Below are 57,671 nucleotides of genomic sequence, written 5' to 3' on the forward strand. Positions count from 1 at the left end.
AATTCGCCATGACTGTACGAATGCCCATAGGAGTTTGTGCCTTAATTACTCCCTGGAATTTCCCAGTGGCAATTCCTTGCTGGAACTAGTGCTTTAGATGTTTTCACAGAATGGAAAAGTGTTTATGTTGACTTTTCTGGAAGTTTGCAAAGCGCTCAGATAGATAATCGCAGTTAATTTCGCAATAAGCGCGATTTTCAGCTGAGTAGACTATAAAAAAAGACCTAACCCCCCAGCTCCTTCCTTACTAGCGTTGGGGAGTAAGCCTCGAAGCCTCTCTTCTAAAAGAAGACAGAATCTAAATTTCGCATTGGAATGTGAAATTTGTAGTATCCCCTTGACATTATGTAGGTTTTGTACTACAAATGTAGTATAGAGATAAAAGCCTCCTCAAAAGGCAAGAACTAAAACCTCTGGTTCAATTCCCGACGGCTCCACTAGACTCTACTTCGGTTGAAGTTGTGTAGATGCTGACTCGGCAAGTCGAGTCACATCGCCTCAATCAGAGCATTGCAATTATTTAAACTTGGGTCTGTAGCTCTAACGGTAGAGTTCCCAGATGTCACTTGTGCCCTGACAGAAAAAGCTTACATACTTGCTCAAAGGTAGAGCGATCGCATTTAAAACGATAAGTGCAGGTTCAATTCCTGCGGTGTTACCACAGCTTTTTCAACTTGCACGAGGTGTGAGTGTAACTCTCACAGGGAGGGTATCGGTTCAATCCCGATCAGATCCACTAATATCAATTCGTAATTAAAATCAGAGGTGATTGCAATGGTTCATATTCGATTTGAAGGACGTTCCGTTGATGTCCCAAAAACACAATTGGGAATTGCAGCAGGCATGAATGATATGGCAGTGAAGGAGCGCGTTGCTCGGCATTTAGATGTGAATAGCGATCGCCTGTCTGTTTACGTAATTGATCGCCGTCCTGGTGGTGATTTGATCATCCGTCCTGAAGCTGTCTATGGTTAAAGTGCCTGGAAGACGGAAGTTAGGAGTTAGGAGTTAGGAGTTAGAAGTTTTGAATAAATTAGTTTCTTTGATTATCACTTTTAACTCTTCAATCGGAACTTATAGCTTAGAACTTTCAAAGCAGAGTTTAAAGCATAAGCCTTTGCTTCATTTATAACTGCATAATTTTATTCCGCACCCTAACTTGTGAAGCCTACATATAACTCCGGCAACGGAATGCAGGTACACTGCGAGAACGCTACACGAACGATTCCTGTCGCTCCCTTTGATGGGAGCGTAGCCAAATTGGTATAGGCAATTTTGAAAGTTACTTTGCTAACTTGTGCGAAATTTAAATAATTTAAATTTGATATTTTTATAACATTTACTCAATACAGAGGTGAGTTCAATGATGTTAGCTAAATTATGTTTAATAACAACTTAGTTCGATTGATTTTAAATCAACTTTGTCAAAAGTAGAGTTCTCACTTCGTGCCCTAACTAAAGAAGCTTACATACTAGCCGAATTGGAACAGGCACTTGACTGAAGCTCAAGCAATTACGGGTTCAAATCCCGTGTGTGAATCAACAGCTTTTTCGACTTGCACGAGGTGATCTTATTTCATTTCAACATGGAGGTGAGAACGATGAAAAAGATTAATTTTTTCAACTAGGGAGTAGTGTCAACGATTTCGATACTTTATCAGGACTTACGCAAAATAATGAAAAAACGAACCGCATTCGCGCAGCATCTCGTAGAGAAGGACGCATAGACACGTACTCCTACGGAGAAGCAAGCTACGCGGAGCGTCTCCAAGAGTTGTGGCTTCCCGCAGGGTAGGAATAAGAGTTTCACAGAGTTATTACGTAAGTCCTATTTACATCAAATTTATCAATTGGCAGTTGTTGCCGCGCCCCGATCGCAGAAGCTTAGATAATTTTGCACAAATTATACACAATGCTTCCACAACTTGCGCGGTAACTTTATCGCCCCGCGTGCAACATCTGCCTCCTTCAATTTTGGATTTTAAATTGCAATCCAAAATCCAAAATCTAAAATCCAAAATTGTTAAAGGAGGTTCTTATGAAAACCGCAGAACGTGACCTGCGCCTGGAAATGCTCAACAGTTTGCTCACAACTCCTCACCGCAAACTTGAGCAAGTCGCAGAAATTCATCAGTTAATTGTTGAACTCGATCCAATCTTCTATGGACATCTGGCCGTTTGGTATCAGCGTCATGGTGATATCCGCGACCACAAGGAAGTGTTTGTTGCTCACTTACTGACTAGCAATTTGACTGAACACCGAGATGCTGGATTTGTGATGCTGCAAGAGTTTCCGCCCTATCAGGTGGCTCGTGTGGTGGACTTCATGAAGCAGCAGCAGAATAAACTGCCTCGTTCCGCTCGGACTGCGGTACGGCGTTACTTGAAGACACGGGAGAGCAATCCGGCTCTGTTTGATCGTGCTGCCTTGCGAGGTCGTAAGGCAATGAAGCACTTATATGCTTCACTGCACATCAAGCCAAATGAGCGGGCAAATGCGATTCTGTTTCGCGATACTCCACCAGAGGGTTCGTTAGCAGATATGCTAAAACAGCTTGCTAAGGCAGAAAGTGCAGCAGAACAGGCACGGCTGATTGTGGAGTTCAAAATTCCATATACGATCGCAATTGGTACTATCAAGCAACTCACACCAGTTGTATTGGTGGCGTTAATCAACAGCATGACTCCTCAAGAAGCGATCAATAACCTCAAATCGCTCCAGACTAGAGGTGCAATGGATCACCCAGAAGTCAAGAAGCTGATTGATTCCAAGCTGGAAGAAGCGTCTAAGAGTACGCGTGTCTCAGCATTCAAAGCACAGATTGCCACAGACGCCGCAGATTTTGACGCAGACACGGTTACCCGATTGGAAAAAGTGACTAACGAACAGGTGAAGCGGCGTGGTGCGATCGCTCGGACAACTGCTTTATTGGTGGACAAGTCTGGTTCAATGGAAAATGCGATCGCGACGGGTTTGCAACTCGCTGCCCTCATCTCTGGTATCACTAAAGCAGAACTGTTTGTCTACGCCTTTGACACCATTCCTTACGCTGTTACGGCAAAGGGCAAGGAGTTGAGCGACTGGGAACGTGCCTTCCAGCACATCAAAGCAGGCGGTAGCACTAGCATCGGCTGTGCATTGGAAGCAATGCGGAAGAAGAAGCAGGTGGTTGACCAGATAATTCTGGTGACGGACGAGGGTGAAAATGCGGCTCCTTACTTCGGTGAAGTCTACAAGAACTACTGCCGGGAGTTGGCGATAATGCCCAATGTGGTGATTGTCCGTGTGGGTACTCATTACAACTGGGTGGAGAGTCAATTAAAGCAGCAGCAAGCACCTGTAGATACGTTCACCTTCGCGGGTGATTACTACAGCTTGCCGAACCTTGTCCCACTCCTGACGCGCCCCTCTCGTCTAGATTTGCTGATGGAGATTTTGGATATGCCGTTGCCTGTAAGAGAAGATAAACTGTGATAGGGTTTGTCGGTATCCAGTACATAAATAATACTGGATACTGGCTACAAGTGTAATAAAAATTAAATCTTAAAATTTACATATTCTTCTGACTATCATCTTTCAAGCCTATCAATCTCGGCACTTGAGAACTTAGATCTATTGGTTTAGCATCTTTTACATCCGCAAGATGAAAAACTAATTGAGCTTGTACTAGCGATCTAAATTCCTCACTTTCTATAGTATTAGCAATGGTAATTGCTTGTGCTTGCCTTTCATCTAAACGCAAGCGGTCATACAGATCTGTAGCTCTTTTTCTTGTTTCCTCAGCTTGCTTAAAAAATAATGCAGATACAACGCTAATTACAGCACCTGGAAGAGTGTTCCAAAGCTTCTTAGGGTTATCTGTATTTACTGCACTAATTCCTGCATAGATAATTAGAAAAAACCCCACAGTTGCTGCTGCTAGGCTAAAATAAAATTGAATTCCAGCTTGGGTTAAAGCTTGGGAATGGTAATTTTTAATCAAATTTTCTACTACCGATTTTATTGGCTTATTTAATTCTGGTAAGTTAATCTCGATATTTTTTAATTTTTCTCTTATTTCTGTTATTGCAGTATCACTTGAGGACTCTTCTGCAACAACTCTAATTATTGCTGCTTTTTCCCTTTCTGATTCAGCTTTAACAAGATTAGTAATCTTATTAATCGCTTCTGACGCTAATTCCTCAGAACTACTTTCAATACGCTTTACAATAACTTGAGAAATTGGCACTAATACCCCTGCCGCCAAAGCAACGATAATTGAAGCAATGATTGCTGGTGGTTTATCAGTATTTGATGATGTTTGTGAAGGTTGTGGTGTCGGTGTAGACGATGATGGCTGTGCATAAGAAGGCACAGATAGATAAACTAGACACACTAAACTAGCTGAAACAAATAAAAATTTTTTTTGTATCATAAAAAACAATGGTAAATCACTTGCAATGAGCCTTAAATAACTATAAGGCGTATGAAGTAGCAGCGGTCGCTCTACTCCAAAATCCCTCTTTTCATCTCTTCCAATTTTATGTAGTATAGTGTATTATATTAATATCCTGCGTGCCCCAACTCTTGGAGCTTACATACTAGTACGAGAGGAAAGGTAACACTGCCAAATGCAGTGGGCGTGTGTGAACGGGGAGTACGAAGAACCTGGGAGGTAGGCTTAAAAGTAGCCATCCTTGAAAGAGTGTGTAAAAGCTCACCAGCGGAGTCCCTCAAGTAACTGAGAACACGCAATGCTCCACCAACTTGCACGCAGAATTATATTAATTCGTAATTAAGAAAGTGAGATTTCATTACGGTTTTTAGGGTTACATTGGTAGCCTTATTTTTGAAAATTGGTATTAGTTATGACTAACATATTTAAGCTAATCAACCAAATTGCGATCGCAGAAGCACAGTTATCTGCTACCCAATTTCTCGCCCCCTGTGTCAAGGGTGGACGAGTTCGCACACGGGTAGCTGGGATGGTCTACACCTTCAGTCCAAAGCCTAGTAAATTTGAAGGTTGGGGCATTTTTCAGCCTGTAGATGAGAAGACAGCAACGGTTGTAGAAGAAGCAGACTTACCCCAGGTTGCGGAATACCTGCAACAGTTTCCCCAAATACGGCTGCGGTTAGCACATCCACTGCGGGGACAAACTTGGTTAGCATATCCCGTGAATGAAGTAGATATGCGTCAACGGTTAAAGGTGGTGAAGCCGATCGCAGTCCACTTAGTTACTGAAGGTATCGCCTTTGAGCAAATTATTGCCCGCTGGAATGAACAATCCTGCTGGTTTGAGGAAGTAGATCGCCGTACCGATCCGGCAATTTGTGAAACTCTGCAATCTGCTGTCAAGCAACTCACTCCTACTGAGGAATTACAGTTTAAGGGCATCACTCCAGAAATCCGCACAGTATATAAATTAGCAACTCGGCGGATTGAGGGATTTACTCAACCCGAACAGGATGAAAAGCGACTGAGAAAGGCTTTGCAAATGGGTGGCGGTAAATTAAATCAATTCCACGATCGCAGTGATTATTGGACAGTCGATTGGACAACTGCTGATGGTGTTCGCCATAGTAGTGCGATCACTAAAAGTGATTTAACTGTTGTTAGTTCTGGTATTTGCCTAAGTGGACGCGATCGCGACTTTGACTTGCAATCATTAGTGGGTGTAATAGAACAACAAGAGTAGTGAGAACAATAAGACTAATTAATTACGAATTATTATGAGTATCTTTTTTCACGAGCAGCTTTACCGCACCAATACTGTGATGGCAAAGCTTAAGGATTATCCGGTAACAATTTGTGGCGCTGGAGCATTAGGAGCTAACATTGCTGAAAACCTAGCTCGGTCTGGTTTTGATAAACTTACAGTGATTGATCGCGATCGCATTGAGGAGCGTAACCTTTCGACTCAGCCTTACTACCGTTCTGATGTTGGGGCGTTCAAGGCGAAAATATTGGCAAATAATTTATATCGAGCAATTGGTACTAAAGTTGATGCCAAAATAAAGGAGTTGACACCAGCAAATGCAACTCAATTACTCAAAGACAGCCAGCTAATTGTCGATGTCTTTGACAATAGCGTGGCACGTCAAGCAGTGAAAGATTATGCTGAACAATTAAGCATTCCTTGTCTTCATGCTGGACTATCAGCTGATTATGCAGAAGTGATTTGGAATGACGTTTATCGCGTTCCTTCCGAGGTGAATGATGATGTCTGTGATTATCCGCTGGCACGAAACCTGATAATATCAACCGTGGCTGTGGCGTGTGAAGCGATCGTCTCATTCATTGCCACAGCAGAACAGCGTAACTTCACCATCACTTTAAAGGATCTGACTATTCAATCTCTGTTTTTGTAAATTGCGTAGACGTTCTTAGCGGCTTGTCGCAGACATCGCCCATCAGAATTTACCAAATTCTCAGGGTTTAAGTAAAGAGCAACTAACAAGCGGCAAGTTTTGGGGCGAGGTGTAAATCTCCGTTACAAAACTTAATTACTCTCTTCTCTACCAGACGCTACGCGCAGCGTCTGGTAGAGAGCGTCATTACGAATTATGAATTAATTAGCTAGATAGTTGTGTATCTTATCCTTCTGTTTTCGTAAACTACCTAAAGCTTGTTGCTCTATCTGTCTTACTCGTTCTCGACTAATACCCATACGTTGACCAATCTCTGCTAAAGAAAGTTCTTTTTCATTTGTTAAACCAAAACGCAAAGTTAATATTTCTCGTTGCTGGGGAGTTAATGTTGACAATAAAATTTGAATATTTTGTTGGAGAAACTTTTGGTCAGTGTATAATTCTGGGGAGAGTCCATCATCCTCCAACACATCTTGTAATTCTGTATCTTTTTCTGAGCCAACTCGCAATTCTAGAGAGACAGGTTGACGCGCTAAGAGGAAATAATCTCGAATTTGTTTAGGATCTAAAGATAGTTCTTCGGCGATATCAACTGCGGTAGGAGTCCGACCTAGTTTTTGAGTTAATTCACGTTGAATACGCTTGATTTTGTTTAGTTTTTCTGTAATATGAATAGGCAAGCGGATAGTACGTCCTTGTTCGGCGATCGCTCGTGTAATTGCCTGACGAATCCACCAATAGCCATAAGTTGAAAACTTGTACCCTTTAGTAGGGTCAAATTTCTCAACTCCTCGCTCTAAACCTAAACTTCCTTCTTGAATTAAGTCGAGGAAATCTAGGTTATGTCTTTGATACTTCTTAGCAACAGACACCACAAGTCGCAGGTTAGCCTGAATCATTTTCTGCTTGGCTTGATATCCCTGATGTAGCTGTTGCAGCAGTGATTTTTCACCGATATTTATATTTTCAACCCACTCTTGTTGTGTCGGTTGACGTTTTAATTGAATAGCTAATTTTTCTTTTGCAGCAAGTAAAGCTATCATTTGTTGAACTTGCTTGGCGAAATTAATCTCTTGCTCATTAGTTAATAAAGGTATACGTCCAATTTCACGAAGATAAGTACGTACTGGATCAATAGTAGATAAATGTTTTTCATTTTTATTGTTTCCTTCTAGAGACTGGAAAGATAGATTATTCATAGTTATTTTAACCTTCAGAAATACTTGTTGGTTTAGAGGTAAATAAATTTTAATCACAGAAAATTAGTGTAACATTCAGAAATCAAATTATAATGAAATTATTAATTTTGGATGATTAAGTTACTGAGGTGACTTTTGACTAAAATCGGTTTTTAGCTTGATTTTAAAAGGTGAAATTCAAAGATTGGTCAAGATTTTTCTCGTTGTGATCACGGATAATTATTTCGCCAAAACTAATATGTTTTAAGTTAAGAGCTTGATGTTACAGCAGCTTGTCAAAGAAGTGAAAAGGTTATGTCTGTCCAAATTTAAGTTCGTTATGAAGCAGTAGAAATACCTCTATAAACAGCTTCTGCAATGGGTTTTGCAGCACTGGAGACAATGGGTTATGCCTTGATTACACAATTGCTTTGGCAGGGGAACCTACTTGTTTTTATATCTTAAAAGACGCGATCGCTCTTGAGTAAAGTTATGTCTTTTCTAATCCTTCTCAGATTTTGACCTTTTCCTACCAAACAAACTAGTCATACTTAATCCAGTAACTAACAATCCCAATAGTCCTAGTCCGTTCAAAATCGGGTAGATTCCCTGTAAACCAAAGATTTCACCACGATGAATCGAAAGCAGTAGACTACGCCCAACTCCAAGGTTAGCTGACCACTCACCTACCAGCGTAGCTGCAATACCAGTTAACAATGTTACAGCAAGCGGTAAAGCCAAAATAATCGCTAGAGTCCGGTGGTACTTGCGAAATGAACGCATTATCCAAAATCTCCAGTGGAAACTATAGCAGTTTGCAAGTTGATCAGGTACAGAACTATTTATCTTCAAGCCAGATAGAAAGCTTGTTCTTTTAATGTTTCCTGTCTTTTGACTGAATTCTAGATTTTAAATTTTGGATAATGGAATTCAAAGATTCAAAATTCAAAATTTGAAAAGGTCTGTCCCTTACGCGTCTTGTAATAGTTTCCCCCGAATTTAAACACGAAAACAATTCTATTATCCAAAATCTAAAATTATTTATTCAGAACAACTACCTGGAAACATGGGGTCAATCTAAAATATAAAATCGTTCGACTGACCGTAGCCGTACCACTTCTCTACGAGACGCTCCGCGAACGTGGAAGCAAGCTACGCGTAGCGTTCCGCAGGAAAGTCCAAAATCCAAAATTGTTTAACTTCTGCTGTATGTTTAGTTTTCCCTCACCCTTTAGAAACAGTGGCAATATTTGTGTCAAGTGTTTGTAACCCCTTAAGAGCTTTCGCTTTATCTTTTGCTTTCAGCGCACCCTTCACCTGGGTCGCAGTGTCTTCGATTACATTATAGGTTTTTGAAGATTTAGTTTTGACACCATCCTCAACCTTAGACCAAGAATTTTCAAACTTATTAAATTCCTGTTGAGCTTTGTCAAAATTTCCGGCTTGCACCGCAGTTTTTGTATTTGAAACTACACTGACCAAAGGAGCAAAACCTCCCTGCGTAGTACCAGGAGTTTTGGATGCTGTTGTCCCCCCAGTGGTTTGAGTGGTAGCAGGAGTCTGGGTAGTAGATTTTTGATCGCTGTTACATCCTACCAATGTCAGTAAGCCAATTGCAGTAACGGGGATGATGTAGATTAAGCGTTTCATAAAACCTCTTGAATAATCATAAATCGCCAAGTCCTGACGGTATCAGTTACTATATCAGCAAACCTGTCATCTAAAGTTGCTGGAGACGTAGGAAGATTTTATCCAGGTTTAACCTAAGTAATCAATGCAATAATCTATACTTTATCTATTTATGCGGCTGTATCAAGGCTGTTTTTGCATCTTAATTGCGGGTTTATGCCCGATCATTTTTGATGGGTAATAATGTCTAATTTGTTACTTTGTTTCTGATTAAAAAGTCTTGAATACAGTTGACAAATTCTTTTAACTCTAAAATTAAGTTAGTAGTATCTTTAAGCTCTTGATCGTAAGCCAATTGTTCTAGTTTGTCAGCTGCTAGGTACATAGCTGTGGCTCCAATATTGGCAGTAGCACCTTTAAGGTGATGAGCTTCTCGCAGAATTTGCCCAAAGTCATGAGATGCGATCGCTGCAATAATTATTTCTAAGCGGGGTTTAATATCATCAACGTATATTCGCAATAGATTTAATTCAAATTCTGTGTCATTTCCCGATATCCGATGCAAGTGTTCCCAATCAATTGCTAGGTCAGTGGAAACTGTCTGTTCATACACAACTGCCTTTTGTTGTGAGAAGATCACGCCTGTCCAATGCTCTAGAGTCGCAGCCAATTTTTCTTTAAACACTGGCTTAGTCAGATAGTCGTCCATTCCGGCATTTAGACACATTTGTTCGTCTTCTTTCATCGCATTAGCTGTCATCGCAATCACCACAGGACGACGACGCAGGGCAAAAGCGTCCTCTTGCCAACGATGAATTTCTTTTGTGGTTTCCAAACCGTCGAGAATTGGCATTTGGCAATCCATTAAAATCAAATCGTAAGGAATTTTTTCTAATAGCTGCAAAACTTCCTTTCCATTAGCAACGACATCGGCTTTGTAGCCCAAACTCTGGAGTTGCTTCAAGGCTACTTTCTGATTCACCAAATTATCTTCAGCTAGCAGAATTCTTAACTTGGATTTAGTAGAGGGGTTAGGAGAAGAGGAAGTAAGAATGCTTGAAGTTTCTGTACTCTGGATTTTTTCAGTAGCCTCTAGCCAAGAGTCTCTAACTCGTTGTTCTAATTCCGGCACAGTTTCTAAAATAGTTATGATGGTATCGCGCAGTCGTGATGGCTTAATGGGTTTAACCAAATAAGCAGCAAATCCGATTTGGAGCGCCTGCTGCACTTGATCCCGTTGATTAGTAGAGATGATCATAATCAAAGGTATCTCAGCAATTGCAGAATTGGCTTTAATTTGTTCTCCTAAAGTCATGCCATTTGTTTGGGGTATTTGCATATCAACCAAGGCGACATCATAGGATTTTCCTTGCTCACAAGCTTTCTGAATAACTTTGAGGGCCGCAGCAATACTGTCAGCTTGATCTACCTGCATTCCCCAATGAGTAGCTTGATGGTAGATAATTTTGCAATTAGTAGCATTGTTATCCACCACTAACAAGCGGCGATTGTGTAAAAGTCCGCGATCGCATTTTGGCAAAACAGGCTCAACTTGGTTGGTAAAAAGCACCTCAAACCAAAACTTAGATCCTTTCTCCATCTGACTTTCTACCCCAATCACTCCTCCCATCAAAGTCACCAGTTGTTTACAGATGGCTAATCCCAAACCGGTACCACCATACTTGCGAGTCGTAGAAGCATCCACTTGGGTAAATGGCGTAAAGAGTTTGCGTTGGTCTTCAGGGCTAATGCCAAGACCTGTATCTGTGATGGCAAAATGGATAGTGGCTGTAGTGGAGGAAAGCGAACGCAATTCGGCTTGCACTAATACTTCGCCAGCGCTAGTGAACTTGATTGCGTTACTGATTAAGTTCATGAGAATTTGCCGCAGCCTACCACTATCTCCTTTGAGGTGGCTGGGGACGTTGTGCTCAATCATGGCAGCAATTTCTAATCCCTTGTTATGAGCTGAAGGAGCCAATAATTCCACCACTTCTTCCACACAAGTGAATAGGTCAAAATCTAGAGTTTCAAGAGCCATCTCTCCAGCCTCAAGTTTGGAAAGATCCAAAATCTCGTTGATTAAACTTAAAAGGGCGTCTCCACTACTCCGAATTGTTTCAATAAAATCTTGCTGTTCTGCGTCTAAGGGAGTATCTAACACCAAACTGGTCATTCCCAATACAGCATTCATCGGAGTCCGAATTTCATGACTTATATTTGCCAAAAAGGCACTTTTAGTCTGAGAAGCTAATTCGGCTTGGCGACGGGCAATTTCAAGTTCTTGTCGCTGACGAGTTTCTGCTGCTAATAGTTGGGCTTGGGCTAAGGCAATACCTACTTGGTCGGCTATTTGCCGCAAAAGATCAGTTTCAAAGTTAGACCAGTGGCGGGAATCATCACACTGATGAACTATGAGCAAACCGCGAAGTTCTTCTTTGACAAGAATGGGCACAACCAAATTGACTTTGACCCCAAACTGTTGCATTAATTCCAGATGGCTTTGTTCGACTTTCAGCAGATCCAAATTAGCCAGCCCTAAAACGTGTCCTTGACGGTACTGCTGTAGATAGTATTGTTGTAGATATTCCGCTTGGAAGTAGGGAGGAGTGATGCTTTGCTCTTTGATTGCTGGTAAGCCAGAAACTACTGCTTCAATAACGGTGGGTGCAGACTCATCTGGCAAAAGCTGGTAGATCAAAACTCGATCAGTCTGGAGAATCTTTTGCACCTCCTTGACAGTGATTTGGAGAATTTCTTCGATTTGTAAAGACTGGCGAATCTTGAGGGTGATTTCGGTAAATAGTTGCGATCGCAAGTTTTGGCGTTGTACTTCTTCTTCAGCCTGTTTACGCTGAATAAACTGCCCCACTTGTTCGCCAATCGAATTCATCGTTTTTGCTAAATCTTGGTCAGGTGGCTGGATTTCACGGTTAAAGCAGGTAATGACACCAAGGATTTTGTGACCGCTACGGATTGGAAAACCAAAAGCTGCTTGTAATTCTACTTGAGCGTTAATTTTGAAGCGGGAGAAACTGAGTTCTTTAACAACATCAGCGATCCAAACAGGTTCAGAACTAGCCCAAACCCGACCAGGTAGTCCAATTCCTGGTGGAAACGTGGTTTGCCGATTCAGTGCTTCAAACTCTTGCACCTCAAGGGATGCTTTATGCCACATATCGAGAAAACGCAGCACATTTGCTTGCTGATCTACCATCCAAATTTCACCCAAATCCCATCCCAAACTCTCGCAGATCCCTTGCAGTATTTGGTGAGTAGCTTCGCCCGTCGTGGCGGACTCCGCTAAAACGCGGGTTGCAGCATATTGTGCAGTCAGATGCTGTTCAGATCGTTTGCGATCAGTGATGTCAATGCCAGTGCTAACAATGTGTTCCACTGATCCTTCATAGTCTTTTAAGAAGGTATTCGACCAGGAAATCAGTCGCCGACTGCCATCCTTCATTACCCAATAGTTTTCGTACTCTAGGAAGCCTCCACCAGTTAGCAATTGCTCAAAAATTGCTTTGACTGACTCCACCTCTTCAGGAATTAGGAACAAGTTCCAGAAATACCTACCCCTCACCTCATCGAAGGAGTAACCTGTTATTTGCTCACAAGCTTGATTGAAGCGAACGATTTTCCCTTGAGAGTCAAAAACTATTACTAAAGCACTGGCTGTATCAAGGACTGCTGAGATAAAGTTGCGTTCTTGATTTAAGGTTTCTTCTTTCCTTTGGCGCTCAATCACCTGACGATAGATGAAGTAGTAGACTACAGCAACAACGATAAAACTTACGCAGATGGCGATCGCAAATGTCAGAATTGTGTTGCGACTTGTGTGTTGGAGTCGTCCCCCTTCCTCGTTTTCCATCTCATTGATCACCTTGCGGCTATCATCCATGAGATTTTGTTGATTATTTCTCACTACTACTTGCAATGCCGCCTCTAATCCCTTGTTCTGGCGCAAGTCGATAGTCTTGAGTTGAGTTTTAGCCGTTATCAGAGATTCAAGCGTTGTGATCTGCTCTCGTTGGTTCGGTTGATCTGTTGCTAAACTTTTCAGTTTGGCAATTTCTTGATCGACGTTAGCAAGTGCTGTTTGATAAGGTTTGAGATAAATTTGTTTTCCAGTGAGGACATAACCATTTTGCCCAGTCTCCGCATCCTTGATCTGGGACAGTAGTTCTTCTAGACTGTTAATTTTTTTAGAAGTATTTTTTCCTATACTGCCATTATTAGTATATTCTATTGGATTTTGATCGGAAACCACACCAATCAAAACTAAAATTGCCGACGCCAAACTGAAACCTGCCACAATCCTTTTGAAAAATTGCTTGCGTACCCTCTGCGTCTGTTTGCCTTTGTTGGTCACAAGTACCAAACTTGCTAAATTTCGGCGCAATTCCAGTTGCTTAATGACTTGACGACCTAAGGTTCGTAATGCCTCTATCTGATCTGGAGTAAGTTCTCGTGGTACATAGTCAATCACGCAAAGTGTTCCTAGCGCATATCCCTCAGGATTAATCAGAGGTACACCAGCATAAAACCGAATATTTGGGTCAGAAGTGACCAGTGGGTTTGCGGCGAACCGTTCGTCATTTGTTGCATCAGGCACAATCAAAACATCAGGCTGTAGAATAGCATGGGCACAGAATGCCAAATCTCGATGTGTTTCTTGGGCATCCAAACCGACTTTTGACTTGAACCACTGACGGTTTGTATCAATTAAGCTAATTATTGCAATAGGAGTCTGACAAATATACGAGGCTAAACGGGTGACATCCTCAAAAGCGCCTTCAGATGGCGTATCGAGGATTTTATACTGCAAAAGCGTCTCGATTCTCTGTACTTCGTTATCAGGTAATGGTGCTTTCATCCTTGAGCCTTATCTACATTCTGGGGACTGGGGAAGAAGCAGAGGGGCAGAGGGGCAGGTGGTAGAGGGGCAGGGGAACCAGTGCCCAGTGCCCAATGCCCAACAACTCTTGGAGAGGCTGCGCCCTAAGCGTAGCTATGCCGCAGGCTTTACGACGCCGCTCAGTACAAGTGCCCAATGACGCCAGTTGCTTCTCCTGTCGGAGATGCTCTTGCTAGCAAGATCCCTGTAGGAGTACAACGGAGAGAACCTCCGCAACGCACTGGCTCCCCAATGCCCAGTTCAACAAACTTACTTCAATTAATGACAATAGTTTGGTTAAAAGCGTTAGGGTAATTTCACTGAGTTCGACCTTATTAAAAAATCAGTCAAATGATTAAGTCCTTGCTGTATTTTTTGTGGGCTGGTTTATTTGAAATCGGGGGCGGCTACCTAGTCTGGTTGTGGTTGCGTGAAGGTAAGCCGTTCTGGTGGGGCATATTGGGTGGAATTGCTTTAGCTTTCTATGGGGTTATTGCAACTCTCCAATCGACAAATTTTGGCAGAGTGTATGCGGCTTACGGTGGCGTGTTTATCGCAATGGCAATGCTTTGGGGTTGGAAGGTAGACGGGGTAACTCCAGACCGCTACGACCTAATAGGAGCAAGTTTCGCTTTAGTGGGTGTTTTAATTATCATGTTTGCACCCAGAACTTAATTGACACTTTCAGTGTTTTTATGGCTGATATTTGGGCAAATTCTCTGATAATTTACAATAATTATCAATTCTCACAAGGATCTTGGTTTGTAACAGTAGGTAACTAAAAATTTGGAATTTTGTAGCGGTTGAATAAAATGTTATTCTTCAAAAACAAAAAAAGATGCAATTATTGCATATGTACACGCTTATTTAAATCTTGGTAACTACAATCAGGATTATATTTTTGTTAACATTTGCAGAAAATTAAGGTTAAGTATCTTTTAAGACAAAAATGTCTAACTAAAAGTAATCAAATGTAGTGAAGTATACAAATAATTGGTGCTTAGGAAGAAAAACAAGTGTTGAAGAAAGTTGTAATGATTGGGGCTATGACCCTACTGATTTTGGGAGTACCGCTGATGGGCAATGCTTTTGCCCAAACCCCAGCTGCTGCGCCGCCTGCTGCTGATACTGGAGATACGGCATTTATGCTGATTTCAGCAGCACTCGTGCTGCTAATGACACCAGGATTAGCGTTTTTCTATGGTGGATTTGTGCGATCGCGCAATATCCTAAACACATTGATGATGAGCTTTGTGGTGATGGCGATCGTGGGAGTTACCTGGATTTTGTGGGGCTATAGTCTTGCCTTTGCGCCAGGTTTACCGTTCATCGGTGGATTGCAATGGTTGGGGTTGAATGGTGTCGGTTTAGAGATTCAAGGCTACTTGCCGCATCTGCCATACGAAGATGCGCTCAAAGCAGCAGACCCTAAATATGCTGATGTTGTCTCCTATGCCGGAACGATTCCCCACCAGGCGTTCACGATTTATCAAGCGATGTTTGCGATTATCACCCCAGCCTTAATTTCTGGGGCGATCGTTGAGCGGATGAATTTCCGCGCCTATTCGCTGTTTGTGCTGCTGTGGTCAACCTTTGTTTACGCCCCCCTGGCCCACATGGTATGGGCGAAAGGTGGATTCTTAGGTTTGGCTGGTGGATTAGGTGCCCTCGACTTTGCAGGCGGTACAGTAGTTCATATCAGTTCTGGCGTTTCTGCTCTAGTAGCAGCGATCGTCCTTGGGCCTCGGAAAACCCATCCTGATCGTCTTAGCCCTCCACACAATGTTCCTTTCATTTTGTTGGGTGCTGGCTTGCTGTGGTTTGGCTGGTTCGGTTTCAATGCTGGGAGTGCCTTATCTGCTGCTAGTGGAACTTCTGGTGATGTAGTCACAAATTTAGCAACAACAGCCTTTGTTGCTACCAATACAGCGGCGGCGGCGGCAGCTTTAATGTGGCTAATTTTGGAATCAGTTTTACGGGGGAAACCGACCGCTGTAGGAGCGGCTACAGGAGCCGTTGCTGGCTTGGTCGGCATCACTCCCGCCGCCGGATTTGTCACACCGTTATCAGCGATTTTAATTGGTTTCATCACCGCCTTTGTTTGCTTCTATGCGATCAGTTTCAAGCACAAGCTGGAAATTGACGATGCTTTAGATACCTATCCCGTGCATGGCGTTGGTGGTACAGTAGGGGCAATTTTAACGGCGATCTTTGCCACGACTCAAGTCAACGGAGGAGGTAAAGACGGAGTGCTGCGTGGTAATTTTGGTGAATTGGGAGTTGAACTAGTAGCAATTGCCATTGCCTATGTGATCGCAGGTGTTGGTACGTGGATTATTCTCAAGGTTATTGATGCTACAGTCGGGCTGCGAGTCAAAGACGAAGCTGAATTGCAAGGTTTGGATATTAACGAACACGGTGAAGAAGGTTACAACTCCGAGTTTGGCGATCGTCCCACTTAGTAAGGAGTGCTGAGTCATTCAATTTTGGATTTTGAATTTTGGATTTTGGATTGAAAGAAAAATCTAAAATCCAAAATTGGGGTAATTTGCGATCGCTAGCGTTAAAATTTGATTCTAATAATTGGTAAATTTCGCTAGTCGTGTCTACTTCAGCAAAAACCTTTCCGATCTGGGCATTTTTCTCGCTGTTAACCAACGGCATCCTCATGTTGGCGGTCATCCTGCTAATTTGGCAACAGCAGAGATTGACCGCTTTTTTTGGGGGGGTAATAACATCCCCAGAGCCAATCAACCTGAACAACTCACCCCAAGTTGTTACACCTGATTTAGGTCGCCGTCACCAACTCACTTACCAGGAGTGGGTAAACATCCTTAAGCAAGAAGCCAAGGTAGCTGCTGACCAACGGACTCCGCATTTAAGCATCCTGGCGGGAGATTCTTTGAGTCTGTGGTTTCCCCCCGATTTATTACCCGAAGGTAAAAATTGGCTCAATCAAGGAATTTCTGGCGAAACCAGCAATGGACTTTTGAAAAGATTGAAGATATTTGACCGCACCCAGCCAGAGTTAATTTTTGTGATGATTGGCATTAATGACCTAATTGGGGGGATAAGCGATGGGGTAATTTTAGATAATCAGCAGCAAATTATTAGTTACCTACGAAAGGCGCATCCCACAGCCCAAATTATTGTCCAATCGATTTTGCCACACGGGGCAGAGGAAGCAACCTGGAAAGGACGAAAGAAACTCCAGACTATTGCCAATAGTCGTATTCGCCAGTTGAATCAGCAACTGCAAAGCATTTCTACCAAAAAAGGTGTCAAATATCTCGATTTATATCCCCTGTTTACCAACAAGCAAGGTAATCTCCGCCGCGAATTTACTACTGATGGCTTACATTTAAGCCCTGAAGGCTATATAGTTTGGCGTTCTGCATTGCAGATTTATAGCGAAATCGAATTAAAACCCCAACGTTAACGTCCTTCGAGGGAAAAAGGGTAAAGCACAAAAAGAAGTAATATCTTTGAAGACAACTGTGTATAAATCGCCTCTTGGCGCGAGAAAATAAAAAATAGTGGTTTAAGTAGACAAATCTAATGGATACAAAAGCTTTTAAGCGCAGCCTGCAACATTCAGAGAATTACAATCGCAAGGGCTTTGGTCATAAAGCAGAAGTTGCCACCCAGTTGCAATCTGAGTATCAGAGTAACTTGATTCAAGAAATTCGCGATCGCAATTACACCCTACAACGAGGTGATGTGACGATCCGACTAGCACAAGCCTTTGGCTTTTGCTGGGGTGTAGAACGAGCTGTGGCCATGGCCTACGAAACCCGTCAGCACTTCCCCACAGAACACATTTGGATTACTAACGAGATTATCCACAACCCTTCTGTAAATCAACGGATGCAGGAGATGGAGGTAGAATTCATCCCCATTGAAGGAAAGAATAAAGACTTTTCTGTTGTTGGAACTGGTGATGTAGTCATATTACCTGCTTTTGGGGCTAGCGTTCAAGAAATGCAGATACTTCACGATAAAGGCTGCAAAATTGTTGATACAACTTGTCCTTGGGTATCTAAAGTTTGGAATACAGTAGAAAAACACAAAAGAGTCGATTATACTTCCATTATTCATGGTAAATATAAGCACGAAGAAACAGTCGCTACTAGTTCCTTTGCTGGCAAGTATTTAATAGTGTTAAATTTGCCAGAAGCAGAATATGTTGCTGACTATATTAGCAATGGTGGGAACCGTGAAGAATTTCTGACAAAATTTGCTAAAGCTTGTTCAGCAGGATTTGATCCCGATCAGGATTTAGAAAGAGTTGGTATTGCCAACCAAACTACGATGCTTAAAGGCGAAACTGAGCAAATTGGCAAGCTTTTTGAGCGGACTATGTTGCAAAAGTATGGCCCCACTGAGTTAAATCAGCATTTCCAAAGCTTCAATACCATCTGTGACGCCACCCAAGAACGGCAAGATGCAATGTTAGAGCTAGTAGAAGATAATTTAGATTTGATGGTAGTAATTGGTGGGTTTAATTCATCAAATACTACTCAATTACAACAAATTGCTTTTGAGCGGGGAATTCCTTCTTATCATATTGATACTGTTGAACGGATTAAATCAGGAGATTCGATAGAACATCGGCAATTAGATGGACAGTTAATAACTACAGAAAACTGGTTACCAGATGGAGAAATTGTCGTGGGAATTACTTCTGGTGCTTCTACGCCAGATAAAGTGGTAGAAGATGTAATTAAGAAAATTTTTACTGTGAAAGCAACAGCAATACTGGTTTAACAGTGGTCAGTTATTGATTTTATCTCTTGGCGAAACACTACATCAATAAAAGTTATCAGTAACTAGTGAACAATAGTTACTGATAACTGTTGACTGTTAACTATATATTAAAAATTTGTGAGAAATTCAAGAAATGGCTGTTTATGAGCAAATTGGCAAAGGCTATGATTTGACTCGTCGAGCTGACCCTGAAATTTCTGCCCAATTAGCTGTTCACCTTCAGCTAAAATCAGATTACTCATATCTAGATGTGGCGTGTGGGACTGGAAATTACACACTAGCTTTGGCAAAACATGGTGGTGTTTGGTATGGAGTAGACCAGTCAAAACAGATGATTGATACTGCTACGAATAAGAGTAATGCTGTAGCTTGGCAAGTTGCAGAATCTGAGGCGTTACCTTATGCTGATGAGACTTTCTCTGGTGTGTTATGCACATTAGCAATACATCATTTTGCTGCATTAACTCCTGCTTTTCGGGAAATTTACCGTGTCTTGGCTGCTGGTTGTTTTGTATTATTTACTGCCACGCCTGAGCAAATGAATAAATATTGGTTAGTCGAATATTTCCCAGAGGCTATATATAAATCTGCTGAACAGATGCCAAGTTTAGAAAAGGTCAAATATGCTCTCAATGAGGTAGGTTTTCAATCAATACATATCAAACCTTATTCTATTTCGGAAAACTTACAAGACCTGTTTTTATATAGTGGAAAACATCGTCCAGAAATATATTTAGACGAGAATGTGCGTTCTGGAATTTCTACCTTTGCTTTGCTAGCTTCTGCGGATGAAATCGCAGCAGGGTGTGAAAGGCTAGCAGCAGATATTAACACAGGACGCATCACAGAGATTGTCAATAAATATGAAAAAAATCAAGGAGATTACTTGTTTGTAATCGCCGATAAAGTATGAATCATGAATTAGCATGACACAGAAATGGCTTTCTATCGTCGGTATTGGAGAAGATGGATTACAGGGGTTAAGCGCGATCGCTCGTTCTCTAGTCGATCAAGCTAAAATAGTTGTGGGAGGCGATCGCCATTTAGCAATGCTCCCTACAGATGATCAACGTGAGAAACTAGTCTGGACATCCCCGATTAGCGCCTCAGTTGAGCAAATCATCCAGCGTCGGGGTGAATCAATTTGCGTACTCGCAAGCGGCGATCCGATGTGTTACGGCATTGGTGTTACCTTGATGCGGCGAATTCCCATTTCAGAAATGACGATTATTCCCGCACCTTCAGCCTTCAGCCTCGTCTGTGCCAGGGTTGGATGGTCTTTGACTGAGGTAGAAACCTTGAGTTTGAATAGTCGTCCATCCTCCCTACTCCAGTCTTACATCTATCCGGGAGCGCGGCTCTTGATTTTGAGTGAAGGGAAGGACACACCCGCCATTGTTGCCCAAATTTTGACAAATCGCGACTATGGTGGCAGCAAAATCACCGTATTGGAGCGCATGGGTGGCATTCATGAAAGAATTGTGGAAGGTACAGCTGCATCTTGGAATGAAAACGAACTTGCTGCTTTGAATGCGATCGCAGTTTATTGTATTGCTGATGTTGGGGTTGTGCCATTACCAAAGTTACCAGGACTACCAGATAACGCCTACCACCACGATGGACAGTTAACTAAGCGTGAAGTTAGGGCAATCACCTTAGCAGCTTTGGCACCCACACCGGGAGAATTGTTGTGGGATGTGGGCGCGGGTTGCGGCTCGATTTCTATTGAATGGATGCGAAGCCATGCTCGGTGTCGGGCGATCGCGATCGAACAAAACTCGTCTAGACTACTTTACATTGCCGATAATGCCGCGACTCTCGGTACTCCAAATCTGCAAATCATTGAAGGTAAAGCGCCCCATGCCCTGAAAGACTTGCCTGCACCAGATGCCATTTTTATTGGTGGTGGAGTGACAGCAACGGGACTTTTTGATGTTTGTTGGGAAGCACTGCGGCCTGGTGGACGTTTGGTGGCAAATGTCGTAACGGTAGAGGGTGAGCAAACTTTATTTCAATGGCATGAACGAGTCGGTGGTGATTTAATTCGTGTTGCCATCCAACGAGCGGAACCTATTGGTAAATTTTTGGGCTGGCGAGCAATGGCGCCTGTGACGCAATGGATGGTTGTAAAATAACAAGATTTTTATTTAGTATAAAGTGTTAATGATGTCCTGCAAGCCAGTACCAGTAACTTAAATCTTGATAAATTAATTATCAAAAGTGATAAACTTTTTTATACTCTTATAACTTACGCACGGCTTATAAAAGAACGAACCACAGAGACACAGAGTACACGGAGGAATGAGAGTTTGAGAGGTTTTTTGCGTAAGTCCTAACTCTTTCAAAACTGGATCATAAATGACTCTTTTTTGACGATCACAAAACTTTTTGGTCTACTGAGTTTTGTTGTTTTTTGAACACTGACAACGCCAAACACACAAGTCCCATTATTATCAGCGACACTGAAGAAGTAGGTTCTGGGACAGACTGAAGGTTTTGCAGAGATTGATAATCAATCAGATTCCCTTGAATTGGGCTGAGTGATGCCAAAAGTTGCTCAATATCTTTAGATATATTAGTGTCATTAATACCAACACTTCTAGAAGAGATGAGTCGATTAAACGTCTGGCTACTTGATACATCAAAATCTCCTGTTAACCCAAGAAAATTTTGACCTATTTTACCTATAAGGGAGTTAATCAGATTGTTAGCATCAGTTTTGATCCCTTGCGGAAATAACTCTAAACTGCTGGAGCTGGGGTTATTGATGTTTCCAATGGTTGTGTTATCACCATCCACTAACCATTTGCCATTACCAATGATTTCATTTCCACTCGTAAAAACCCAGTTACCATTACCAATAATTGTGTTGTTACTACCGAAGTCCCAATTACCATTTCCAATGGCTGTGTTGTTACTCCCAAAGTGCCAATTACCATTACCTAATATTGCATTATTATTTCCGTTGTCCCAATACCAGTTACCGTTACCAAGGGTTGTGTTACCCTTTGCAAATAACCAGTTGCCATTACCGATAGTTGCATTGTCATTATTAAAGTTCCAATTACCATTCCCAATGGTTGCGCTGTTGCTCCCATAGTCCGAGTTAAAATTTCCAATGGTTGCGTTCTTACTACCAAAGTTCCTATTGCTATTACCAACGGGTAGGTTGCCCTTATTAAAGGGTGGGCTACCAGCATTAGTAATAGAGTTACTACTACCAGTATTAAACGTATTGCTACTGTTACTAAAGGGTATATTATTACCAAGGACTTCTCTCAACGGATCGAAAGGCGATTGTTGAAGTAAACTTCCAGCACCTGCTATAGGGTTACTGTTGCCAGCAAAGGGGTTGATACCGCCAATTGCAGTGGTATTGCCACCGTTTAGAAATGGGTTACTTCCATTTGCTAATGTGTTATTAGTGTCCTGGAAAAAATTTTTACCCAGAATTAACTTCAAGCGATCAAAGATTAATTGCTGAAGCTTGCTGCCAGCATCCCCAGCAAAGGGGTTGCTACCGCCACCTGTAATGGCACTGTTACCAGCTAAGGGGTTACTACCACCCGTCAATAAACTGCCTTCAGTATACAAACTGCTATTGCTAGCAAAGGAACTACTGCTATACAGGTTGCGATCGCTAGTGGCACTAAAGCTATTAACCTTACCATTAATGGAATTGACAGCAGACGCTTCCATTGCTACTAATTCTCCTACTTTTAGTTAAAAAATTTTAGGGTCTTCAGTACATGTTACGCCAAGTATGAATTTGCTCAACCCAAAATTTCTTTAAATAAAGGCTTTAATCATCTTCACTGTCAACCTGACAGAAAATCTTACCTAAAGTCCTTACTAATAAAGAGTTTCAGTGCATAACATAGTCAATTAGCATAGTATGTACTGAAAGACTCATCATTGTTCCAAAGATTCTAATGACTGTTGCTACTAAGCGAACGGGATGCCGCCACCAGCACCGCCACCACCAAATGATGGGATGCCGCCACCAGCACCGCCACTACCAAATGATGGGATGCCGCCACCAGCACCGCCACCGCCAAATGATGGGATGCCGTCACCAGCACCGCCACCACCAAATGATGGGATGCCGCCACCAGCACTGCCACCACCAAATGATGGGATGCCGCCACCAGCACCGCCACCACCAAATGATGGGATGCCGCCACCAGCACCGCCACCACCAAATGATGGGATGCCGCCACCAGCACCGCCACCACCAAATGATGGGATGACGCTACCACCCTGTGTCTCTTTAAGCTTTGAGTTAACTAGGTTATCAATAGTAACCCTCATACCTAATCCGTCCGGTATTTCAGTTGTGCTAATAGTACTACCCTTGCTGCCAACACCAGTCAAAGGGTCAGTGGCACTACCCTGGTTAGCACCGCCTGCGGATGGATTTTTACCGACTGCGGATGGATTTTTACCACCTGCAAAGATGTTCCAAAAGTTGTCACCAGCGAAAGGATTACCACCATAGGCTAAATCAGGCTTGCTACCACTACCACCACCACTACCACCAAATGGTGAACTACCGCTACCTTCTCCTTTACCAACACCACTGAATATTTGGGAGAGTTCTTTATCATCCAGAACTTCACCCAGGCGACCGAAGGGTGAATCTCTCAACTTGTCTGCGCCACTAGAAGAGTTCCCTGTACCACTACTATTCAAATCTGCCATCAGGACTAATCCTCCTAATTCTTAGAATAAAAATCTTGCTAGCATAGCAACATAAAATGGACAAGATTAAATCTTGAACATGAATTTTATGTTGTATTTTTACTAGCAAAACTATTTTGTAGCCTTTATTTTCTTTGATTACCTTATAAGGTAGAGATAATCAATTTTCAATGCTACTTTCATTTATAATTTATACAATTTTACTTCTAATTACAATGGGATTTTTTTTGATAAATGCGTCAAAATATTACATATTTTTAGACTAAAAAATAGAATATTTGAGTAAAAAAGTTTGTAATAAAATTATATTTTGATTAAATATCATATTGCAATGAAGAATTTTTTGATAAATTTGTCAAATCTTTAGACGATGTTTGAAAAGTTATGAGAATTCAGATTATTTAAGGCAAAACCATCCTCACGGGACTTAAGCATTTTTGAAGGAAAAATAAGCCTAAAACCTATACAGGGTAGGGTAAATACACCAAATACCCAAAAATGATCCAAACGCAAATATATCAACAAACGAAGCAATAATAAAATTCATTACAGACGCTGCAATCACTACCCTTTTAGCCCGGATTTCTCAGTTGTGAGAAATCCAGGTGAAAACCCCGCCCTCAGTGTCAGCAGGGTGGGGTAGTTTAAGAAAACTGATCAACAGATTTTTTAAAGAAAAGAATCTGTTAATCAGATTTAGCCGGTTGCAAAAATCGGTTAAGATTACGCTTTATCTACTTTGAGAGTTCTGACGTGAAAAGAATGCGGTTGTCATTAATGCTATCAAATGTAGGTGTAGACCAGCGATCGACTACTTTGCCCATAATTGACATTTCTTGAACTAAGCGGTCAAATTTATCAGGGGTGAGAGATTGGGGGCCATCAGATAAAGCCTTAGCTGGATTGGGGTGAACTTCAATCATCAAGGCATCTGTACCAGCAGCGATCGCAGCCATTGCCATCGATGGAACATATTCAGACCTACCCGTACCATGACTGGGATCAATCATAATCGGTAAATGGGTAAGCGATCGCAACACCGGAAGCACCGATAAATCTAAAGTATTGCGGGCATATTTGCCATCAAAGGTTCTGATTCCCCGCTCACAAAGAATTACATTTGGATTTCCTGATGCCAAAATATATTCTGCCGCCATCAGCCACTCGTCAATTGTGGCAGACATCCCCCGTTTTAGCAGTACAGGTTTATCTTGAGCGCCTACCTTTTTGAGCAACGAAAAGTTATGCATATTCCGCGCCCCGATTTGGATTATGTCAGCTGTTTTCGCTACTGCTGATAAATCGGCAGCATCCATCAATTCGGTGACGATACCCAAACCAGTAGCTTCCCGCGCTGCTGCTAACAAATCTAAAGCGCTTTCACCATAACCTTGAAAGGCATAAGGTGAAGTACGGGGTTTGTAGGCTCCGCCACGCAGAAACTGTGCCCCTGCTGCCTTCACCCGCTTTGCCGTTTCGACAATCATCGCTTCATTTTCAACGGAACAAGGCCCAGCTACCACTACGATCGGATGGTGTTCGCCGAAATAGACATCACCGTTAGGTGTAGGTACAACGACCTCGCTGGCTTCTCCATGTCGGAATTCTCGACTTACCCGCTTGAAAGGTTGTTGTACCCGTACTACTTGCTCAATCCAAGGGCTGAACTCCTGAACCTGTAATTTATCGATGCTAGTAGTATCACCAATTAGCCCCAGCACAATTTTATGAGTGCCAACGCTTTTTTCTACTGTGACTCCCCAAGTCTCACTCAGTTCTTGGCTGATCCGAGTGATTTCCTCAACAGGCGTACCGCTCTTAAGTATGATAATCATCTATTTTTCCTTGCGTATAGTTTTGGGTGTAATACAGTCTGTTCGTAGGGGCACAGCAATGCTCATTGGTGTCAAATTAAGCGAAAACTCTTTTAAAACCTCGTTTTCAGCCTCTGGCTGGAAATGCATACCCTGGCGGCTCTGCCGCTAGGAGAGGGAGGCTCCGCCTCCGAACTGGCATTCCCAGTCTGAGACTCTTAACGAGGCACCTCTAAAAGCTTGTTCTAGACTGGCTTTCGCCTTAAGTTGACGCCTATGAGCAATGCTGCGCCTCTACAGCATGTGCATCCATTTGAGAATCGCTATAACTTAGTGGCTAATAGCAATTAGCGCAAAAATTCAGCAAGTTGTTCTAGTTTTGTCCAAGCCGCACCGCTTTGCAGAATTTTCTTGGCAAGGACAATACCTTTGACACAACCTGCTAAAACATCCGTTTCCCCATCAATCGGTTGACCAACTTGGAGCGCTAGGGCTGTATTTAAAGCGACTACATCTTGCTGCGCTTGAGTGCCTTTCCCTTGGAGAACTGCCTTCAAGATTTCGGCATTTTCTGGGACATCTCCACCGTGCAAAGCCGCAGTTGGTGCAAAACTCAAACCAAGTTCTTGAGGATTGAGCGTTAGACAACGCACTTTTTTATCTTGGAGTACAGCCAAGTCAGTGGCATCTGCCAAACCAGCTTCATCTAAACGTTCGCGTCCGTGAAGTGCGATCGCTTGCTGACATCCCAATTGGGATAAAGCTTGAACAATCTCCTCTAGTAAAAGCGGGTCGTTCACACCAATAATTTGCCCTGTCGGTCGCATGGGATTTACTAGCGGGCCGAGCAAGTTAAAAACAGTCCGCACTTTCAAAGTTTTTCGCAAAGTAGCGATCGCCTTGAGTGCAGGATGCCAGCCTGGAGCAAATAAAAAGGTGATCCCGACTTCGCCCACTGCGGCTTGCACTTTTTCAGGAGTGGCGTTGAGATTTATCCCCAAAGCTTCCAACACATCAGCAGAACCAGTTTTGCTAGATGCCGAACGATTGCCATGTTTGGCAACTTTTACCCCTGCGGCTGCGGCAACAAAGGCCACAGCAGTGGAGATATTAAAGGTTGAAGCTCCATCTCCACCAGTTCCACAGGTGTCTATTAGGGGAGTGGGGAGGGAGTAGGGAGTAGAAGAAGATTGGGATTGTAAGACGCTAGCCATGCCTACTAATTCTTCGGCAGATACGCCTTTGGCTTGAATTGCGGCTAAAATCGCTCCTGATAGTACATGAGGAATGGCATTTATCAGCCAACCTTGCATCAGATCCGCAGCTTGGGAAACCGTCAACGATTGCCGATTCAGCAACTGTTGCAATAAAGCTGGCCAGTTGTAGAACTCAGGAAGGATGAAGATGTTATCGGGTGGAGTTTGAATTACAGCCATCATATTCGTAATGGGCATTGGGCATTAGGCATTAGGCATTAGGCATTGGGTATTGGGCATTGGGTATTGGGTATTAGTAAAAGACAGACTACTAGTGATTCAGGATTTTGGCGACGGTTTGCACATCCTTGTCACCTCTACCAGAACAATTGATGACAATGCGGGGACTGCCTTCTAACTGAGGACAAAGGGTTTCTAGATAAGCGATCGCATGAGCAGTTTCTAAGGCTGGAATAATCCCTTCTAGTTGCGAAAGTCTTTGAAATGCTTCTAAAGCTTGCTTATCAGTTACGCTGTAATATTCGGCGCGACCAAGATCCTTTAAATAACTATGCTCAGGGCCAACACCGGGATAGTCTAATCCGGCGCTAATTGAATGGGCTTCGATAACTTGACCATCATCATCTTGCAGTAAATAGCTCATTGCACCGTGCAATACACCTATTTTTCCTTTTGTCAAGGTAGCAGCGTGTTTTTCTGTATCTACACCTTCACCCGCCGCCTCTACTCCAATTAGGCGAACTGAAGGTTCATGCACAAACTCTTTGAATAAGCCGATCGCATTAGAACCTCCACCCACGCAAGCCAGTAGAATATCTGGTAATCCTCCCCATTTCTCCTGTGACTGAGCGCGAGTTTCTACACCAATTACAGCATGGAAATCACGCACGATTAGCGGGTAGGGATGGGGCCCTGCAACAGAACCCAGGATGTAATGGGTTGTTTCCACATTCGTCACCCAATCACGGATTGCTTCAGAAGTTGCATCCTTGAGAGTTCCCGTACCTGCCTCTACTGGACGTACTTCTGCTCCCATCAACTTCATCCGAAAGACGTTGAGGGCTTGGCGTTCCATATCTTGGACGCCCATGTAAATTACACATTTCAAACCAAACCGCGCACATACAGTTGCAGTCGCAACTCCATGTTGACCTGCACCTGTCTCTGCGATAATCCGCTTCTTGCTCATGCGTTTAGCGAGTAACACTTGAGCCAAAGCATTATTGATTTTGTGAGCGCCTGTATGATTTAAATCTTCACGCTTTAAATAGATTTGCGCTCCCGTGCCATCTGGTCTAGCGTAGTTTGTTGTCAGGCGTTCAGCAAAATATAATGGGGTGGGTCGTCCAACATAATCGCGGAGTAAGTCTTGCAGTTCCGCTTGGAAACTTGGCTCATTGCGATATTGATGAAATGCGGTTTCTAACTCACCTAATGCAGGCATTAAGGTTTCGGGGACGTATTTACCACCGAATTTTCCAAACCTGCCTAAAAGGTCAGGTTGCACGGTCGTAGATGAAATCGCAGTTTTGATATCTTGTATGCTTACCATAGTTCAAAATCCTTTAAACTTTAAGTATTTTTTACTCTCTTCTAACTTTTTAGAACTTATCCCAGAGATAAGATTCTTTTTGCGTTTTCTTTTCAGAGGTTTGGTAGATATAGCCTAGTTCCCTGTGATTCAAAACATCTATAGGGCGCACCAAATCGTCAGAGTTAAAATTTGGTAATAGGGATAGTAAATCTCCTAAGGCCGTAGCTTTCGGGTTAGACATACCGCCGTCCCAAGGCCACATTAGGTCTTTAGGATTGTGTCCATAAGGCTGACTATGACCATCGGGAGGATAAAAATCGCTGCCTTTATGACCGTTGTCTTGCCATTGGGCCCAGAGGCGGTCTGCGTTGGCATGATGCAACCAAAACACTGGGTCATAGGGCGAACTTGGTATATTGCTCATCGTACCCAGACTCTTAAACGTTATGGGTGTTGTAGTCGCGTTTATCTTTACCCCACCGACAAAGGCATGAATGTAGTTGTGGATGAATCCTCCTGGCGTGACTTTACCTTGCTCATCTACAGAGATAAATCCTTCCAAAGCAGGGCGAAATAGAGAATAATCATTAAGAGCAAGGACACGCTCAACATCTTTTTTGGGCAAAGGGTAATCACTGGCAGGAGGTAGTCGGAGAAAGCGTACAAGTGATGTACCTAAAGATGTTCCGGTATCTGGGTCAATGTTTAATGCTGGATTCATAACCCAGCCATTTGCAGCAGCAAAAGCCCCAGGCACTGGGCCGCCTGTAAAATTCCCCTGATTTGGAATTTTGATGGTTACTCCTTGACCGTTAGAACCAAGAAAGTCATCGTTAAAAATCACATCAAGTGCTTTGGCGTCAGTCCAATCCCAGTATGGCAGGCTAACAGTTGGGTCTACTGCTTGCAAAGCTTGTTCAAATCTGCGGATATATTCTCGATGCCAAGGGAAAAATGCGGCATTTTCATGAGCAAGTTCGTGAACGGAACCATCGGAATGTCCTTTATGGTTATGAATCAGGCGTGTTGCCCCTAGATGTATGGCAACGAATTGGTCGTAAATACTGAGCTTGCTACCTGCGGGAATTATCGTTTTTAAGGTTTTGATAGCTTTAACGAAAGCTGTTTTCTCTGCTGATGTCAGGTCAGTTACGTTCTTTCTTACAGCTTGGTGAGCCTGTTTTCCTGGAAAATTGTAATGCCAATGATATTCGTATTGTCTGTGATCAGTGCGATCGTGGGCAAAGACTGTAATAGCACAGGCACTAACTAGAAGTAGGCTATAAATTAATATTTTGACGGATTTCAGCAGGAGTTTCATTATCTTAATGGAAGCAGGGGGCAGGAGACAGGGGGCAGGGGGGAGAAAGAGAAATTAATCCCCTATTCCCTATTCCCTATTCCCTATTTACTAAGTCTGCGGGTGAATTTATCTCACCTCTTGAAGAGATGGACTTTCACGCTGACTTTCTGTAATGGCTGTTTTCAGTTCTTGACAAAGCTTTTCCACGGCTTGCAATCCTTCTGTCGGGCTACCTTCAGCTAACCGTTTAACGAAGGCACTACCAACAATCACCGCATCTGCTCCCCATTCCCTTACTTGATGCGCTTGTTCTGGCCCTGAGATGCCAAAACCAACGCCAATGGGTTTATCGGTGATGCTTTGCAAATCTGTAATTAAATACTTTACACGGTCTTGGATTTGAGCGCGGACACCTGTAACACCTGTAACGCTTACCAAGTAGATAAAACCGTGAGATTGACGAGCGATCGCTTCAATTCTATCTCTAGAACTGGTAGGAGCTACGAGTAAAATTACCTCAATTCCGAAAGATGCAGCAGTTTGGATTAATTCTTCTGCTTCTTCTAAGGGCAAGTCTGGCACTACCAACCCTTGCACGCCAGCAGCGGCAATTTTTCCTAAAAATGGCTTAATACCTCGGTACAAAATGGGATTGTAGTAAGTAAATAGAATGATTGGCGCTTTTAGGTTAGGAATCTCTGTGTGCAACATTTCTAGCACTTGCTCTAATTTCGTGCCTTTTTGCAAAGCACGGGTTGCTGCTGCTTGAATTACAGGGCCATCTGCTAAAGGATCGGAGTAGGGAACGCCCAACTCGATGAAGTCAGCACCATTGCGATCTAAGATACGTAAAGCTTCGGCAGTGGTTTCTAAGTTAGGATCGCCTGCTGTGATAAAGGGGATTAAAGCACACTGTTGGCGATCGCGTAAAGTTTGAAAGGAATCAGAGATAGAAGTCATTCTAAAAAATGGTTAATGGTTAGTTAATAGTTTTGGAAGAATCAACATTTAGCAATTATCGATGTTCACCCTAGATTTTTTGTCGTCGAGTCTTTGAACCTCGTGAATGAGTCTTTTAGCTCCGTTAACGAGTCTTTGAACCTCGTCAACGAGTCTTTTAGCTCCGTCAACGAGTCTTTTATCTCCGTCAACGAGTCTTTTATCTCCGTCAACGAGTCTTTTATCTCCGTCAACGAGTCTTTTAGCTCCGTTAACGAGTCTTTTATCTCCGTCAACGAGTCTTTTAGCTCCGTCAACGAGTCTTTTAGCTCCGTCAACGAGTCTTTGAACTCCGTCGTCGAGTATCAAAGCTTCATTTTTTTAGATTGGAGATTCTAGCAATAGGTAATGGTTTACAGCAAGACACAAATTAACCATGAGCGATAAATCATAAACGTTGACTTATACAACCTGTACAACAATCTTGCCGCGCACACCCTCACCGCCTTCCTCAAACGTTTTATGCGCTTGTGCCACCTGATGAAGTGAAAAAGTCTTACTGACAACAGGTTTGATATGACCTCGTTCAATTAGGTTTCTCAAGGCATCAAGCTTAGGACGGGTGCAATCTAAGTGTGTAAAGTGGACAGTAATATTTTTGAAAATAGCGATGTTGAAATCACCCGTCACGCCTGTTATAGTGACAGCGCGACCATCAGCTTTTGTAACCGCCAAACTTTTAGCTAAAATTTCGCCGCCAACAGTAGTAAAGGTTACGTCAACACCTGCACCGCCTGTTTCCTGCATAATGATCTTAATAAAGTCTTCGTTGCGGTAATCGATCGCTCTGTCTGCACCGATGGACTTGACAAAATCGATATCATAATTGCCGCAGGTTGTGTAAACGTAAGCGCCTGCTGCTTTAGCTATTTGAATAGCGAATGTGCCGACACCGCCTGCACCACCATGAATCAACACAGTTTCACCGACTTTGATATTTGCTCTAGTGATGAGTGCAGCCCATGCTGTACCCCCTGCCACAGGTACGCTAGCAGCTTCTAAATGGGATATATTTGTAGGCTTTTTGGCAATAGTTGATTCATTTGCGACATGATACTCCGCATTAGCACCACCACCTTCTTCATGTGCTATTGCATAATAAACTTCGTCACCCACCTGAAAATCCCTAACATTTTCGCCCACTGTCTCAACGACACCGGAAACGTCAAAGCCGAGAATTGCAGGCAATTTTACCCTTGGTCCAAAAATTCCTTGGCGCACCCCGCAGTCGGCTGGGTTCACGGAGGTGGCATAAACCTTGATTAAAACTTCGTTGTTCTTTGGTGTTGGTTTATCCACTTCACTTTCTACAAAGACTTCTGGACTTCCGAAGTTTGTGATCACCATCGCTTTCATCCAATTGCCTCAAAGCAAAATCAGGAACAGGGAAAGGGTTTAGGGGGAAGGGAAAAGGGAAGAATTATTTTCTATGATCCCTTAAATGTCCCCTTTACCCACCTTCAGCGAGAAGCCTATTTTCGCAAAGAGCCACTCAACCGCCTTAAAAAGACTTACTCTCATTCCCTCCTTTTTAAGGAGGGTTAGGGAGGATCAAGTGTTAGCATACGCACAGCTTGTTCTACATCACTTTGTTTAACTAAAGACTCTCCAATCAAAACTGCACGCGCACCAGCCTCAGCGACAAAAGATAAATCCGCAGGTGTATACAATCCAGATTCGCTGACGACGGTGATATCCAAACTTTGTAATTTTTGTTGGCGCTGTGCTAAAAGTTGCTGTGTTGTTCCTAAATCAAGGGTAAAATCTTCTAAATTGCGATTGTTGATTCCTACTAAACGTAAATCGTCAAGCTTTAGCACCCGATCCAGTTCAGCCAAGGTATGGACTTCCACCAGTGCATTCATGCCCAAATCATGAATTACTCGCAAAAAATCTTGGAGTTCTTGGTCTGATAAAATGGCGGCAATCAACAAAACTGCATCTGCACCCACTGTTCGTGCTAAATAAATTTGGTAGGGGTCAATGATGAACTCCTTGCACAGTAGGGGTAATGCTACTTGCGATCGCACGTTAGCAAGATTCTCAAAACTGCCTTGAAAAAACTTTTGGTCAGTCAGGACTGATAAACAAGCTGCACCACCTCGTTCATAAGCTTGAGCGATCGTTACTGGGTCAAAATCTGCGCGAATAATCCCCCGGCTGGGTGATGCCTTTTTAACCTCGGCAATTAAGCTCGGTTGGTTGGGATTTTCTTGTAAAGCAGTCAAGAAATTTCGCACAGTCGGGGCTGCATTTAACTGTTGTCGCAAGGAAGGTAAAGGCAGTTCTTGCTGCATTTTTGCAACTTCTTGCCTTTTATGCAACACAATTTCTTCAAGAATATGGCGGGGAGGGGCAACTCGGTTAATCATAAAATACTTGACGGAATGGGGAGTGGCAGGAAATGGGGAAATAACTAATTATTCTCGTTATTCTCGTTCCCAGATGGAATCTGGGAATGCATTCTGTGCAGGCTCTGCCTATCCGGTACGACTAAAAACACTCTTAAAATCATAGGCAAAAAATGCGTCTAGTTATGAGGCAAAGCCTCAGGGATGGCATTTCTATGCAGAGCATGGGAACGAGGCGAGACTCTTAACTTCAAACTCCTAACTAATAACAGATGATTCTTTGGTTTGAGTATATGCACGCACCACATTTTTAATGATTTCCAGACCAACTTCTTCCGCTAAAGTCATGATTGATTCTGGATGAAACTGAACGGCGGCGATGGGAAGTGTCTGATGTTCAATGCCCATAATTACGTCGTCATCAGACATCGCTGTTACTTTCAGTTCTTTTGGCAAACGTTCCGGTAGGGCAAACAATGAGTGATATCTACCGACTGTAAAAGATTGTGGTAAGTTTTTGAAGGTAACAGAATCTGAATCACTGACGAAAATCCGTGAGGATTTACCGTGTTGAGGATACTTGAGAACTCCTAATTCTCCATCAAAAGCTTCAACGATGCCTTGCAGTCCTAGACAAACTCCGAAAATAGGGATTTTGCGATGAAGAAGGGCACCGACAGTCTCTGGAACCCGAAAATCACTTGGTCTACCAGGGCCAGGAGATAAAACAACTAAGTCAGGGCGTTCTGTGTCGAATAGCGATTCTGAGAAACCATGACGGAGTGTGGTGACACTTGCACCAGTTTGGCGAATGTAATTGGCTAGGGTATGAACAAATGAGTCTTCATAGTCTATTAATAAGATGCGTTTGCCAGCTTCCCGACTTGAGAGGATTTTAGTTAATTTGATGGAACTCGACTGATCAATTTTCTGACTAGTTTGCTTGACACGACGAATCGTCTCAAATAAAGCAGCACCTTTAGTAATTGTTTCTTGTTCTTCTGCTTGTGGAATGGAGTCATAAAGGACAGTAGCACCAACTCGCACTTCAGCGATGCAGTCTTTTAATCGGATTGTCCGCAGAATTAATCCAGTATTTAAATTCCCATTGAAATTTAAATAGCCAACTGCTCCACCATACCAACGTCGAGCGCTCTTTTCATGCTGTTCAATAAAATCTATTGCGGCTCTTTTGGGTGCGCCGGTGACTGTAACCGCCCAAGTATGGCTCAAGAATGCATCTAAGGCATCAAATTGCGATCGCAGTGTCCCCTCAACATGATCTACTGTATGAATTAAGTGGCTGTATAATTCAATTTGGCGACGACCAATCACTTGTACTGAGCCAGGTTCACAGATTCGGGATTTGTCATTGCGATCGACATCAGTACACATCGTCAACTCAGCTTCGTCTTTGTGGGAGTTGAGTAAATGACGAATTTGCACCGCATCATCAAGAGCATCTTGTCCTCGGCTAATGGTACCACTAATTGGACAGGTTTCTACCCGCTTCCCTTCAACCCGCACAAACATTTCTGGAGATGCACCAATAAGATATTCTCCACCTAGATTAAAAATAAATCCATAAGGACTAGGATTTATTTCTTTTAAAGTTTCAAATAACTTGCTGGGTTGGTCTTCATAGCTTTCAAAAAAGTTTTGACTAGGAACAACTTCAAATAAATCACCTCGGCGGAAATAATCGAGTGCAACCTCAACTTTTTTGGCATACTCCCCTACTTTATGGTCAGCAGTTTTATTTGGGAGAAGATGTTTTCCGCGATAATCTAGAGACTCACCTGTTCGAGGAAGATTCTTAGTACTACCATGTGCTGTTTCAAATTCATATTGGAGACGGAATGCGCGTTGCTGATAGTAGTCAACAACTATTAATTCATCTGGCAGATAAAGCACTAAATCACGCTGATCTGTAGGACGTTCCAGACGTTGGGTAATTGGTTCAAACTGAAAAACTAAGTCGTAACCAAACGCACCATACAATCCTAAATGCTCGTCTTCTTCACTAGTAAAAGTATATAGAATTTCCCGGATAACAGTAAATGCTGAAGGTTGTTTACTACGTTCTTCTTCAGCGAATAATTTTTTGGCAGGTTTAACAAAGCCTACGATATGGTTATTATCTTGGGTGACTTTCTCAAGTTGTTCTGACTGGGATAAGCGCTCTAAGAGGAATGGTAAAAGGACTTGGCCGCGTTCATTCAACGCTATCAAAGTAAAAGTATTCTCCTGTGTAGCCAATTCCAATGGTGGATTGACAAATCCGATCGCCCATCTTTTGTATCTCCCTGGATATTCGTAGCTGCTCCTTAGCAAGCCTCCACGCTGAGAATTTAAGTGGAACAGAACATCTTCCAGGGCAGTGTCTATCTTCACTTCTGTCATGGAGCGATAAACAGTTACACCACCAAAGGTTTTGTAGCAATAGGAATCAAAAATCATGAGTAATTTCTCTGGAGTAGTTATTAATTAGTCATTATTTAAGATAATTTGTTATTATTTATGTATAAATAAATAACAAAGTTAGATGATTTTATTTTCATGTAATTCAATTTTTCTAATCCGCCAATTATTCCAAAAAAATATAAGTAAAGTTTTGTGTCTTATTTAAGAGTACTAGATATCAAGCAGACAATACATTGAATAATTTTTCGATTGGGTGTCAATTTATTCGCTTTTTATACTGCTTTTCTAGTACTTTTTCTAACAAGGCTATTTAAAAGTCTTCGCCTCCCTCAAAAGTAGTAGATGCTTTCACAAGTTGGTAGCAAAAAGATTGCCTCGCATCAAACCTTTGCATTACTTAGCTACTCTGCGGAAAGGCGAAGTGCCTATACGTTTAAAATTCACCCCTCAATTCACCACTAAAAAGAACCCTAAAACTTCCGCAACAGCGATATTGCTTGCCTGTACAAAAACAAATCCGCCTCGTGAACTTCAATTCCTTTTCCAATACGTTGTAACAGCGTTAAAGTCAATTCTCCACCCAAGTGTTCGCGGAACTCGCTTAAACCCCGGAACAGACAATGAGGATGTTCCAGTTGTGATAACTTATCATCCATTTCTGGCACATACAACGTGAAACCTAACGCCAACAAAGTATTTAATATCCGTTGCCATTCTGAACAATCCAGCAGTCCTAAAAGATAAGAATAGGTGCTATCCAAAGCGATGCCGATCGCAACTGCTTCGCCATGACGCAAACGATAATCTGTCAAATGCTCCAGTTTATGAGCCGCCCAATGTCCAAAATCCAGGGGACGAGACGAACCCATTTCAAAAGGATCGCCGCTATTGGCAATATGTTCTAGATGTAACTGAGCGCAACGATAGATGATCTCTTGCATAGTGTCCATGTCTCGCTGCACAAGGGCTGCGGTGTGGAAATGGATAAAATGAAAAAAGTTAGCATCCTTAATCAGCGCCACTTTGATTGCTTCTGCGATTCCAGAACGCCAATCGCGATCGTCTAAGGTTGTCAAAAAGGCAGAATCATTTATAACTGCATAAGGTGGCGCAAATGTGCCCAGAAAGTTCTTTTTACCAAAGGCATTGATGCCGTTCTTGACTCCCACCCCGGAATCATTTTGCGCTAACACCGTTGTCGGAATGCGAATCACGCGAATTCCCCGGTGAGCAGTTGCAGCAGCATATCCTACCAAATCCAACACAGCCCCACCCCCGATCGCTAATATGTAGGAGTGGCGACATAATCCTGCTGCTTCAATCTGTTGGTGGATTTGCTCTAGCAAAGTGGGATCATTTTTGGCAGCTTCTCCTCCCGAAATTATCATCGGTTGAGCTGCGATCGCTACCACCTCTGCATAAAACTTGGTATACGCTACTAATTGCTTAACCAATTCAGGTTGATACTGCAATATTCCTGCGTCTACCACTGCAACTACTTTCTTGGGCTTTGTCTCCCCATCCGCTGTAATCACTTGCGCTAGCGTCGGGTTTTTCAACTCAAATAAATTTTGGGTGAAGTAAACCTCGTAGTTGAAAGTAACCGAAACACGTTGATGAATTGGTTGCAGATTGAATCTACTTTTTTGCTTAATCTCAACTACCATATTTTTGCTGATCTATCTATAAGTGCGGCACGATTCAAAGCTTGAAGGAACATTTCTACTGAGTGAGAACCATTTATCTTGACTTTGTTATTGATGATGAAGAACGGCACACTGTTGATGCCATTCGGTCTAGCAAATGTTGATTCAGCTACAAAGGCTTTAACCGCAGCATCATCATTTAATTGTAACCATAATTCTCTATAATCCATTTTATAAGCTGTACCTATGGTAATTAGAACGTCAATATCTCCAATGTTCAAACCGTTTTCAAAGTAAGCTTTATAAATGGCTTCTACGACATCATTTTTTACGTTTACTGGTGCGAGTGCAATCAGTTTGTGAGAAAGCTTAGTATTGACAGCCAAACGAATTTTGTCAAAATGTAGCTTGACTCCAGCTGCCTCACCTGCGCGTCGTGTAGAATCAAACAGAAGTTGCAGTTCTTCTGCTTTGATACCTTTTCTATTTCGCATAAAGCTGTAAAATTCGTACCCGTCAGCAGGAACAGCATTGTCGAGAATAAAGGGATGCCAGCGGATATCTACTTCTTTTTCTTGCCATTGTGCCAGTGCATCAAACAGATTCTTTATTCCAATTCTGCACCAGGGACAAACAGGATCGTGAAAGATGTCTATCAGCATATTTTTTGTTCCTTAAATGCTAATATTTGTGTGCATCTGTGGTTTAAAATCTGGTTGTAGAGACGTTTTAGCTGTTGTTTTTAAAGGCTGTAGCAAAGTGTTAATTTTCTCTTAAAAAAAGCTTTGAGTATTTTCAAATTCTTGAATTAATGCGTCTCTATCTTTACTCAACACCAGTTTCGCTAAACGGCTATAAGTATTAGCTAAAGACCTAATTGCATCACACCTCTCTTCTGTAGCTAACATAATATCAACACATAAGTGAGGATTTTGAGAAAACAAACGTTTAACAATGTCAATTTCTTGACGGTAGTTAGGAGTTGACATTGTTAGACTTTGCTCTATGTTAACTCTTGTTTGTGCTAAGAAAACACCAAGACTAAATCTACAAAAATGCTGCGTTGCTTGAATAATCACCATCATTTGATCATGTTCTTCAGGCGTGCAAACAATCAACTCCCCACCTTGACTTTTAAGAAAATCTAATAACCAGTGAAATGAATCATCGTTTCGACCTGGACACACTACCACTTTTTGTCCTAAAAACGATTTTATATTTGGCCCAAACATTGGATGTAAACCCATGACTGGGCCTGAATGGTGTTCGAGCATTGCCTGAGTTGGCTGAGTCTTTACACTCGTGATGTCACACAAAGCTGTATTTGGGGCAAGGTATTTAGCTGCACGCTTGATAACATCAACTGTATATTCAATAGGAACGCTTACTAATACTAATTCTGCCTGACTTAACAGTTGATCTGCATACTCCCAATCTTCATGTTCGAGAACACTAACATTGTGACCTACTTGCTGAAGCTGCTCTTTAAATAATCTTCCCATCCTGCCACATCCACCGATGATGGTAATTTGTCGGGCGCTGAGATGATTTATTGCAGATTTAGGAATTAGAGTGGCATGACAACTATTTACTACACCTGCCCAAACAGACTCAGGAATACCAGCTTCAGCAAGTAGGGGAGCCACACCAGCCAGTTGTTCATCTAAAGAAGGAAATTCTGATGCTGCTAATAATGATAGGCGATCGCTCAGTAAGGCGATCAAGCTTTGGTCAGTTTTTTTAAGCTGATCTGAATAAGAGGATTTCAAGGGCATTTTTGCTGTCCCCAATTTTCAAATATCAACAAGTGATTCTTTAGAACTCATTTCGGGCAAGATATCCAAAGTTGTTGCTCCTTTGGCAATCACATCAGAAAATAACTCTTCATACCGATCTAATGCTTGCTCAAAGGAATAGTTTTCTACCGCAAACTTTCTTCCTCTACGCCCTAATTGCGCTGCTAATTCCGGCTGATTATATAAATCCAATACCGCCGCAGCCAAAGCATCTGCTGACTCTGGCTCAACGATAATGCCACCGTCACTTTCTCGGATAGCTTTGGCAGCAGTCCCAGTGGCGGGAACTGAAGCCACAATTGGGCGACCACTGGCTAACAGCAGTGGTATTTTAGAAGGCATATTGAAGGAAATCACATTGCGCTTTTGCACAATCAACCCGACGTCTGTTGCTGCTAACATTTGTGGTAGTTTTTCTCGCGGTTGCAATGGTAAAAGCAAAACGTTATCTGCTCCACAAGCAAGACAATGTTTTTGCAACCTTTCGAGAGCTTGGGATTCCCCAGCTATGACAAAGACAATTTCTTTTTGATGACGCAAGTGAGATGCTGCTTCTATTACTGTTTCCAAACCTTGCGTCAGAGCAATATTACCTGAGTAAAGCACTACAAATTTACCATCGAGTTGATGGGTAGCTCTCCAAGAATTTTTCTCCTTCGGTAAAGGGCGGATAAAATTTAGATTCACCCAATTGGGAATGCAGGCAATTTTATTAGCAGGTACACCTTTATTTATTAAATTATCTACAAAGCCATCGGCAATCACGCTAACGGTATGTGCAGTTCGGTAGGCAAATTTTTCTAGCGCTTCTAGAGCGAGAATCATCAACTTATTTTTAATTAACCCAACACGCACGGCAGCTTCTGGGAGGATATCTTGCACATTCAACACTACTGGGCAATTGTATAACCAACCTATTAAGGTTGCAGGTAAGCAAACTAATAGTGGCGGTACTGTTAAGAGAATTACATCAGGTCGTTCGCCCTTGAGCGCTTGTGGCAAACTCGTAAAGACAAAGCTCAACTCTAGGAGTAGCCGATCTATAAGGTTGGGTTTAGACTTAATCCGCAGGTAACTACGCTGAATATTGACACCATTTTTCTGTTCAGTAACGTATAACTTACCCTGATACCCATCGTAAATCTGACGCTGAGGATAGTTAGGCATACCTGTGATTACCCGTACTTGGTGCCCTCGCTTCACTAGCCCTTCTGCTAGTTCAGTCATCAAAGGTGCAATACCAATTGGTTCTGGATGATAGTTATATGAATAAATCAGAATCTGCATGAGCTGTTAATGTCCTGGAAGCACCTTGATAATGTTGGCTTTGTTGTGTTAACCCAGTTTTTATCTCCCTTGTTTTGAAAATTTCTTAGGGGAGCCAGTAGGGTGTGTTACCGCGAAGCGTAACGCACCAAAATTCTTGAGATGGTGGGTTATACCCTTGGCTAACCCACCCTACGAAACTGTTACTCAAGCATCAAAACTCAGCACTGTTTTTGCAGTTCCTTCTCTAAACCGAAGACTGTTTTTTGTTGCCCACGTTTCTTCAATGTAACGGTAGCAGCCCCAAATCCAAGTAATGCTAAACCCAATATTGAACTAGATTCAGGTACTTGAGTTGTGCCCTCTACATTTAACACTTGGACGCGACCTTGGAAGAAATCGCCCACATAAAGCTTGCCATCTTTGAGGGCTGTACCACCCGTCCAGTTAAATTTGCCTGGAGTGAGGTCGAGGGGATTGCCAAAAGGAGGACCAGTTAATGCTGGAGGCGGGACTGGGTTGCCTGATGCATCTAGGGCTGGTTGACCGTAGGAAGTCAGGAACGTACCGTTTTTATCAAATACCTGAACGCGGCTGTTGATAGAATCAGCTACATAAACATTCTCTTGGTCGTCCACTTCGATGCCAATTGGCTGAAGAAGCTGTCCAGGTCCGCTACCTGCTGAACCAAATGTGTACAGAGGTTTTCCATTTGGATCGAGTACTTTAACGCGGTTGTTATACTGGTCAGCTACAAAGATATTTCCACTGACTGGGGAAATTCTTATACCTGCTACACCTTGAGTTTCTCCAAGTCCAGTGCCGACATTGCCACCAATGACACCAATTTGCTTTCCGTCAGGTGTGAATTTAAAGATCCTTTCGCCGTTAAAATCACCTGCGTAAACGTTACCAGCTTTGTCAAATGTCACACCAGATGGTCCAAAGAAAATCCTACCTGGTATGAGACCGGTAAAATCTCCATTTGCAAAGGATCTAATAAATTTACCCTGAGAATCGAATTGATTGATGCGGTTGTTGTAAACATCACCTGCATACAAATCCCCTGTTACGGGATTAAAGTCTACAGTTGTTGGCTCGTCAAACTGTCCGGGCCCTGTGCCGCCGGAGCCAATTGCTCCAATATACTGACCGCTTGGACTAAATTTTTCAATTTTGTTACCGACGTTGTAGTTAGGAGTACCATCCGGGTTAACACCGCGTCCGTTAGATATAAGGGTATTCCCTTGGCTATCCACCGCTATGCCTTGGGGAACAAACAGTTGCCCAGGACCGAAGCCAGGTTCGCCGATACTTCTGTCGTAAGTTAATGTTACAGCCTTGGCTTGGGCTGCTGTTGCCAACACCAAGAATCCAGTACCGAGAATGCCGATTGACAAATTTTTGACTAAACCCATGAGTTTGAAGTCCTGGTTGTATGAGTTATACTCTTTCCTAGATTAATTTTGTTCCCAGTCCCAATTTGGGAACCCGGTAATTTAGGCTGCTGCCTCTTGTTTGAAATGCAACTTTCTGTATGAGGCAGCAGCCTATTTTGTAGAATTTACTCGGAATTAGACAGTCTCTACTTTGGCTAATTCTTTGCTACGTTTGCGCTTCAGCATTGAAGTTGCACCTAAAGCACTAGCAACTATCAGACCTATTGAAGAGGTGGGTTCGGGAACTTTGGTTACTCTAGGATCAATCTTGATAACTTGTCCTGTTCCTGCGAGTCTGGCTCGGTTTGCAATATATAAATCACCATCAGGGCCATAAGTGATGCCAGAACCAGCTTCTAGTCCATCACCACTCCAAATCGTTTCACGAGTACCATCAGTGCCTATTTTGATCACAGAACCACTAATATCACCAGTGATAATACCGCCCTGTTGAATTTCTTTCCATTCGGAATGATTGATGTGTTGCAAGGCGTACAAATTGCCCTCAGGGTCGTATGTTACGCCAGTCAGCTGTGTAAAGCCATCGGCGATAACTTTTGATTGCAAGGTATTGGGGTCAAAGCTAAAGATACGTGCTTCTTTCTCTGGATAGGGAAAGTAAGTGTATTCGCTGACTGTTAAACTGCCATCTGGAGCAACTGTGATACCTGTAGGTACTGATTGCTGTGTTACAGGAAGCTTTGTTGGATCTACACCTGGGGGAAGCTTAGGAAATTCAAGTTTCTTATCTATCGTTTTCTTAGGAACTGCGGCTACGTTCTTAATACCACTGCCATCGAGTGCCACACTATATATAGAGTTTCCACCACCATCAACTACGTAACCAGTCTCACCTTTAATTGCCAAAGCATAGGGGTTGGAAATCAAATCAGTACCATCAGGATTAAATGCAGTTTCGTATTTTGCAAAATCGGCAAGAGTTGTCAACCCACCAGTTTTTAAGTCTACTTTGTATAATTTTCCGAGGTCAGGCGATTTTAAAACGGTATCACGATTGGTTGGATCGCCTGCTAGACCCGTCAAAAGATAAGCGTTACCTAGAGAATCAAATTTGATGTCGGCAGGCCCGGCTGCTTGTTCCCCAGAGGGCGATAATGCTAAAGAAGTCAGATCGGAAATTATATTTGTTTTTGTACCGTCTTTAGCAATTTTGATCAGGGAGCCATTCTGACCTGCACATAAAGGAATATACCCTGCGCTAGGTGATGCAATGCATCTTCCGTCTTTTCCATCACCCCCAGAACCGCTTTCTGTAACATAAAGATTGCCGCTAGAATCAAAGTCCATTCCGCGTGGGTTACTAAGACCATCAGTAACTACCGTTAGGCTTGCAGCTTCGGCTGCTTTTGGTACAGAAACGCCAGCAATACAAAGGGTCAAAAGTGTAAGAGTAAATGATTTGAGTTTCATACCTTTGGAGATTGAGAGTTAAGTAAGTGGAAACTTTTATGGTTTTAAAGACAACGAATCGCAGTCTTTGAGGAACGCAGGATTGGTTTGAAACTCTTTACTTGAGCGCCACGGCTCTATGTATGGAAGGTTTAGTGGCTCTCTTTTTGTGCAAGCAACCAACGCCAAAGGCAGCGATCGCTAACACACCTAAAGCAGAATCAGGTTCAGGGACAGATTTGGTATTTTCAATTCTGAGAACTTGTCCAAGTCCTGGGCGATCGCCTCGGTTGGTAACGTATACTGCACCATCAGCACCAATAGTCAGGGCGCTAGGCGACTCTAATCCATTGCCACTCAGAAGAGTTGTGCGTGTCCCATCAGTAGCTATTTTGATTACAGAACCATCAAAATTACCCTTCCAGGCTGACTGATTGGCGTACTGCAAAGCATATAAATTGCCCGCAGGATCAAATTCCAAGTCTGTAAGTTGGGTAAAACCATCTGCAAAGACTGTTGATGTTCCATCAGCACCAACTCGATAGATTTTTGCCCCACCTTCAGGGAAGGGAAAACCAGTAAATTGGCTGACATAATAAGCACCATCAGGCCCTTTTGCCACACTTGAGGGGACTGGTTGAGTTGCAAACTGCGATCGCACCGCTTCACCTTGAGATGGCACTTGTGCCGGTTCATTGGATGGGGTACCCTCAGGTGGAAAGACAGGATTACTCAATATGTCTTGAGGAAATGTAGTAATAGCTTGCAAATTACTACCATCAATATTCACACTGAGTAAGTCATTTGCACCTGCATCTGATGCAACCAACTTATTGCCATCGATTACCAAACCCAAGGGATTGCTATCGACATCACCACCATCGGGATTGTTAGCGAGTTCATAGTTAGCTAAATCAGCAATAGTCGTCCAGGAATTGGTATTAAAATCGGGAGCGATGATTTTACCAAGGTCAGTGTTACCTAAATTGCGATCGCGAAAGGCTGGATTAGCCCCATACCCAATCAGAACATAAGGTTTACCTGTAGCATCAAATTTGATGTCACGAGGACCAGCACCTCCACTACCATCTGGTAATGCTAACGAAGGGAGTCCTGTAAGTATCCGCTCTGTCTTACCATTCTCAATTTTGGTAACTGCACCACTTCTGCCATAACATAAAGAACCGCCTTGACCACTTGGTGGTGGAACACAAGCTCCACTTCCCCCTATTCCCGCCTCTGTAACATAGAGATTACCATCAGGACTAAAGCTCAGACCTCCGGCATTATATAGACCATCGGCGATTACCGAAAATGATGCAGCTGAGGCAGCTTTCATTCCAGAAAAAGTGGCAACACAAAAAGTGAGAAAAGTAATAGTAAGTGGTTTCAGTTTCATGTGTCGCAATACAGCTTTGGGTAAAATCGTGGAGAATTCAGGGGTGAATTTTAAACGCAGAGGAACGCTGAGGGAAGCGCAGAGGTTTTAATTAGTAATTAGTAATTAGTGATTCTTGAATTTTTGGCAGATAGCTCATTCCCCTATCAAATGATTTGAGATTGCCAGCTTTGGCTTCGAGTAAACGTTTGATGTTCATGCTCTCAGCGCCAAAATCTTCAATTTGAAGTTTGCCGTGGCTAACAGTTCCATCTGTTTTCCAGAATGTGATCCGATGTAGGATAAAACCAGAAGCTTCGGGATCAGCGAAAGCATAGGCGGTTGGGATGAGTAGCGCTACAGAACGCTGATAATATTCGTAGTCTGGATAAAAGTGTTCTTGTTCGATCAAGTAGTATTTACTCAAACTATGAACTCGCACAGAAACTTTTACTTTCTGGTCATATTCATCCTTGAATTCACCTGATTCAAGATTAATCTCACCATTTGGTCGCAGTAGATGCGCCCACTCATCTATGTTTTGTAAGTCTTTTAAGTATTCAATGCCGATTTCAATTGGAGCATCAACATAGATGGTGTCAGTATTGATAAAGTGGCTTCCTTTGGCTGCTGCGGTAAGACCAGTCTTGCGTTCCAAATTACCTTTTAAAGACCGACACTCGGAAGTGTGTACTGTGTGAATTCCCTGCATAATCATCTGAGTCTGCCGTTTTGGATCAACAAAACTCAACCAGTGAAAATACACACCTTTTTCATCTGTCCCAGGCTCAATGTAGTCTGTAGGAAACAGCAAAACAGGGTAAACCTGAAAGTATTTCTGATACTCTAACCCGCAGTGCCACTCAATGCCGTAGAAAAGTGGGTTTTCTAGTTTTTTAACGTGATAATAGAGATTTTTGTGATAACCAGATGCAGTTCCCAGCCAGGTATCTTCATCAATTTGCTCTTTCATCCGGCTATAAAGCGTCCATTCATCCAAGTTCTTTAAACTACAAAGGTAGTCAAAGGCGTTTTTTGGTGAAGTAGCAATGTAAGCTGATGTTGCAAAGGTATTTTTTTCCACTTCTCACTCCTTAAGATAATAACAATTAAGCTACGAGCGCCTTAATCTTGTTTCGCTTACTGCCTTGAATGCGGTCTTCTGCTAATCGTTTGGCAGCATCGTTGGTAGTCACTCCCTGCTGTTTAGCAATATTAAAAATTGCTAATAGCGTGTCATAAATGTTATGCACTTGCTTGAAAGCTTTTTCTTCGTCATAACCAATCATTTCGTTGTAAACATTGATTAGCCCTCCGGCATTAATTACATAATCGGGGCTGTAAAGAATCCCTTTTCTGGCAAGCATTTGACTATGTAGTTGCTCATTTTCCAATTGATTATTAGCTGCACCAGCAATAATGGAAGCTTGTAGAAAAGGAATTGTATGACTATTCAGAATTCCTCCTAAAGCACAAGGAGCAAATATATCTACATCAAGAGCGTAAATTTCGGTTGGTTCTACAATAGTTGCGCCAAAAAGCCGTTTTACCTCTTCTGCTTTGGCTGGATCTACATCGCTAACAAAAAGCTTGACATCATGCTCATGTAAGTGTCGGCAGAGATTTTTACCTACATTTCCTAAGCCTTGAACTGCAACTTTCATGCCATCAAGTCTTTTGCTCTGCCAACGAGACTCCACAGCAGCTTGAATTCCGAGAAAAACTCCTAGTGATGTTATGGGAGCAGGTCCACCAGACTTTTCTGATACGCCAACAACATATTTTGTTTCTTGACTAATTGTCCGCACATCGTCAGGAGTAATATTGACATCTTGTCCGGTAATAAAACGTCCATTTAGGCTATTAACAAAACGTCCGTAAGCTCTCAACAGATCGTCTGTTTTATTTTCAGGATTAGCGATAATTACTGCTTTGCCGCCACCAGCCGGAATGTTCGCACAGGCTGCTTTATATGTCATTCCCCGACTCAGACGCAGTGCATCTTTTAAAGCAGCTTCTTCGTTGACATAAGGCATAAGTCTTGTAGCTCCCATTGCAGGGCCCAAGCTCGTATCATGAATGGCGATTATTGCCTTAATTTCGGGATTTTTACCATGACAAAAAAGAACTTGTTCGTGACCCATTTCTCTAACAGTTTCAAATAGCAGCATTTTCACCTCTCGATATTGGTTGGAATTGTTTAGAGAAAGTAATGACCATTACGAAATGTAAAGATATAGACACAAAAACACTCTGGAATATTAAGATAAGATGAAGTTAGAAAAGAGTAATCTTCAAAAATAAAACATTCCAGCTTTTGGGGCGTAGTTGTTGCCTGGAATAAAGTTTTTGCCGCTTCTAAATTCATCCTTTATGTTTTAATAAATGGACTAATCCAAACTGCGTTGTAAATTCAGCCTTCTTGGAGTGTCTTAGTGTCTATAAGAATTGAATGAGATCGCAAGCTTTTAAAATCAAATCATTGGAAATGAAACTTGCTTGGCTGCATTTTTCGCGGAAGTTGATTTAATTCCTTGGGCTGCCAAACTTTTATTACGTCCACCAGAGGGTGCTGGTCGATCAGCGTCAATCACTACATCAATCAGAAAAGGAACTGTTGAAGCGATCGCTTGTTCTAATGCGGCTTCGATATCTGACTCTCTAACTACTACAATCGCTTCTGCTCCCATACCACGAGCAATCATGGCGAAGTTTGTTGGTGGAATTGTTGCGTCTGCACCCTTTAATCCCAAGACTTTCATCCCTTGATGACACATGTTGTAACGCGCATCGTTGAGTACAATCCAGATTGCGGGAATTTTGTATTTCACGGCTGTGCTGATTTCGTTATTCATCAGCATTGCTCCATCGCCGACAATCCCTACAGCCTTACCATTGTTCGCCAGCGCTGCACCCAACACTCCTGTGACAGCGTGACCCATTGCTCCAACTCCAGTGCTGACTCGGTAACGATTGGCTTGGGCAAATTGCAGTAGATGCGTTGACCAAGTAAACGAGTTACCGCACTCTGCCATTACTACCGCATCGCTACCCTCAACAATGAGTTTTTGAATTGCTGCCATCAATACTTCTGGCCGCACTGGATAATCTACATCTAGAACAGGTTCAATTGTTTTGCGTTCTTGATGAGGTAGCGACATTGGGGAACGAGGAGCATCTGGCAACTGCTGCAACAATTCTTGCACAAAGGCTTTGATCTCAGACCGAACTCCGAAAGTTTCAACGTGTGGATAAGCTACACCTGGCACTTCTGGGTCAATATCTACATGAACAAAACCTTCTTTTGGAACTAGCGCCGAACTCCAGAAGGAAGTCGGTTCACCAAGGCGGGTTCCTAATACGAGTGTGCGTAGTGGAGGTTGCTGTTCCATATAAGTCAAGACGGAAGCATGACCCCCTAAACCTGTAACACCCACAAACTGGGGATGATCTTCGGGAAAGATACCTTTACCACGGGGTGAGCACATCACGGCTGCTCCGGTTTTTTCTGCGAGTTGGCGGATTTCGTCTGCTGCATCACGCGCACCGAAACCAATCCAGATGGCAAAGGGACCAGCAGATAATAACTCTACAGATTTAGCGATCGCTTCTTTTGAAGCAGTCATCGGAAACGAAGAAACATTTAGTTGGGGTAAAGCTATATCCTCAACTAAACTTGTCTGCACAGCGGTGGGAATGCTCAAATGGGCGACAAATCCGCCCGGTTGCGCCAAAGCTAAAGCAAGTTTGCGAAAAATCTGAGGGAGTTGAGCCGCAGATTCAATAGTGATTGCATAGTTGAATAGCGCTCCTGGGGTAAAAATTCCCCCATTGGGCAAGGTGTAAGTGCTAGTTTCTTGAATTGCCCAACGTCCACGCTGCGGTGCTGAGGTGCAAGCCGACAGCAAAATCACCTTTGCACCTTCACCACGAGCCGCAAACAATCCGGTAAGGGCGTTGGTGATCCCCGGCCCTGCTGTGGTAAAAACTACAGTAGGGCGATTATTGGCGAAGTATGCTTCGGTCGCTGCAAATGCTGCTCCTGCTTCATGACGGAAGTTCAACACTTCTATGGTACTATTTGACAGCGCACCCCAAAGGCTTGCCATTGCACCACCTGCAACACCAAAAGCGTAGCTTACTCCCAAATTTTCCAACATCTGAGCGATCGCATCGGCAACTGAGAGCGTTGGGGCTGTTTCGTTGGGTAAAAAAGGCTGAATTCCCCCGTTATTCTCTGATTCATCAAGCTGATGCGAAATTTCAGACACAGACTCTACATAGATGTTTGATGGAATTTCTTTGTATGGCTCAGTAGTGATTAGAGGAGAGTTTGAACCAGTATAGTTTTTACTCATTGGTTTCACATAATTACAGAAAGTTACATAAAGGCTTTTTAGTTTACAATCACAGCGAGAGCAATATTTAATACAAACAACTCTGTTGCTTTTACAGCTATGATCTAGCTTGGTTGATTGTAGAAAACGTTGATTGCTGCTGATTGATGCTTGTGAGCGCACCACCAAAAATTCTTGAAAAGCAGACAGCAATAGTGTGCTTCTTGTTATCAGAATAAAGGAGATAAAGACTGTTGTGCAATCAAAAATCTTTTGATCAAAGGTGTCAAATTTTTCGCTGTCATTATGATGAGAACAGTGCTTAAGTAGGTTGGCAGGGAAAAATAAAACCATATAAAGGTATGTAAACGAGCAACTAAGCTATAATTCAAGCACATCTCATAATATTTACAAAGCTTTACATTGTTACCTTTAATTGCACCAACCTATTTATTTAAGCGCCTTGGGAGGTTTTTAATTTGTGATAATTACTATGATTAAAAACCTATTTGCAATAAAAAATCTTTTGATGAGGGTGTCAATTCTTTCGCTTTTATCGTGATTACGACATTTCCAACTTAGTTATTCTCAAAAAATGATCCTCTGCGATCGAAAAATTGCACATTACCAAATTTACAATAGAAAATTTTTTGATCTGGTTGTCAATTCTTTTGCTTTAGGACTCACACAACTTTTCATCCGAATTAAAGCATGAGCCAATTTAGCGGTCTTTATATTGCTACCAAAAACTCTTTGGGTCAATTATTTGTAACGATAAAGACATAGTTTCTTAACTTCTTATATTTTCTTTGAGAGATGACTAAGCATTCAGTACGTAATTATTTTCTAAAATATGTTTTATATGACATAAAATCCAGTATTATATACTTAGTATAAGATAAAGTGTTTATTTTCTCATAAATAAACGCTATATTATACCTATAAGTATACGTATTTTTACGACAAAATTGTACTTCTTAGGACAGATGATTAAGCATATCCTGCTATAGTTAGATACATTAGAAAGAAAGTTAAGATAAATTAAGCAAATAACTTGATGAGTGAAATTTGTTCATTGTAAGTCAGGCCCAGCACTGCACATCGCGTTTATATTGAAAATCAAATGACTCTACATTAGTACCGCACAGTATAAATCCAGCTACCATCCCAATTAACCAGAGAAATAGGGGAAATTCATGAATTTCATTTCCTATACTCAAGTAATTAGTTAAAGGTAGGCAAACTTCCGCCACAGTGTACTTGTAGTTCGCTAAAGTCCTTAGCGAGGGAAAAGTTAAAGAATAAAAATTTTTATTCTTTAACTTTTCCCAGTGGAAACCCAGTAATTTTAGATTGGGGTTAGTTAGTTCTGGTGCAGGGCTAGTACCGCAAGGCGGAAGTCAGGGATAATTGTATTTCAAGCTCTTGCGCCATTTGAAATGGTATGTTTATTTGCGCCATGTTGTACTACTTTAAATTTCAAATATATTTTCTACTTATAGATTAAGAGTTTTGAACTCTTATCTAGTAAGGTTTATTGACTAATCTGGATTTGATTTGTCTATATTTTGTGTTGCTATAAAAAGCTGTTTAAGTCGATAGTAAATTTTTTTAAACATTCAGTTTTTTTTAAATTTGGTTCAATAATTTACATTTTTCTGATATAATAATTTTTGTTAACACATTTAATATTTTTTCATATAGTAAGGTAACAAGGGATTTTATTTTTTAACAGCTGAAGAGTGTACCAAAGATTTTAGTAAGTTATGGCTGTTAACTCATTAATGGGTATGGTGCTGATTCATTACCAGGAGGAAGTAAGAATATGAATTCTGGCGAATATACACTAGCTAGATCAAACAATCAATGGGCGCTACAACCAGAAGTGGAGATGAAGTTTGCTCACTTGCTGATAAATCAAACTGTAGATGCTGCCTTCTGTTTAGGAGCAAACGCGCAATTTCTTTATGTCAACGATGCCACTTGCCTGATGACTGAGTATTCCCGTGAGGAATTACTATCCATGAGGCTGCATGATATAGATGTAGACTTTTCTCTACACAATTGGTCAGATATTATTTCACAGGGTTCCCTTACCTTTAAATCTCGCTACAGGACAAAAAGAGGTCGGATCTTTCTGGTAGAAATATCCATTAGCTATGTAAAAGACCAAGCTATGGAATTTGGCTGTGCCTTTGCTCGTGAGAAAACCGATGAAATAGTAGAACTGAGCGTGCAAAAGTGGACTGATGAATTAAGGGATGCCAAAGACAATTTGCAACAGGAATTTTCTCAACTCAAGGCAAAAGAAGTAGAACTAGAAACATCCCTATCTTTACTTCGTTCTACTCTGGAATCTACTGCCATTGGTATTGTTGCAGTTAACTTTGAGGGAGATATTCTAAGCTTGAATCAGAAATTTGTGGAGATGTGGCAAATCCCGGAGTCCCTAATACTATCCAAGAAATGTCCTCAATCTAAAACCTTTTTTGAGAACAAACTTAAAGACCCACAAGCCTTTAATCGGTTTATTTGGGAAGTATCTAGCCAATCTGATTTTGAGAGCTACGACATTCTGGAGTTGAAAGATGGGAGAGTCTTTGCCCACTACTCTAAACCTCACTTGTTGGAGGACAAAATTATTGGTAGAGTGTGGAGTATTTGGGACATTACTAAATCGAAACAGACTGAAGAAGCATTACGGCTGAACGCAGCTAGATTTCAGACTTTAGCAGAAACGACAGATGCCAGCACTTTTCTGATTCAAGGTACGCAACTTTGCTACATAAATCCCGCAGTGGAGAAACTCACTGGTTACACAAAAGAGGAACTGCTAACAGGCTTTGAACTGCGCCGACTAATTAAAAGCAAAAAACGTAGGCAAGTACGCAACCAGAGTGAAGCATCTAACTTTGAATACCAGGAGATAAATATTTTGACCAAAAACGGCACGGAGCGCTGGCTAGCCTGTGCGGTTGCCATGCTGGATGGAGTGTTGGATTTTGGAGGAAACCCAGTTGAACTGATTGCAGGCATCGATATTACCGATTACAAATATGCAGAATTAGGTCTTAACCAAGCTTTAGAACAAGCAAAACAACTTAGCGAACTTAGAGCGCGTTTTCTTTCTATGGTTTGCCATCAATTCCGGACTCCACTGAATATTGTTTCATTTTCTAATAGCTTATTAAAGGAAGAAGTAGACAAACGCACACAAAAGAAAATACAACCATTACTCGATCACATTCAAAAAGCTACTGAACAACTCGGCCAGATGTTGGATGATATTTTGTTTTTCTCTAAGGCAGAATCAGCAAAAATAAACTTTCAGCCAAAACCGCTTGAGTTAGTTCAGTTTTGTAATGATTTAATTGCACAAATGCAGATGAGTCTTAGCCAAAATCCGATTGATTTTGTAAGTGCAGATAAGTCACTAACAGCCTGTATAGATAAAAAATTGTTAGAGCCTATATTGAAGAATTTGCTCGACAATGCAATAAAATATTCCCCCTCCAACATGGCAATTGAGTTGAAACTCTATTGCAAAAATAAAAAATTAATTTTCCAGGTAAAAGATATGGGAATCGGTATTTCAGTAGCAGATCAACAACGAATATTTGAGCCATTTTACCGTGGTAGTAATATTGATCATATACCTGGTACTGGACTAGGACTATCGATTCTTAAAACTCTTGTAGATTTACATCAGGGTCAAGTCTCTGTAGAAAGTCAAATAAGTGTGGGCACTACGTTTACTGTGATGTTCCCATTAATCAAGTCAGAGTTTACTAGTTTCGAGTTATGAATGTTGAAATGAAGATAGTTGTTAATTAATAACTTAACAGTTATAAATCTGGGAACAAAGTAATTGTTCTCATGCCTATTTACATATTTCCCAAAGAGTCTAGTAAGCAGCTTCTGCAAAAAGTTCTAGTAATAGAAAATCATGCCCGAATCGTCAAATAAAATTCTCGTCATTGAAGATGATAACGTTACCCGCAATCTTTATTTAAAGGGTCTTGAGGCTAAAGGTTTTGATACGATAAGTGCTGACAACGGTCTTGCTGGTATCCAGCAAGCACAAAAGCGCATACCCGACTTAGTGATTTGCGATATTACGATGCCTGATATGGATGGTTATAGCGTTTTAACTACGCTACGCCAAGATCCTCTTACAGCAATTATTCCTTTCATTTTTTTGACTGGCAGTAGTACCAGAGCTGATGTTCGCAAAGCTATGGAATTGGGAGCAGACGACTATCTTAGCAAACCCTCTACACTAGACGAATTGCTCAGAGCGATCACTACTCGCTTGCAAAAGCAAGCTACTTTCCAATACTGGTGCAATATTCAATTCGAGAAAGCTCCAAAATCAGTATTTGAAGATAATACTATATTGCTCGCTGGAGGTGTTGGCGTTGGCGAAGCCTCTCGTAGAGAAGCCTCTGGTAGAGAAGCCATGATCCCTCAGAAGTCAATCTTTCCCTGCATTCCTGAATTAAAAGAAGTTTTCGACTTTATTGAAGCCCATTATCATCAAGGAATTACTTTGTGTGATGTGGCTCTTGCTGTTGGTTACTCTTCTGCTTACTTAACTAACCGAGTAGCAAAGCAGACAGGAGAGACTGTAAACTGCTGGATTGTCAAACGCCGGATGGCGGGAGCTCGTTTTTTACTCCAAAATAGTAATCAAACAGTCGAGAAGATAGCGAAAGCATTGGGCTATCAGGATGTGTCTCATTTCTCCCGCCAGTTTCGCCAACATCACGGTTTACCTCCCCAGGCTTGGCGCAAAGAACATCCTCACTAAACCAAAAAGTTTTTGACATCTGTTAACGATCGTGCAAGTTCCAAAGCAGAGTAGCAAATTACTTGTATTCGATTTGTACCCAATGCAGTCGAACAAAACCCAGTAGAAGATGTTTGGTTACAAGTCAAGAACTTTCCCTTGAAAGTTTTGGTCTGTTTCCAAATCTTTTTCTGTTGTTGTAGCCAAAGATGGCATAAATAATTACTTCCCATCCTCCAATATTAATGTAGACTCAGCTGTACGCCCAAATTCTTCTGGTGCATATTGCAAGTGAACTTCTGCACCAGGCCAAGAAAACGTACCAGGAGTAACAGAACGGACTAAGTAATGCAGGCTATAAACTCCTGGTTCCAAGTGGTCGGCGTAGGCGATAATGCGATCGCGGTAGATATTTCTAAAGCCAAGTTCCCAGTTATCGGCTTTTGCTTGTAATGCAGCCGTGGTAGTTTGAAAACTCGCATCCACCGCCTCAAAACCTGATGGTAACGGATCTTTAATCACCACATGATCCACAGGATGATCAGCGATGATTTCTAAACCAATATCAAACACCTGTCCAGAGGCTAAATTTAACGGTTTATCGAAAGCGTAAAGACCTGTTTTTTGCAAAACTTTCTCTTTATTTACTTGACTAATTTCCCGTGTTATGCGTAAGCCGTTAAACCTACCTGGTTGATTTCCTTGCAAGCGATAATTATAAGCAACTAGATAGTGCAAAGTCCCATTACCTGATTTTTGCAGTGTTAAATCATTACGACCACGAGGTAATTGATTCATCGGCACATTTAGCTGTAAGCTAGGATTTTTGTAACCTTCAAAGCGATTTTCTCCTAACTTATTACCAGCTAATTCCACTGTGGCAACAAAATTAGGCGGTGTGGGTTGCAGTTGGCTATATTCTACCAAAGCTGTTAATGCTTGGGCATTATTATAGTTAGTTTGCCATGTGCCATTCCGTCGCAATGCGAGAAGACTTTGGAATAACTTATCTATAACTTCGGCTTTACTCTGCTTGGCAATAAATAAGCGTAAAGCTTGTGCTTGCGTCGTGGTAGATGAACTCATCCATCCCCAACTAGCTGGTAAACTTACAACTGCTGTGCTACCAGTTTCATATATATTCTGTTGTAACTTGTTCACCAGTTGTTGAGATTCGTCTTGCCATTCTGGGAATTGAGATAAGTATCGTGCTAGTTTAATTTGAGTTACTACATCAAAATTATTGCGCTGTTCATAAATATCTCCGAGAAAAGTATTGCGTTTTTCTCCTAATTCTGCTAAAGCGATTAAACCATTAAGTTGCAGTTGCCTTTTACATAGTAACTGTTTACAAAATTCGTATTCACCAGGATTCGCCAGAACTTTTTGCAGATAAGTTTTGAGGCGAGATAGCATTGCAGAATCGACTAAATTAGGGAACACCTGACTGGTAGCCAAAGATTCACCCACATATGAAGAAACCCAAGGGTCGGATTTTTCTTGTCCAGGGAAAGCAGCAAAACCACCATCTGCTATTTGGAGTTTTTGTAATTTTTCAATTGCTTGATTCGCCTGTTGGCTAGGATTAAATTCTGTAAAGGTCTGACCATATTTTTGTGTAAGATTTTGCAGATTAGCAGCAATTATTAACTGACTTGCAGCAGGTTCTGTAAACGGCAAATCATCATCTTCTAAAACCTGCTTTGCTGGTGCTTTAATTTCCGGTATCAAAGTACTCGCCAACTGAATATCTAAACCTCCCGCATCAGGGAAGGTATTTTTATCAACATTCAGAGGAATCTTCACTTGTTTTTCAGTTACACTAGTTTCAACGACTTGTTCTGTAATTTCAATTGGCTTAATTTCCAAAGGTACTTCAAAAGCATCTGCGGCTGTACCATTTAGTTGAGTGGTAAAGTGAACTTTACCAACTCCCACACTATCCGCCACCATCGGAAAGCGATAAGCATGAGTTGCAGATTCAGCTTTGGTTTGCAAAGCAGTAGTTGTGGGGTTTTTATCAGCAAACTTCACCGTACCGCTAAGTTCGCCATTAATTGAGAGATTTCCTGGATTCCCAGTGTTGTTAGTCACGGATAAACCAGCAAGGATGCGATCGCCTGGACGGGCAAATTGTGGCAAGATGGCATTAGTTAGCAGTGGCTTTGTGGTGATAAACGTCGCGTCCCCATTCCCGAAACGGAGATTTCCATCGGTGGCGACAGCCATCACTCGCCATGTAGTTAAATCATCCGGTAATTTAAAAGTTATCTGTGCATTACCATTAGTATCGGTGAGGACAGAACCATTGTAGTAAGCTAAGGCTTGAAAATCTGTGCGAGTGCGAGTATTCGCTGCACCAGTCGAGAAACCACCGCCATAACCCCAACCTTTGGGTTTAGCTACATCTTGTGGTTGTAAAATTACATCTGGTCGATTATCGCTAAAGCGGGTAGATATTGGCTGTTCTGCATAAACTGTATCCACCAAATCTGGTACACGATAACCAGAAAGTTGTAGTACCGCCTCATTCACCACCATAACTGTAAACTGTCCTTTGGTGGGATTGCTTTGATTATCCTTCAGTTCTAGCTGTACTGTTTCCTCTGTACCAGGTTCTAATGATGCTTGCACTGGCTTAACTTGCAGTTTTAAATACTTATCTTCTAAGTTAACTTTAAAAGGTGTAAAACCAATCTTCACCAAGTTATCTAAACTTCCTGGTTCCACTTGGTTGAGAGGTTTACCTTGCCTTACTAATACAGCTTCGATGGCTGCATTTGGCAGCATTTCTGGGGTAACTTGAAACTGAATTTGTGGTGCGCCTCCCTGAACTTTGGTAATCTGCTGATAAAGAGGTTTGTCTTTAATTACAGCAAAATATAATTCTGCATCTGGATAGGGAGATTGAATTAGTGCAGTAGCAGTTTCACCTGGTTTGAACTCTTTTTTATCTAATTTAACTTCTAAGGCATCTTGTTCTCTAGAACCCCAAAATACTGGATTTCCTCCAGTTGCCCAAATTTGTAAATCTGTGGCACTTAATTCGCTTTTGGCATCATTAAAATTGGTTCTAATCCGGTAGGAACCAGATTCGGCTGCTGTTAAATTTACCGATTGTGGACTGCTACTAGATGTAATTTCTGCTTGTGCGACTGTCTTATATTCGACTTGATTTTTTGGTGTTTGGCTACCTTCCACTAACTGCGTGACGCTACTGTATTTAATCTGTTGTAATTCCAGACGCACCCGTTGACCTGTTATCAGTTTTCCTGTAGGGTCAGTAACAACCACTTCAATTGGAAAAGCCTTACCAGCATCAGTGATAAAATTGCTTTTTAACCCGATAAGGCGATTACTTGGTAAGGCTGTAAAAGTTTTGGAATTCGCTACAGACAGATTAGAAACATCTGCAACTTGCACATCCACCTGGTAAGTCATCGGATATGGTAAATCCTTAGCCACTGTTAGCGTTTGGCTGGTTGTACCATTAGCATCTAATTGGGCATTAGTTTGTAACACATCACTAGATATGGTAGGAGTTTCCTCAGGCCATAACCATTGCCGACCAAAAGTAAATTCGTCCCACCCTTTAGGGATAAAATTAGCCTGCTGGCGAGTAATAAAGTATTTTGCTTCTCCACCTTCTACAGGCGCACCAAATAAATAATTACTTTTAGCATTAATATCAACTTTCTCGTCAATGAGAGCAAATTCTTTATCTAAGTTGAGTTCGACTTTAAAGTTGGGTGGCTTAAACTCAGCTACCCGAAATTCTCCAGAAATTTCTTGCCCATTTTTCCCTTTCGCCTGGATTGTATGGTAGCCTAAGCGCTGAGTAGTCTTAATTGGCAACTCTAGAGAAAACGTGCCAAATTCATTTGTAGTTTGCGTACCTAAATTGGTCTTTTGTCCATCAGGATTTACCAAAGTTAATTGGTAAACAGCATTTTTATCTTGCTGGATTGTGCCATTTTGTAAGTAGTCTGCAAACCCAGTTAACCAAGCTTTTTCACCTGGTTGATACAACTGTCTATCTGAGAAGATTACCCCGCGTGATTCTGGCTTACTAGCTTGCCAACCTGCATCAATACCATATCCATAAACGCCGCTATATTCCTCAGTTCTGGCAAATGCCCAATCTTGATTTTCATGGGCAATTACTAATAATTGTGGTGATTTACTAGAGGTTTCATTCCCAGAATAACATTGCTGTAATCCTTCACGAACAATTCTAAAAGTTCCATTTTCATCAGTTTTACCCGTTGCACAAGGTAAAGGTTCAGGGCGAGATTTTGCCTGTAATTTTGATTGATAAATTTCAATAGCGCTATTTTTAACTGGCGAACCATCTGTAAGATGATTGACGCGAATTAAGCCTGACTCAGGAAACCACTGAGTAAATACGCCCAAATTCGTCAATTCAACCAAGCCATAAGTTGTA

General features: G+C 42.0%; 40 protein-coding genes, 1 tRNA gene and 1 other annotated feature (1 of these 42 running past the window's edge). Of the genes, 14 read left to right on the plus strand and 27 right to left on the minus strand.

What is annotated here, in order from left to right; genetic code table 11:
* Positions 1-20: 20 nt before the first annotated feature.
* The 4 genes from V7K46_RS09475 (at position 21) to V7K46_RS09490 (ending at position 3,475) form a co-directional block, all read left to right on the plus strand.
* Entirely contained in the window at positions 21-89 is a 69-nt protein-coding gene (locus V7K46_RS09475; protein ID WP_335112534.1) for an aldehyde dehydrogenase family protein, read from the plus strand.
* A gap of 685 nt (positions 90-774) precedes the next feature.
* Positions 775-975 (plus strand): hypothetical protein, encoded by a 201-nt coding sequence (locus V7K46_RS09480; RefSeq protein WP_335112421.1) that lies wholly within the window; start codon positions 775-777, stop codon positions 973-975.
* Between the two features lie 491 nt (positions 976-1,466).
* Positions 1,467-1,537 (plus strand) — tRNA-Phe (locus V7K46_RS09485).
* Positions 1,538-2,038: 501 nt separating this feature from the next.
* Complete coding sequence (locus tag V7K46_RS09490; protein ID WP_335112423.1) at positions 2,039-3,475, plus strand: vWA domain-containing protein; 1,437 nt, start codon at positions 2,039-2,041, stop codon at positions 3,473-3,475.
* Positions 3,476-3,551: 76 nt separating this feature from the next.
* Here V7K46_RS09490 and V7K46_RS09495 read toward each other — a convergent pair whose 3' ends face one another.
* Positions 3,552-4,415 (minus strand): TRADD-N-associated membrane domain-containing protein, encoded by an 864-nt coding sequence (locus V7K46_RS09495; RefSeq protein ID WP_335112425.1) that lies wholly within the window; start codon positions 4,413-4,415, stop codon positions 3,552-3,554.
* Between the two features lie 233 nt (positions 4,416-4,648).
* Positions 4,649-4,704 (plus strand) — a sequence feature (23S ribosomal RNA rRNA prediction is too short).
* Between the two features lie 144 nt (positions 4,705-4,848).
* Between V7K46_RS09495 and V7K46_RS09500 the strand changes: the two genes are divergently transcribed.
* Together V7K46_RS09500 and V7K46_RS09505 are read left to right on the plus strand one after the other, a co-directional pair.
* Positions 4,849-5,679, plus strand: a complete 831-nt coding sequence (locus tag V7K46_RS09500) for a hypothetical protein (RefSeq protein ID WP_335112427.1) — start codon at positions 4,849-4,851, stop codon at positions 5,677-5,679.
* A gap of 34 nt (positions 5,680-5,713) precedes the next feature.
* A complete protein-coding gene (locus tag V7K46_RS09505) occupies positions 5,714-6,352 on the plus strand; it encodes a HesA/MoeB/ThiF family protein (RefSeq protein ID WP_335112429.1) in 639 nt (212 codons plus the stop codon).
* 200 nt (positions 6,353-6,552) lie between these two features.
* Here V7K46_RS09505 and V7K46_RS09510 read toward each other — a convergent pair whose 3' ends face one another.
* The 4 genes from V7K46_RS09510 to V7K46_RS09525 form a co-directional block, all read right to left on the minus strand.
* On the minus strand, positions 6,553-7,551 hold the full coding sequence (locus tag V7K46_RS09510) for an RNA polymerase sigma factor, RpoD/SigA family (RefSeq protein WP_335112431.1): 999 nt from the start codon (positions 7,549-7,551) through the stop codon (positions 6,553-6,555).
* A gap of 480 nt (positions 7,552-8,031) precedes the next feature.
* Positions 8,032-8,313: a peptidase gene (locus V7K46_RS09515; protein ID WP_273763151.1), complete on the minus strand. Its 282-nt coding sequence runs from the start codon at positions 8,311-8,313 to the stop codon at positions 8,032-8,034.
* 441 nt (positions 8,314-8,754) lie between these two features.
* On the minus strand, positions 8,755-9,180 hold the full coding sequence (locus V7K46_RS09520; RefSeq protein WP_335112433.1) for a DUF4363 family protein: 426 nt from the start codon (positions 9,178-9,180) through the stop codon (positions 8,755-8,757).
* Positions 9,181-9,406: 226 nt separating this feature from the next.
* On the minus strand, positions 9,407-14,035 hold the full coding sequence (locus V7K46_RS09525; protein ID WP_335112435.1) for a GAF domain-containing protein: 4,629 nt from the start codon (positions 14,033-14,035) through the stop codon (positions 9,407-9,409).
* Positions 14,036-14,407: 372 nt separating this feature from the next.
* On the opposite strand from V7K46_RS09525, the gene V7K46_RS09530 reads away from it, so the two are divergent.
* The 6 genes from V7K46_RS09530 to cbiE all read left to right on the plus strand — a co-directional run bounded on the left by V7K46_RS09530 (position 14,408) and on the right by cbiE (position 20,958).
* Positions 14,408-14,731, plus strand: coding sequence for a YnfA family protein (locus V7K46_RS09530; RefSeq protein WP_298918353.1), 324 nt, complete (start codon positions 14,408-14,410; stop codon positions 14,729-14,731).
* Between the two features lie 371 nt (positions 14,732-15,102).
* Entirely contained in the window at positions 15,103-16,518 is a 1,416-nt protein-coding gene (locus V7K46_RS09535; protein ID WP_442939820.1) for an ammonium transporter, read from the plus strand.
* A 140-nt stretch (positions 16,519-16,658) separates the two neighbouring features.
* Complete coding sequence (locus V7K46_RS09540) at positions 16,659-17,495, plus strand: SGNH/GDSL hydrolase family protein (protein ID WP_335112439.1); 837 nt, start codon at positions 16,659-16,661, stop codon at positions 17,493-17,495.
* Between the two features lie 119 nt (positions 17,496-17,614).
* The gene (locus V7K46_RS09545; RefSeq protein WP_335112441.1) at positions 17,615-18,823 is read left to right on the plus strand and encodes a 4-hydroxy-3-methylbut-2-enyl diphosphate reductase; all 1,209 of its coding nucleotides are present in this window, start codon (positions 17,615-17,617) and stop codon (positions 18,821-18,823) included.
* Between the two features lie 133 nt (positions 18,824-18,956).
* Entirely contained in the window at positions 18,957-19,736 is a 780-nt protein-coding gene (locus tag V7K46_RS09550) for a class I SAM-dependent methyltransferase (protein ID WP_335112443.1), read from the plus strand.
* Positions 19,737-19,749: 13 nt separating this feature from the next.
* Entirely contained in the window at positions 19,750-20,958 is a 1,209-nt protein-coding gene (cbiE, locus tag V7K46_RS09555; protein WP_335112445.1) for a precorrin-6y C5,15-methyltransferase (decarboxylating) subunit CbiE, read from the plus strand.
* A gap of 241 nt (positions 20,959-21,199) precedes the next feature.
* On the opposite strand, the gene V7K46_RS09560 is transcribed toward cbiE, so the two are convergent.
* The 21 genes from V7K46_RS09560 to scyA form a co-directional block, all read right to left on the minus strand.
* Entirely contained in the window at positions 21,200-22,522 is a 1,323-nt protein-coding gene (locus V7K46_RS09560) for a hypothetical protein (protein WP_335112447.1), read from the minus strand.
* 246 nt (positions 22,523-22,768) lie between these two features.
* Entirely contained in the window at positions 22,769-23,524 is a 756-nt protein-coding gene (locus V7K46_RS09565) for a hypothetical protein (RefSeq protein ID WP_335112449.1), read from the minus strand.
* Positions 23,525-24,258: 734 nt separating this feature from the next.
* On the minus strand, positions 24,259-25,359 hold the full coding sequence (aroF, locus tag V7K46_RS09570) for a 3-deoxy-7-phosphoheptulonate synthase (protein WP_335112451.1): 1,101 nt from the start codon (positions 25,357-25,359) through the stop codon (positions 24,259-24,261).
* 326 nt (positions 25,360-25,685) lie between these two features.
* A complete protein-coding gene (gene trpD / locus V7K46_RS09575) occupies positions 25,686-26,777 on the minus strand; it encodes an anthranilate phosphoribosyltransferase (RefSeq protein ID WP_335112536.1) in 1,092 nt (363 codons plus the stop codon).
* A gap of 88 nt (positions 26,778-26,865) precedes the next feature.
* Positions 26,866-28,107: a tryptophan synthase subunit beta gene (gene trpB / locus V7K46_RS09580; RefSeq protein WP_335112453.1), complete on the minus strand. Its 1,242-nt coding sequence runs from the start codon at positions 28,105-28,107 to the stop codon at positions 26,866-26,868.
* 49 nt (positions 28,108-28,156) lie between these two features.
* Positions 28,157-29,410, minus strand: a complete 1,254-nt coding sequence (locus V7K46_RS09585) for a tyrosinase family protein (protein WP_335112455.1) — start codon at positions 29,408-29,410, stop codon at positions 28,157-28,159.
* A gap of 108 nt (positions 29,411-29,518) precedes the next feature.
* Entirely contained in the window at positions 29,519-30,352 is an 834-nt protein-coding gene (gene trpA / locus V7K46_RS09590; protein WP_335112457.1) for a tryptophan synthase subunit alpha, read from the minus strand.
* 48 nt (positions 30,353-30,400) lie between these two features.
* Positions 30,401-30,700: a hypothetical protein gene (locus tag V7K46_RS09595; protein WP_335112459.1), complete on the minus strand. Its 300-nt coding sequence runs from the start codon at positions 30,698-30,700 to the stop codon at positions 30,401-30,403.
* 93 nt (positions 30,701-30,793) lie between these two features.
* On the minus strand, positions 30,794-31,738 hold the full coding sequence (locus V7K46_RS09600) for a zinc-dependent alcohol dehydrogenase family protein (protein WP_335112461.1): 945 nt from the start codon (positions 31,736-31,738) through the stop codon (positions 30,794-30,796).
* Between the two features lie 194 nt (positions 31,739-31,932).
* Positions 31,933-32,805 carry an indole-3-glycerol phosphate synthase TrpC gene (gene trpC / locus V7K46_RS09605; protein ID WP_335112537.1) on the minus strand — a complete coding sequence of 291 codons (873 nt, stop codon included), beginning with the start codon at positions 32,803-32,805 and terminating at the stop codon, positions 31,933-31,935.
* A gap of 195 nt (positions 32,806-33,000) precedes the next feature.
* Positions 33,001-35,202, minus strand: a complete 2,202-nt coding sequence (locus V7K46_RS09610) for an anthranilate synthase (protein ID WP_335112463.1) — start codon at positions 35,200-35,202, stop codon at positions 33,001-33,003.
* A 434-nt stretch (positions 35,203-35,636) separates the two neighbouring features.
* Positions 35,637-36,833 (minus strand): 3-dehydroquinate synthase, encoded by a 1,197-nt coding sequence (locus V7K46_RS09615; RefSeq protein ID WP_335112465.1) that lies wholly within the window; start codon positions 36,831-36,833, stop codon positions 35,637-35,639.
* The gene (locus V7K46_RS09620; RefSeq protein WP_335112467.1) at positions 36,827-37,474 is read right to left on the minus strand and encodes a DsbA family oxidoreductase; all 648 of its coding nucleotides are present in this window, start codon (positions 37,472-37,474) and stop codon (positions 36,827-36,829) included. The genes V7K46_RS09615 and V7K46_RS09620 overlap by 7 nt, the downstream gene beginning before the upstream one ends.
* Before the next feature lie 111 nt (positions 37,475-37,585).
* Positions 37,586-38,587: a bifunctional chorismate mutase/prephenate dehydrogenase gene (gene tyrA, locus V7K46_RS09625; RefSeq protein WP_335112469.1), complete on the minus strand. Its 1,002-nt coding sequence runs from the start codon at positions 38,585-38,587 to the stop codon at positions 37,586-37,588.
* An 18-nt stretch (positions 38,588-38,605) separates the two neighbouring features.
* Positions 38,606-39,895, minus strand: a complete 1,290-nt coding sequence (locus V7K46_RS09630) for a glycosyltransferase family 4 protein (protein WP_335112471.1) — start codon at positions 39,893-39,895, stop codon at positions 38,606-38,608.
* Positions 39,896-40,095: 200 nt separating this feature from the next.
* A complete protein-coding gene (gene scyF / locus V7K46_RS09635; RefSeq protein ID WP_335112473.1) occupies positions 40,096-41,292 on the minus strand; it encodes a scytonemin biosynthesis PEP-CTERM protein ScyF in 1,197 nt (398 codons plus the stop codon).
* A gap of 156 nt (positions 41,293-41,448) precedes the next feature.
* Positions 41,449-42,744, minus strand: a complete 1,296-nt coding sequence (locus tag V7K46_RS09640) for a ScyD/ScyE family protein (protein WP_335112475.1) — start codon at positions 42,742-42,744, stop codon at positions 41,449-41,451.
* A 97-nt stretch (positions 42,745-42,841) separates the two neighbouring features.
* Positions 42,842-44,122 (minus strand): ScyD/ScyE family protein, encoded by a 1,281-nt coding sequence (locus V7K46_RS09645; protein WP_335112477.1) that lies wholly within the window; start codon positions 44,120-44,122, stop codon positions 42,842-42,844.
* A gap of 91 nt (positions 44,123-44,213) precedes the next feature.
* The gene (gene scyC / locus V7K46_RS09650; RefSeq protein ID WP_335112479.1) at positions 44,214-45,185 is read right to left on the minus strand and encodes a scytonemin biosynthesis cyclase/decarboxylase ScyC; all 972 of its coding nucleotides are present in this window, start codon (positions 45,183-45,185) and stop codon (positions 44,214-44,216) included.
* Positions 45,186-45,210: 25 nt separating this feature from the next.
* Positions 45,211-46,272, minus strand: coding sequence for a tryptophan dehydrogenase ScyB (gene scyB / locus V7K46_RS09655; protein WP_335112481.1), 1,062 nt, complete (start codon positions 46,270-46,272; stop codon positions 45,211-45,213).
* A gap of 303 nt (positions 46,273-46,575) precedes the next feature.
* Positions 46,576-48,459, minus strand: coding sequence for a scytonemin biosynthesis protein ScyA (gene scyA, locus V7K46_RS09660; RefSeq protein WP_335112483.1), 1,884 nt, complete (start codon positions 48,457-48,459; stop codon positions 46,576-46,578).
* Between the two features lie 1,804 nt (positions 48,460-50,263).
* On the opposite strand from scyA, the gene V7K46_RS09665 reads away from it, so the two are divergent.
* Positions 50,264-52,243, plus strand: a complete 1,980-nt coding sequence (locus V7K46_RS09665; protein WP_335112485.1) for a scytonemin biosynthesis sensor histidine kinase — start codon at positions 50,264-50,266, stop codon at positions 52,241-52,243.
* Positions 52,244-52,384: 141 nt separating this feature from the next.
* Positions 52,385-53,248, plus strand: a complete 864-nt coding sequence (locus V7K46_RS09670) for a response regulator transcription factor (protein WP_335112487.1) — start codon at positions 52,385-52,387, stop codon at positions 53,246-53,248.
* A gap of 201 nt (positions 53,249-53,449) precedes the next feature.
* Here V7K46_RS09670 and V7K46_RS09675 read toward each other — a convergent pair whose 3' ends face one another.
* Positions 53,450-57,671, minus strand: partial view of an alpha-2-macroglobulin family protein gene (locus V7K46_RS09675; protein WP_335112489.1) — the 3' portion only. It continues 1,448 nt past the right edge of the window; 4,222 of the gene's 5,670 nt are visible here — the last part of the coding sequence; the start codon falls outside the window, past its right edge; the stop codon is at positions 53,450-53,452.

The organism is Nostoc sp. (genome assembly GCF_036917395.1).
Taxonomy (GTDB): domain Bacteria; phylum Cyanobacteriota; class Cyanobacteriia; order Cyanobacteriales; family Nostocaceae; genus Nostoc.

Excerpts from the sequence above, each read along its gene's own strand:
- V7K46_RS09610 (WP_335112463.1), bottom strand. The coding sequence starts at position 35,202 with ATGATTTTTGATTCCTATTGCTACAAAACCTTTGGTGGTGTAACTGTT.
- V7K46_RS09510 (WP_335112431.1), bottom strand. The coding sequence starts at position 7,551 with ATGAATAATCTATCTTTCCAGTCTCTAGAAGGAAACAATAAAAATGAA.
- V7K46_RS09585 (WP_335112455.1), bottom strand. The coding sequence starts at position 29,410 with ATGAAACTCCTGCTGAAATCCGTCAAAATATTAATTTATAGCCTACTT.
- trpA (WP_335112457.1), bottom strand. The coding sequence starts at position 30,352 with ATGACTTCTATCTCTGATTCCTTTCAAACTTTACGCGATCGCCAACAG.
- V7K46_RS09495 (WP_335112425.1), bottom strand. The coding sequence starts at position 4,415 with ATGATACAAAAAAAATTTTTATTTGTTTCAGCTAGTTTAGTGTGTCTA.
- aroF (WP_335112451.1), bottom strand. The coding sequence starts at position 25,359 with ATGATTATCATACTTAAGAGCGGTACGCCTGTTGAGGAAATCACTCGG.
- cbiE (WP_335112445.1), top strand. The coding sequence starts at position 19,750 with ATGACACAGAAATGGCTTTCTATCGTCGGTATTGGAGAAGATGGATTA.
- trpD (WP_335112536.1), bottom strand. The coding sequence starts at position 26,777 with ATGATGGCTGTAATTCAAACTCCACCCGATAACATCTTCATCCTTCCT.
- V7K46_RS09520 (WP_335112433.1), bottom strand. The coding sequence starts at position 9,180 with ATGAAACGCTTAATCTACATCATCCCCGTTACTGCAATTGGCTTACTG.
- trpB (WP_335112453.1), bottom strand. The coding sequence starts at position 28,107 with ATGGTAAGCATACAAGATATCAAAACTGCGATTTCATCTACGACCGTG.
- V7K46_RS09505 (WP_335112429.1), top strand. The coding sequence starts at position 5,714 with ATGAGTATCTTTTTTCACGAGCAGCTTTACCGCACCAATACTGTGATG.
- tyrA (WP_335112469.1), bottom strand. The coding sequence starts at position 38,587 with ATGCCCTTGAAATCCTCTTATTCAGATCAGCTTAAAAAAACTGACCAA.
- V7K46_RS09480 (WP_335112421.1), top strand. The coding sequence starts at position 775 with ATGGTTCATATTCGATTTGAAGGACGTTCCGTTGATGTCCCAAAAACA.
- V7K46_RS09620 (WP_335112467.1), bottom strand. The coding sequence starts at position 37,474 with ATGCTGATAGACATCTTTCACGATCCTGTTTGTCCCTGGTGCAGAATT.
- scyF (WP_335112473.1), bottom strand. The coding sequence starts at position 41,292 with ATGGGTTTAGTCAAAAATTTGTCAATCGGCATTCTCGGTACTGGATTC.
- V7K46_RS09515 (WP_273763151.1), bottom strand. The coding sequence starts at position 8,313 with ATGCGTTCATTTCGCAAGTACCACCGGACTCTAGCGATTATTTTGGCT.
- V7K46_RS09565 (WP_335112449.1), bottom strand. The coding sequence starts at position 23,524 with ATGGCAGATTTGAATAGTAGTGGTACAGGGAACTCTTCTAGTGGCGCA.
- V7K46_RS09550 (WP_335112443.1), top strand. The coding sequence starts at position 18,957 with ATGGCTGTTTATGAGCAAATTGGCAAAGGCTATGATTTGACTCGTCGA.
- V7K46_RS09640 (WP_335112475.1), bottom strand. The coding sequence starts at position 42,744 with ATGAAACTCAAATCATTTACTCTTACACTTTTGACCCTTTGTATTGCT.
- V7K46_RS09670 (WP_335112487.1), top strand. The coding sequence starts at position 52,385 with ATGCCCGAATCGTCAAATAAAATTCTCGTCATTGAAGATGATAACGTT.
- V7K46_RS09530 (WP_298918353.1), top strand. The coding sequence starts at position 14,408 with ATGATTAAGTCCTTGCTGTATTTTTTGTGGGCTGGTTTATTTGAAATC.
- V7K46_RS09560 (WP_335112447.1), bottom strand. The coding sequence starts at position 22,522 with ATGGAAGCGTCTGCTGTCAATTCCATTAATGGTAAGGTTAATAGCTTT.
- V7K46_RS09615 (WP_335112465.1), bottom strand. The coding sequence starts at position 36,833 with ATGGTAGTTGAGATTAAGCAAAAAAGTAGATTCAATCTGCAACCAATT.
- scyB (WP_335112481.1), bottom strand. The coding sequence starts at position 46,272 with ATGCTGCTATTTGAAACTGTTAGAGAAATGGGTCACGAACAAGTTCTT.
- V7K46_RS09490 (WP_335112423.1), top strand. The coding sequence starts at position 2,039 with ATGAAAACCGCAGAACGTGACCTGCGCCTGGAAATGCTCAACAGTTTG.
- V7K46_RS09645 (WP_335112477.1), bottom strand. The coding sequence starts at position 44,122 with ATGAAACTGAAACCACTTACTATTACTTTTCTCACTTTTTGTGTTGCC.
- V7K46_RS09600 (WP_335112461.1), bottom strand. The coding sequence starts at position 31,738 with ATGGTGATCACAAACTTCGGAAGTCCAGAAGTCTTTGTAGAAAGTGAA.
- V7K46_RS09525 (WP_335112435.1), bottom strand. The coding sequence starts at position 14,035 with ATGAAAGCACCATTACCTGATAACGAAGTACAGAGAATCGAGACGCTT.
- V7K46_RS09665 (WP_335112485.1), top strand. The coding sequence starts at position 50,264 with ATGAATTCTGGCGAATATACACTAGCTAGATCAAACAATCAATGGGCG.
- scyA (WP_335112483.1), bottom strand. The coding sequence starts at position 48,459 with ATGAGTAAAAACTATACTGGTTCAAACTCTCCTCTAATCACTACTGAG.
- V7K46_RS09500 (WP_335112427.1), top strand. The coding sequence starts at position 4,849 with ATGACTAACATATTTAAGCTAATCAACCAAATTGCGATCGCAGAAGCA.
- V7K46_RS09630 (WP_335112471.1), bottom strand. The coding sequence starts at position 39,895 with ATGCAGATTCTGATTTATTCATATAACTATCATCCAGAACCAATTGGT.
- V7K46_RS09535 (WP_442939820.1), top strand. The coding sequence starts at position 15,103 with ATGACCCTACTGATTTTGGGAGTACCGCTGATGGGCAATGCTTTTGCC.
- V7K46_RS09545 (WP_335112441.1), top strand. The coding sequence starts at position 17,615 with ATGGATACAAAAGCTTTTAAGCGCAGCCTGCAACATTCAGAGAATTAC.